The 57,671-nt window shown below is 43.3% G+C and carries 48 protein-coding genes, 2 pseudogenes and 1 riboswitch (2 of these 51 cut by a window edge); of the genes and pseudogenes, 17 read left to right on the forward strand and 33 right to left on the reverse strand.

From position 1 onward, the window contains the following. Window positions 1-376: the beginning of a 1,4-dihydroxy-6-naphthoate synthase gene (locus tag N6H06_RS18330; protein ID WP_062750263.1), read on the reverse strand. Its footprint begins 455 nt before the window's first position; the window shows 376 of its 831 coding nt (coding positions 1-376); its start codon is at window positions 374-376; its stop codon lies off the left edge, out of view. After that, window positions 345-998: a futalosine hydrolase gene (locus tag N6H06_RS18335; RefSeq protein ID WP_263707658.1), complete on the reverse strand. Its 654-nt coding sequence runs from the start codon at window positions 996-998 to the stop codon at window positions 345-347. Before N6H06_RS18335 ends, N6H06_RS18330 begins: the two co-directional genes overlap by 32 nt. Window positions 999-1,197: 199 nt before the next feature. Between N6H06_RS18335 and N6H06_RS18340 the strand changes: the two genes are divergently transcribed. Next, the gene (locus N6H06_RS18340; protein ID WP_263707659.1) at window positions 1,198-2,652 is read left to right on the forward strand and encodes an esterase/lipase family protein; all 1,455 of its coding nucleotides are present in this window, start codon (window positions 1,198-1,200) and stop codon (window positions 2,650-2,652) included. A gap of 224 nt (window positions 2,653-2,876) precedes the next feature. Here the strand turns inward: N6H06_RS18340 and N6H06_RS18345 are convergent, their stop codons facing one another. The 3 genes from N6H06_RS18345 to N6H06_RS18355 form a co-directional block, all read right to left on the reverse strand. Further along, the gene (locus N6H06_RS18345) at window positions 2,877-4,361 is read right to left on the reverse strand and encodes a helix-turn-helix domain-containing protein (RefSeq protein WP_263707660.1); all 1,485 of its coding nucleotides are present in this window, start codon (window positions 4,359-4,361) and stop codon (window positions 2,877-2,879) included. Window positions 4,362-4,662: 301 nt separating this feature from the next. Beyond that, complete coding sequence (locus N6H06_RS18350) at window positions 4,663-5,253, reverse strand: class D sortase (RefSeq protein ID WP_062750268.1); 591 nt, start codon at window positions 5,251-5,253, stop codon at window positions 4,663-4,665. A 13-nt stretch (window positions 5,254-5,266) separates the two neighbouring features. After that, window positions 5,267-6,937 (reverse strand): glycoside hydrolase family protein, encoded by a 1,671-nt coding sequence (locus tag N6H06_RS18355; protein WP_263707661.1) that lies wholly within the window; start codon window positions 6,935-6,937, stop codon window positions 5,267-5,269. Between the two features lie 192 nt (window positions 6,938-7,129). Here N6H06_RS18355 and N6H06_RS18360 point away from each other — a divergent pair, with 192 nt between their 5' ends. After that, on the forward strand, window positions 7,130-8,344 hold the full coding sequence (locus tag N6H06_RS18360) for a hypothetical protein (protein ID WP_263707662.1): 1,215 nt from the start codon (window positions 7,130-7,132) through the stop codon (window positions 8,342-8,344). 24 nt (window positions 8,345-8,368) lie between these two features. Here N6H06_RS18360 and N6H06_RS23100 read toward each other — a convergent pair. Together N6H06_RS23100 and N6H06_RS18365 are read right to left on the reverse strand one after the other, a co-directional pair. After that, window positions 8,369-9,334, reverse strand: a pseudogene (locus tag N6H06_RS23100) (adhesive domain-containing protein); the annotation flags it as partial. Window positions 9,335-10,748: 1,414 nt separating this feature from the next. Then, window positions 10,749-11,597 (reverse strand): glycine betaine ABC transporter substrate-binding protein, encoded by an 849-nt coding sequence (locus N6H06_RS18365; protein WP_062750270.1) that lies wholly within the window; start codon window positions 11,595-11,597, stop codon window positions 10,749-10,751. A 188-nt stretch (window positions 11,598-11,785) separates the two neighbouring features. Here N6H06_RS18365 and N6H06_RS18370 point away from each other — a divergent pair, with 188 nt between their 5' ends. The 3 genes from N6H06_RS18370 to N6H06_RS18380 all read left to right on the forward strand — a co-directional run bounded on the left by N6H06_RS18370 (window position 11,786) and on the right by N6H06_RS18380 (window position 15,242). Then, entirely contained in the window at window positions 11,786-12,352 is a 567-nt protein-coding gene (locus tag N6H06_RS18370) for a GbsR/MarR family transcriptional regulator (RefSeq protein ID WP_062750271.1), read from the forward strand. A gap of 183 nt (window positions 12,353-12,535) precedes the next feature. Beyond that, on the forward strand, window positions 12,536-14,011 hold the full coding sequence (betB, locus tag N6H06_RS18375) for a betaine-aldehyde dehydrogenase (RefSeq protein ID WP_404830361.1): 1,476 nt from the start codon (window positions 12,536-12,538) through the stop codon (window positions 14,009-14,011). A gap of 22 nt (window positions 14,012-14,033) precedes the next feature. After that, entirely contained in the window at window positions 14,034-15,242 is a 1,209-nt protein-coding gene (locus N6H06_RS18380; RefSeq protein ID WP_062750273.1) for an iron-containing alcohol dehydrogenase, read from the forward strand. A 75-nt stretch (window positions 15,243-15,317) separates the two neighbouring features. Here N6H06_RS18380 and N6H06_RS18385 read toward each other — a convergent pair whose 3' ends face one another. The 5 genes from N6H06_RS18385 to N6H06_RS18405 all read right to left on the reverse strand — a co-directional run bounded on the left by N6H06_RS18385 (window position 15,318) and on the right by N6H06_RS18405 (window position 20,843). Next, on the reverse strand, window positions 15,318-16,136 hold the full coding sequence (locus N6H06_RS18385) for a FadR/GntR family transcriptional regulator (RefSeq protein WP_062750274.1): 819 nt from the start codon (window positions 16,134-16,136) through the stop codon (window positions 15,318-15,320). A 75-nt stretch (window positions 16,137-16,211) separates the two neighbouring features. Continuing rightward, complete coding sequence (locus N6H06_RS18390) at window positions 16,212-16,901, reverse strand: LutC/YkgG family protein (RefSeq protein WP_263707663.1); 690 nt, start codon at window positions 16,899-16,901, stop codon at window positions 16,212-16,214. After that, window positions 16,894-18,321, reverse strand: a complete 1,428-nt coding sequence (locus N6H06_RS18395) for a LutB/LldF family L-lactate oxidation iron-sulfur protein (RefSeq protein ID WP_062750276.1) — start codon at window positions 18,319-18,321, stop codon at window positions 16,894-16,896. The genes N6H06_RS18390 and N6H06_RS18395 overlap by 8 nt, the downstream gene beginning before the upstream one ends. Window positions 18,322-18,326: 5 nt before the next feature. Beyond that, window positions 18,327-19,046 carry a (Fe-S)-binding protein gene (locus N6H06_RS18400; RefSeq protein ID WP_062750277.1) on the reverse strand — a complete coding sequence of 240 codons (720 nt, stop codon included), beginning with the start codon at window positions 19,044-19,046 and terminating at the stop codon, window positions 18,327-18,329. 12 nt (window positions 19,047-19,058) lie between these two features. Next, window positions 19,059-20,843, reverse strand: a complete 1,785-nt coding sequence (locus tag N6H06_RS18405; protein ID WP_263707664.1) for an L-lactate permease — start codon at window positions 20,841-20,843, stop codon at window positions 19,059-19,061. Between the two features lie 213 nt (window positions 20,844-21,056). Here N6H06_RS18405 and N6H06_RS18410 point away from each other — a divergent pair, with 213 nt between their 5' ends. Further along, window positions 21,057-21,329 (forward strand): hypothetical protein, encoded by a 273-nt coding sequence (locus N6H06_RS18410; protein WP_263707665.1) that lies wholly within the window; start codon window positions 21,057-21,059, stop codon window positions 21,327-21,329. Between the two features lie 58 nt (window positions 21,330-21,387). Here N6H06_RS18410 and N6H06_RS18415 read toward each other — a convergent pair whose 3' ends face one another. The 7 genes from N6H06_RS18415 to N6H06_RS18445 all read right to left on the reverse strand — a co-directional run bounded on the left by N6H06_RS18415 (window position 21,388) and on the right by N6H06_RS18445 (window position 29,461). Then, window positions 21,388-22,596 (reverse strand): cytochrome P450 family protein, encoded by a 1,209-nt coding sequence (locus tag N6H06_RS18415; RefSeq protein WP_263707666.1) that lies wholly within the window; start codon window positions 22,594-22,596, stop codon window positions 21,388-21,390. A gap of 85 nt (window positions 22,597-22,681) precedes the next feature. Next, the gene (locus N6H06_RS18420) at window positions 22,682-24,208 is read right to left on the reverse strand and encodes an AbgT family transporter (RefSeq protein ID WP_062750429.1); all 1,527 of its coding nucleotides are present in this window, start codon (window positions 24,206-24,208) and stop codon (window positions 22,682-22,684) included. Window positions 24,209-24,418: 210 nt separating this feature from the next. Further along, entirely contained in the window at window positions 24,419-26,296 is a 1,878-nt protein-coding gene (gene htpG / locus N6H06_RS18425; RefSeq protein WP_263707667.1) for a molecular chaperone HtpG, read from the reverse strand. Window positions 26,297-26,399: 103 nt separating this feature from the next. Beyond that, window positions 26,400-26,957, reverse strand: coding sequence for a cysteine hydrolase family protein (locus N6H06_RS18430; protein WP_213029517.1), 558 nt, complete (start codon window positions 26,955-26,957; stop codon window positions 26,400-26,402). A 36-nt stretch (window positions 26,958-26,993) separates the two neighbouring features. Next, entirely contained in the window at window positions 26,994-27,458 is a 465-nt protein-coding gene (locus tag N6H06_RS18435) for a hypothetical protein (RefSeq protein ID WP_263707668.1), read from the reverse strand. Window positions 27,459-27,464: 6 nt separating this feature from the next. After that, window positions 27,465-27,671 carry a helix-turn-helix transcriptional regulator gene (locus tag N6H06_RS18440; RefSeq protein ID WP_035204754.1) on the reverse strand — a complete coding sequence of 69 codons (207 nt, stop codon included), beginning with the start codon at window positions 27,669-27,671 and terminating at the stop codon, window positions 27,465-27,467. Window positions 27,672-27,769: 98 nt separating this feature from the next. Further along, a complete protein-coding gene (locus N6H06_RS18445; RefSeq protein ID WP_263707669.1) occupies window positions 27,770-29,461 on the reverse strand; it encodes a 5'-nucleotidase C-terminal domain-containing protein in 1,692 nt (563 codons plus the stop codon). A 470-nt stretch (window positions 29,462-29,931) separates the two neighbouring features. Between N6H06_RS18445 and pruA the strand changes: the two genes are divergently transcribed. Continuing rightward, window positions 29,932-31,482, forward strand: coding sequence for an L-glutamate gamma-semialdehyde dehydrogenase (gene pruA, locus N6H06_RS18450; protein ID WP_263707670.1), 1,551 nt, complete (start codon window positions 29,932-29,934; stop codon window positions 31,480-31,482). An 84-nt stretch (window positions 31,483-31,566) separates the two neighbouring features. Here the strand turns inward: pruA and N6H06_RS18455 are convergent, their stop codons facing one another. Continuing rightward, window positions 31,567-33,102 (reverse strand): sigma-54 interaction domain-containing protein, encoded by a 1,536-nt coding sequence (locus N6H06_RS18455; RefSeq protein WP_062750285.1) that lies wholly within the window; start codon window positions 33,100-33,102, stop codon window positions 31,567-31,569. Window positions 33,103-33,273: 171 nt separating this feature from the next. On the opposite strand from N6H06_RS18455, the gene N6H06_RS18460 reads away from it, so the two are divergent. After that, entirely contained in the window at window positions 33,274-34,191 is a 918-nt protein-coding gene (locus N6H06_RS18460) for a proline dehydrogenase (protein WP_263707671.1), read from the forward strand. A 60-nt stretch (window positions 34,192-34,251) separates the two neighbouring features. Here the strand turns inward: N6H06_RS18460 and N6H06_RS18465 are convergent, their stop codons facing one another. After that, complete coding sequence (locus N6H06_RS18465) at window positions 34,252-35,118, reverse strand: metallophosphoesterase (protein WP_263707710.1); 867 nt, start codon at window positions 35,116-35,118, stop codon at window positions 34,252-34,254. Window positions 35,119-35,268: 150 nt separating this feature from the next. Here N6H06_RS18465 and N6H06_RS18470 point away from each other — a divergent pair, with 150 nt between their 5' ends. Beyond that, window positions 35,269-35,769 (forward strand): YhcN/YlaJ family sporulation lipoprotein, encoded by a 501-nt coding sequence (locus tag N6H06_RS18470; protein ID WP_213029585.1) that lies wholly within the window; start codon window positions 35,269-35,271, stop codon window positions 35,767-35,769. A 79-nt stretch (window positions 35,770-35,848) separates the two neighbouring features. Continuing rightward, window positions 35,849-37,438: an alkaline phosphatase family protein gene (locus tag N6H06_RS18475; RefSeq protein ID WP_263707673.1), complete on the forward strand. Its 1,590-nt coding sequence runs from the start codon at window positions 35,849-35,851 to the stop codon at window positions 37,436-37,438. A 463-nt stretch (window positions 37,439-37,901) separates the two neighbouring features. Here the strand turns inward: N6H06_RS18475 and N6H06_RS18480 are convergent, their stop codons facing one another. Further along, the gene (locus N6H06_RS18480) at window positions 37,902-39,203 is read right to left on the reverse strand and encodes an NCS2 family permease (protein WP_062750290.1); all 1,302 of its coding nucleotides are present in this window, start codon (window positions 39,201-39,203) and stop codon (window positions 37,902-37,904) included. Window positions 39,204-39,278: 75 nt separating this feature from the next. Next, window positions 39,279-39,380: riboswitch (purine riboswitch) on the reverse strand. Between the two features lie 149 nt (window positions 39,381-39,529). Between N6H06_RS18480 and N6H06_RS18485 the strand changes: the two genes are divergently transcribed. Further along, on the forward strand, window positions 39,530-39,913 hold the full coding sequence (locus N6H06_RS18485; RefSeq protein ID WP_062750291.1) for a hypothetical protein: 384 nt from the start codon (window positions 39,530-39,532) through the stop codon (window positions 39,911-39,913). A 66-nt stretch (window positions 39,914-39,979) separates the two neighbouring features. Here N6H06_RS18485 and N6H06_RS18490 read toward each other — a convergent pair whose 3' ends face one another. The 6 genes from N6H06_RS18490 to dhaK all read right to left on the reverse strand — a co-directional run bounded on the left by N6H06_RS18490 (window position 39,980) and on the right by dhaK (window position 44,610). Beyond that, on the reverse strand, window positions 39,980-40,900 hold the full coding sequence (locus N6H06_RS18490; RefSeq protein ID WP_263707674.1) for a phosphotransferase family protein: 921 nt from the start codon (window positions 40,898-40,900) through the stop codon (window positions 39,980-39,982). Between the two features lie 16 nt (window positions 40,901-40,916). After that, window positions 40,917-42,161 (reverse strand): MFS transporter, encoded by a 1,245-nt coding sequence (locus N6H06_RS18495; protein WP_062750293.1) that lies wholly within the window; start codon window positions 42,159-42,161, stop codon window positions 40,917-40,919. 109 nt (window positions 42,162-42,270) lie between these two features. Further along, the gene (locus N6H06_RS18500; protein ID WP_404830362.1) at window positions 42,271-42,492 is read right to left on the reverse strand and encodes a YfhD family protein; all 222 of its coding nucleotides are present in this window, start codon (window positions 42,490-42,492) and stop codon (window positions 42,271-42,273) included. Window positions 42,493-42,572: 80 nt separating this feature from the next. After that, window positions 42,573-42,962: a dihydroxyacetone kinase phosphoryl donor subunit DhaM gene (gene dhaM / locus N6H06_RS18505; RefSeq protein WP_062750294.1), complete on the reverse strand. Its 390-nt coding sequence runs from the start codon at window positions 42,960-42,962 to the stop codon at window positions 42,573-42,575. Between the two features lie 3 nt (window positions 42,963-42,965). Next, window positions 42,966-43,580 carry a dihydroxyacetone kinase subunit DhaL gene (gene dhaL / locus N6H06_RS18510; protein ID WP_213029522.1) on the reverse strand — a complete coding sequence of 205 codons (615 nt, stop codon included), beginning with the start codon at window positions 43,578-43,580 and terminating at the stop codon, window positions 42,966-42,968. Window positions 43,581-43,617: 37 nt separating this feature from the next. Continuing rightward, complete coding sequence (gene dhaK / locus N6H06_RS18515) at window positions 43,618-44,610, reverse strand: dihydroxyacetone kinase subunit DhaK (protein ID WP_263707676.1); 993 nt, start codon at window positions 44,608-44,610, stop codon at window positions 43,618-43,620. A gap of 275 nt (window positions 44,611-44,885) precedes the next feature. On the opposite strand from dhaK, the gene N6H06_RS18520 reads away from it, so the two are divergent. Beyond that, window positions 44,886-45,401 carry a ClbS/DfsB family four-helix bundle protein gene (locus tag N6H06_RS18520; protein WP_082808435.1) on the forward strand — a complete coding sequence of 172 codons (516 nt, stop codon included), beginning with the start codon at window positions 44,886-44,888 and terminating at the stop codon, window positions 45,399-45,401. Window positions 45,402-45,547: 146 nt separating this feature from the next. Here N6H06_RS18520 and N6H06_RS18525 read toward each other — a convergent pair whose 3' ends face one another. The 5 genes and pseudogenes from N6H06_RS18525 to N6H06_RS18545 form a co-directional block, all read right to left on the reverse strand. Beyond that, window positions 45,548-46,057 (reverse strand): nuclear transport factor 2 family protein, encoded by a 510-nt coding sequence (locus N6H06_RS18525; protein WP_062750297.1) that lies wholly within the window; start codon window positions 46,055-46,057, stop codon window positions 45,548-45,550. Between the two features lie 135 nt (window positions 46,058-46,192). After that, the gene (locus tag N6H06_RS18530; RefSeq protein ID WP_263707677.1) at window positions 46,193-46,918 is read right to left on the reverse strand and encodes an SDR family NAD(P)-dependent oxidoreductase; all 726 of its coding nucleotides are present in this window, start codon (window positions 46,916-46,918) and stop codon (window positions 46,193-46,195) included. Between the two features lie 88 nt (window positions 46,919-47,006). Beyond that, window positions 47,007-48,644, reverse strand: coding sequence for an FAD-binding protein (locus N6H06_RS18535; RefSeq protein WP_263707678.1), 1,638 nt, complete (start codon window positions 48,642-48,644; stop codon window positions 47,007-47,009). Between the two features lie 185 nt (window positions 48,645-48,829). Then, window positions 48,830-51,999: pseudogene (locus N6H06_RS18540) on the reverse strand (efflux RND transporter permease subunit). Window positions 52,000-52,416: 417 nt separating this feature from the next. Further along, the gene (locus tag N6H06_RS18545) at window positions 52,417-53,031 is read right to left on the reverse strand and encodes a TetR/AcrR family transcriptional regulator (protein ID WP_263707679.1); all 615 of its coding nucleotides are present in this window, start codon (window positions 53,029-53,031) and stop codon (window positions 52,417-52,419) included. Between the two features lie 292 nt (window positions 53,032-53,323). Between N6H06_RS18545 and N6H06_RS18550 the strand changes: the two genes are divergently transcribed. The 5 genes from N6H06_RS18550 to N6H06_RS18570 form a co-directional block, all read left to right on the forward strand. After that, on the forward strand, window positions 53,324-53,785 hold the full coding sequence (locus N6H06_RS18550; protein ID WP_082808437.1) for a MarR family transcriptional regulator: 462 nt from the start codon (window positions 53,324-53,326) through the stop codon (window positions 53,783-53,785). Window positions 53,786-53,806: 21 nt separating this feature from the next. Further along, window positions 53,807-54,991, forward strand: a complete 1,185-nt coding sequence (locus N6H06_RS18555; protein ID WP_263707680.1) for an MFS transporter — start codon at window positions 53,807-53,809, stop codon at window positions 54,989-54,991. A gap of 469 nt (window positions 54,992-55,460) precedes the next feature. Beyond that, window positions 55,461-56,525 (forward strand): ABC transporter permease, encoded by a 1,065-nt coding sequence (locus tag N6H06_RS18560; protein WP_263707681.1) that lies wholly within the window; start codon window positions 55,461-55,463, stop codon window positions 56,523-56,525. Between the two features lie 10 nt (window positions 56,526-56,535). Further along, window positions 56,536-57,204 (forward strand): ABC transporter ATP-binding protein, encoded by a 669-nt coding sequence (locus N6H06_RS18565; RefSeq protein ID WP_062750304.1) that lies wholly within the window; start codon window positions 56,536-56,538, stop codon window positions 57,202-57,204. 115 nt (window positions 57,205-57,319) lie between these two features. Then, a protein-coding gene (locus N6H06_RS18570) for a TetR/AcrR family transcriptional regulator (protein WP_062750305.1) crosses the window boundary here: on the forward strand, window positions 57,320-57,671 show its 5' portion. The gene runs 188 nt beyond the window's last position; 352 of the gene's 540 nt are visible here — the first part of the coding sequence; its start codon is at window positions 57,320-57,322; its stop codon lies off the right edge, out of view.

Genomic DNA, 57,671 nt, shown 5'->3' on the forward strand with positions numbered 1-57,671 from the left:
AAATGTTATTTTCAGGCAATTTTTGTTCAGTCCATAGACGGAACAATAAGTATGCAGTGGAGCGGTCACTTGGGACAGCAACTGTTTTCCCTTCAAGAGCAGTTGCTTCTTGCTGTTCTTTCGTTAACACAAGCGGCCCGCACCCACGACCAAGAGCGCCTCCGCTCGGCACTAGACAATAATGGTCCAGTACATACGGCAACGCAGCGTAAGAAATTTTCATGACTTCAGGCCCCGTCTGATCAATCGCCCAATAGTTGGTGCGGTCAATATCGGCATAGGTTACATTTAACTTAGGGGCACCAGCAATCTTCCCGTGAACCCATGCATAAAAGACAAATGTGTCATTTGGACATGGCGAAAAAGCAATCTCCAAGTTGTTCAACCTCCTTCAATTTCTCTGCTGCTTTCGTCAACGACGAAAAAGCACTCGCAAATTCCCAGCTTGCTTTATCGCGAATGCCTACTTGGTTTGAAATGGACCTTACTTCGGCAAAAGGCAAGCCAAACTCCGCTGCCGCATTGGCTACACCAAACCCTTCCATCGCTTCTGCCACTACGTCTTTCCCATAAGATTGACGAACGTTTAATGTCGCTTCTGTCCCAGTCACAGTCATCACGGACAAAATAGCACCAGTTGCTACAGATACGGCTTCTTCAAGTTTCCCAATATAAGCATCGTTTGCAACTGCAGGCAATGTTTGTGTACCAAAACCGAGCGAATCAATCGTCAAAAACCCTTCTGGTGACTCTGCTCCTATTTCCGGGGCAATAATCGACGTTGCGACAGCAACCGTGCCATTTGCCGCTTTTCCTGGGAAGCCACCAGCAATCCCCATGTTTATCGTTCCTTGATAGTGTTTTTGGGCGAGCTGCCTTGCTGTACGCGCTGCTGCCTGGGCGATCCCTACGCCGCCAACGAGTACTTCATAGGCTGAAGAATTTCCCAACCCTTGTAAGACAGCCTGCTTTTCAGGTTCCACGGAAACGACAATCAAAATAGGCTTCCTGTCTATCACGCGCCAACAATCCTTTCCAACGATTCTAACGATCTAGTATACCATAAATGAAGTTGCCAACAAAGTCCATTTGTTTGCTTTCAAGCCTGCTCAAAATAAGAATCACTTCTATAACCTATACATGAGGCAAGGAATCATTCATAGAATGTATTATCTTACAAATAAGGAGTGAATTTGGATGAAAGAATTATTTTTGAAAGCGCTTACTTTATTTTTGTTGTCTTTCCTGCTTTTTTGGCCGCAAGCTCCCGCACACGCTGGGTTTCTTGGCGCAGGAAAACCAGCCCCTGGCGCTCCGCCAGGAACATGGGTTGTCGGTGATACGCCAGCAACGACTGCTGGATCGCCGATCTTGTTTGTCCACGGCCTTAATAGTTCTGCACTCACTTGGTTCGAGCCAAATGACATGTTTGTACACACGTATGAGCAAGGATTTCCGAGCGCCTACATCAATTTGCACCCAGATAAATCAAACTGGCAAAATGGCGAGTTGCTAGCGGAAAAAATCCGTGATATTTATCACTATTTTGGTGAAAAAGTCACAATTGTTGCTCATAGCAAAGGCGGCGTTGATACGCAAACTGCGCTCCTTCATTATGGGGCTGAACCTTATGTAAAAGAAGTCATTACGCTCGGTTCGCCTCACCACGGAAGCGAACTTGCCAACTTAGCATATAGCAACTGGGCTGGCTGGCTCGCGGAAATCATCGGCCAACGCTCAGAAGGCACTGCCTCTTTGCAAACAGGGAACATGGCCTATTTTCGAGCGCAAACAGACGCTTTAATCTCTGGGCAATCTGTCCCTTTTTCGACGATTTCAGGAACGTCTTGGGGCTCGTTTGGATCTGCTCTCTATTTCGGCGGGCTATATTTGCAATTTTTCGGCACTAATGATGGGGCTGTGACAGTAAATAGCTCTAGACTAAGCTACGCACCAGAACTTGCTTCCAACCGTTGGGACCATATGCAAGTGGCGCAAGGCCATCTTGTTTTTCCTTTGCTGCAAGCGCAAATGGGTGCACAGGCTAAGGAAGAGGAGGAGGCGAAGCCCATGAGCGCAGCCATAGTCCGTGGCGGCCAATTTAACGGAAATGCCAGCCAGTCTTTTGTCGTCGAACCAAACGTAAATAAAGCGCAAATCTCAGTGCTCGCTAATGAAAAGCTTGACTCCGTTGAACTTCACTCCCCAGATGGGCAAGTCTATCATGTTGCCGCCGTCACTGCCGAGGAAGAGCACAGTGTTTTTTACGGAGCTTATGCCCATCATTTTGAAATGGATCATCCGAGTGCCGGGGAATGGGAACTAAAAATGGCACACCCGCAACCAACAGCCTATTTAGCTGTTATGGCGCTTGAAGGCGGTGTTTCGTCAGCCATCGCTTTTGACAGCGTTCGCCTCCAGTCTGACCTTGACCCGAATGCCATCGATATTAGCAAAACACGCTACACCGTCCATATCAATGATGACAACATCGCAGCCAATACTGCTTCGCTTCACGCGCTGCCTCCTCAAAAAGATGCTTCGCAAACGATTACCATTGATATTGAAGGGATGACAAGAAACGGTGATCGCTTTGAACGGACGATCGTTACCAACCGCTATGTCGATAAGCACGGCACTATTTATGAATGATCGGATAATGGTTTGATAGCGGCGAGTTTAAGAAACGGACTGAAAGAAGAGGAAGAATACGGTCAATTACCCGCAATAACAAAAAGGAACCCTACCAAAGCAGCTGGTCCACTAACATCGATGTGACAAATAGCATGTGTAAGCCAATAATAGTTGCCGGTTCCTTTTTCGATACCGAAAAAGGAACCTTATCTATGAAACCACACAAACGTAACTGTAGCTGCTCATCTCAATGAATGACATCGCTTACTGTCGGTTGCGACTCGTTCTTTTTTTAGAATCCTTCTAATACAATTTTCCAGCCGCAAATAATCTTGTTTCGTTGGATTGTTCACATTCAATATACAGACGACCGCTCCGTTTGCCTTTTCTTTTTTTAACGTTACATAATCGCGATCTGAAACAATCAAATCTGGTGTTTCCCCCGGCTCACAAAAACGCGAATGTGGATAGACTTCTTGAACCATTTTTAAACCTACGTTTTTTCCTGCTTTGCCAAAAATGGAATACAGCTTGATTTTAATAGGTTTTACTGCACCATCAAAACCCAATACATTTCTTAATAAAAATCGATACCTATCTAGCAATTCTCGTTTTGTCTTTTTATCTAACCAAATCACTTGTGTGGTCAAATGATCCAGAAACGAGTCAATCAATTGGGCAGGCTCTGTTTCAGAATGATCGTGACTGAAAAAAAAGGAATTACCCCTAAAATAGCTGTCTGCCAAATGAATGTTTATTAGATTAGCATATAGTGTTGTATATTCTTCGCCACTAATCGCGACACCAAAAAAATCAATAAAACGATCCAACCATTGAATTGTCCGTTTTACAAAATCAGCAGAAGCGTTGGAAAAAGCATTCTGGATAAAAGAAATGGAACGTTGGTCGCCTTTTTCTATATAAGAAAAAGAAATGAAGGCTAAGAATAAAAAGGCAATTTCATCCTCTAAATCTCGATCATTTATTTTTGTAAGCTCCTTATAAAGGGTATAGATATTTTTCCGGAATTGTTCAAACAAAGGATGTGTTTTCACAAACACGTCAAAAAAACGTTCCTTGTTAATGGTAAATCCTTTGCGGATTCTACTTACGTTTACACCTACCCAATACAACAACGATTCCTGGCAACTCCCAAACGCCTTGTACAATAACGATTCTGCTTGTTTCAGACTAATAACGTCAAATGGCCATTCCTCCGCCCAACTGGAATCCCAATAAAAAAGATAATAAAAATAACGAATTTGTTTTTCGTCGCCATGAATAATGGGCTCCCTTTTTAATTGAATGTCCAAATCAAACGTATTTAAAAGCGGCACTAATCTTTTTAGAGAACGATAAAGGGATCCATAACTAACATATGCTTCGTTTGAAAACTTAACGCTATTGACGAACTGACCCTTGAAAACAGTATCTAGAAACTGGTAAGGCAATGAGTTATGATTATACAGCCGTTCGATTGTCTTAACGGAAAACGCAAACGAGCGTTTCAACCAATAGCCTTTTGTTTTTTCTGAGCGAACGATTGTGGCTTGGTCTGTTAAGGTTTCTAGTTCCATAGCCAATTCATGTACATTTTTCTTCGCTGTTCGTTTTTCTATCCCGCATACTTCTGCTATCTGTGTAAGTGTGACACTTTGGCTTTGGGCCTCCAAAAACCTTAGGATTCGTACTTTAGAAACTGCACTCCCATTCAGAAAATAATCCAAGCCATTCACCTCTTCTCTTGCTTCCATAAATTAAATTGTTCTATTTGTTCTCTGTATTCATCCATATCTATGCTACTGTCGGAGAGAGACACTCATTGCCTATTCTTTATGTCAATTTACAATCGACACTGTATTCTTCTTACGAAAATGCGTCACATAGATTTTTGAAATTCAGGTTTGAGAGGTACATTGGCAAGAAGCATGCCCTATGGTGACATGCTTACACAGTATGTTCGCTTCTCCTAAAAGCAAAAAATCGATACTTTTGCTGCATTCCCTTCAAGGCAAAACGATGCACTGTTTAAGTTGTAGGATACGCATAAATGACAAATCGCTCAGGGGCGCTTCCTACATAATGAAAAGGATAACAAGTTGTTATGACTAACACTTCCTCCCCCATTTTTCGAATAACAGAAGTATCATCTGCGGAAACAATTTCGGTTTCTTTTAGCTCATACGTAAATTTGCCATAAGGCATCGTCACAATAAAAGAGTCGCCTATTTCTAGCTCCCCAAAGTTACGAAATACGGTGTCTCTATGACCAGATAACAAAATCTGTTCATCTTGCCCAGGAAAAGCAGATTCGGATAAATGACCTACGCCATTTTTTAAAGCCTCTTCATTGGTTCCTTCAACAACGGCAATTGTCCGATCTAGCTTTGGAATCTCTAATGTTGCAAAGGCTTCGTGAGCGTCTGGACGAAAGGCCTCTACAGCGCCAGCGTCTTCGTCTTCTCCAGCACGAATCCATTCACGTTCGGCTTTTTCTATATACGCTTTCGCTTCTACCAGTGATTTGTCTTGGGCACGTTCATGAGCCATTAGTTGATAAACAAATGCCCCCAAAACAATTAGACCTGTTATGATTAGCAAATTTCCAATTCGTTTCATATCGCGGTCCTCTCTATTTAAACAATCGTGATTCAGTCCTCATGTGCACAAAATAGCGACAGTAGCCAGATAAGTAATGTTCTACATCATCAATACGGCTTCGAAATGAATGGTGGCGAATAAAAAAGCTGCCAAGAATTCGAGAAGGGTTTTTATAATACATAGCCAATTCTGGATAAAAATATCCATTGCGTTGATATTCTGCGCGTTTGTGAATAGTGTTTTCAAGTTTTTTTTCATCGAATTCTGCTAAAAGGGTTCGATGGTCTGTTTCTTTCATACGCTGAATCATATTGTAAGCTGCCAATGTCAATTCTAAAAAAGTCGGGTATGTGGTGATGCGATGATAGATAAAATCTAGTTTAGCTTGAACATTTTGTAGACCAAAATGAAAGTACTTTCGCAATGGCTTATATCGTGTCAATTCCTCTGTACAATAACTAAGCCAGTGATCATGATTTTTCCAATATTCGTTAGCAATAAAGTAATCAAACGCTCTTTCAACTGTCTTCATCCATTTTTCATTTTTGTCTAATTGATAAAGCCTTAGCAAAGCAAAAGCAGCTTCTCCATCATAATAAACAATTCTAAATGCATCTTTTAATTCGAAAGATGGATAATGGAGGACATGGTGAAAGCCACCATTTTCTTGTTGAAGCTGACATATCCCATTTGCCAGCTGTTGGGCAACTGGAAGGTAACGATCATTTTGGAAAACGTCCGTATACTTTGTAAAAGCAAGAATGGCAGCTGCATTCGCTCCTAATTTAACTTCCAACTGATCTTGTTCGACTCCGTCGACAACATAGGCAGCCCCTTGCTTCTTATCAACATGTAGCCCCTTTAGCAAATAATCAAGGCCTCTTTCAATAGCGGGAATGGCCTCTTTGTCCTTAGTGATTTCGAGGGCTTCGATCATTGCATAAAGTGTACTGGCATGTCTCAACAAATTATAAAAATGAATTTCTTTATCAAAACAAGAAAAATACCCATATGTAAATTGGCCCGCCTCTTTATTCATTTTAGCCAAATAATTGAGTCCGCTAGCAATCATTTCTTTTACTTCCACAGCGTCTAAAAGGGTATCCCGTCTTCCGTTGTCCCTTGGCCCTTCTTTAAGGGCATAAAGCTGCTGATTTTCTAAAAAGTACCCTTTTGTTGTAAATGTGGTTACCGAGGAAACTTTGTTGAAATCTAATCGTTTTAAATGAGGGCGATGGTTCCGAATATAAGATTGAATGTTTTTTTCATTTAAATACCCTCGCTTTGTATCTTTGTCAATTTGAATCATTGCGTTTCCATTGATCTCTTGCTCTAAAAAAGCATAGCTAAAGTTTTCATCAAAACTGATTCCTTGCCTAAAGTAGTTCTTTTTTGTTTTGGTCATAGTGTTAATAAATGACAAAAGCGAGTGTTGTTCAGTACTAGTAACCCAGTCGATTTTTAAACAGGAATATTCCTGCTTCATGATGGAAACCCCTCTGTTGTAAAGACGTTTCCAAGCGCGCTGAAAACTATTCTCCTTGACGGTTAATACCGTTGCTCGTTTATCTAAATAGCCAATAGAAAGAAACAAGATAACCGGCTTTTCTTTTCGTAGTTCCTTGTACTCCCCTGACTCGGTAATAAATGCATGCAGTTGATCCATATCACGATTAAATATTTGGGTAAGATTCTGGTTCATGGCTCAACCCTCCTAGATTAGTTAAAGGGAAGCAAATGCTAATAGCGCATTTGCTTCCTTATAACACTTCTATCTCTTTCTCCGAAATAGTCGAGCACTTATTCCAGCTAATAGTGCTGCCATTCCCGTAACTCCTACAGTCCAAATGGAAGTTGCTGTATCTGGGAGCTTCTTCCCATCTTTCGAAGAGTCTTGCTTACCAGTATAGTCTCGATCGACCCGATTTTTATCAGTAACCCTGTCCACGTCCGCATCCGCATCCGCATCAGCGTCAGCATCGGCATCCGCATCCGCGTCCGCATCCGCGTCCGCATCCGCATCGGCGTCCGCATCAGCGTCAGCGTCCGCATCCGCATCGGCATCCGCATCCGCGTCCGCATCCGCGTCCGCATCGGCGTCCGCATCGGCGTCAGCATCCGCATCAGCGTCGGCGTCGGCATCCGCGTCCGCGTCGGCATCGGCATCCGCATCCGCATCAGCGTCGGCGTCCGCATCCGCATCCGCATCGGCGTCCGCATCCGCATCCGCATCGGCGTCGGCATCCGCGTCCGCATCCGCATCGGCGTCGGCGTCCGCATCGGCGTCAGCGTCCGCATCCGCATCCGCATCGGCATCCGCATCCGCATCCGCATCAGCGTCCGCATCGGCGTCAGCGTCCGCATCGGCGTCAGCATCAGCATCCGCATCCGCATCCGCATCCGCATCGGCGTCAGCGTCCGCATCGGCATCGGCGTCAGCGTCCGCATCGGCGTCGGCGTCGGCATCCGCGTCCGCATCGGCGTCCGCATCCGCATCCGCGTCAGCATCCGCGTCGGCGTCGGCATCCGCGTCAGCGTCCGCATCGGCGTCCGCATCCGCATCCGCGTCAGCATCGGCGTCCGCGTCCGCATCGGCGTCAGCATCGGCGTCCGCATCCGCATCGGCGTCAGCGTCCGCATCCGCATCCGCATCAGCGTCGGCATCGGCGTCAGCGTCCGCATCCGCATCCGCATCGGCGTCCGCATCCGCGTCCGCGTCCGCATCGGCGTCCGCATCCGCATCCGCGTCGGCGTCGGCATCCGCGTCCGCATCAGCGTCCGCATCCGCATCGGCATCGGCGTCAGCGTCGGCATCGGCGTCAGCGTCCGCATCGGCGTCCGCATCCGCATCAGCGTCCGCATCGGCGTCCGCATCCGCATCCGCATCAGCGTCCGCATCGGCATCGGCGTCCGCATCAGCGTCGGCGTCCGCATCCGCATCGGCGTCGGCGTCCGCATCCGCATCCGCGTCAGCGTCCGCATCCGCATCGGCGTCAGCATCGGCGTCCGCATCCGCATCGGCATCGGCGTCAGCGTCCGCGTCAGCATCGGCGTCCGCATCACTGTCGTCATCAAATATTACTGTATCATAATCCCCAATGCTGCTTAGCAGTTGAAGATCAATCGCACTATTGTGTACACCTGCGCCGTAAATTGGAACTTCACCAAATACATTGGTGCCGTCCACTTTTGTGTTCAGCGTAACTTCTGTCCTTCCCAGCAACTGCGCGCCAACCAAATCATTGGATAGATCTATCGCACCACCGGAAATATTATCAATTAGACCTAAAAGCGGTTGGACAAGCGCTTGAAGAGGCTCTAGAGGAACGGAAATCCCACCACCCAAAATGTCAATGCTGACATTGCCAATCGCATCTACTACATCATTCAGTAATTGAACCACAACATCTTGAATCGCCGATTCAAGATGATTTCCTATACCATCTGAAAAATTAACAATGATAGAACCGTCTGGCTGGACGACTGCTTCTACTTCATCATTATAAGCAAGCAGATCAGCTAGCGCTCCATCTATATTATTAAGCGCACTTAGAGCATCTTGTAATTCTGTTAATCCACTTACACGAATTAAAGGTGCCGTAATTGGATTATTTACAATCCGGTCAACTGCAGCAACCAAGTCATTAACTGTAGTATTCAATTGCTGCGTGATATCCCCTATTAAATTGCCTAGAGTTGGCAAAGAATCCATTGTAACTGGAAGGATTTCTACTCTGACTTGCGCCGGCCCTTCTACCGTCCACTTATCAGCAAGGTCAGGAGAATAAAAGATAACCGTACGCTCTGGACCGAGGAGTTCGGCATCAGCAAGGCCTCGCCCAGTTAAAGAAAGCCCCAGATCATAAAGCCCATTTTCGTCAGCATTACCAAGTTGAGCATTGACTGCAACATCCGTCAATAATTGAAACTCTGTTAAACTAGCTGGCGAAACGTAAGCATTTGGGTTTGTCAACACATTTCCAGATACGCCTTCCGCATTGGCAAGATTGCTGAAAGGCACTATTGTTAGAGTTGTAATCGCCGTAGAAGCGACCACTTTTGAAAGAGTGCTCATTTTTCTTTTTTGCCTATTTTTCATCTTTTTTTTGTAATCGTACTTTTTCGAAGACAATAGTCCACACTTCCTCTGTTAAGTATTTTCTCTCGGTAACTTTATTGATAAAAAGCAAAAAAGCATACATAATAAAGCCATTTTTCCGAATATTGATCGCGCATTAATAGCGATTATAAATAGCCACTGCTGTCCTAAAAGGTGTATGCAACCGATAGCCGACAGCGGTTTCGTATACCGAGGAATGACAAGGATTGCTTGCGAATGCTTCATAACGTACTTTTTAAAATCTGCTTAAATTAATAGGAAAAGAAAAACGATCACTCCCCTTTTCATGTTTGGTTTCTCCTAAGCACACATCTTACATCAAGAGGAACTAAGGCCTATTTATTCAAAACAAATAGGTCTATTTATTTATTTTAGTGTACTTGATACGCATGATAGCATACGAATAGCCCAGTCACGTATCATCTTTTTCCTACTTACATACCATTCCCTCAACCCAACACAATACTTAAGTCCTGTATCAAAAGATGCCTTAGATTGGATGTACAATCCTTCTGTAGAACTACTCCTATGAAAAAAAGACTTGATATGAAGCAACTGCTTTTGTAGAAAAACCGTTAATGTTAGGCGGGTTATACACCATTAAAACCCTTTAAATAGAATGATGTAGGTTGGTTTAATAATTCATTTCTCCTATTATGTTTTAAATCTATTAAATTTTATTTTCTGTGATAGAAATATCTCAACAAACCTTTAAAAGATTTCCCCTTATTTAGACATGTAATGATAGGTATTCTTTAAGATTTCTATTAAAATTGTTCAGCGATATTTAACTACATGTAAAAATAAAACCGTTGGTACAGAGTAATTAATGGGGATTAAAACCGAACATGGAGGATAAAGTACGTAGAAGATTTGGTAGTTTATGAGAAGAATTTTAAAATAAGATACTAGAGAACCATTCCATCGTTTAGCCCTGCTTATAGCAAAAAACACATTCTTTGTCTCCTAGATTTTTTATGGAGGTCTTTTCTGCCCTTTTAAAATGATCTCTTTTAGGCAACTGTAACTAATAAATGGGGCTACTATTGACGGTAGGTGGGCAGACAGCCTTGCGGGTGCTTTAAGAATACGCTTGATCTCCTTCAGCGCTTGATATTGAATGAATTTGCCTCCAAATTTTGCGGACAACCCAATATCAACTGGTATTTGATTTTCGGGTTTTTATGAAATGCTTCAACTGCTTGACTCGCTAAACCGCCTCCTAGCAAACTTGCAGTAAGGATAGGCGCCCTTTTGGGTAAATAATGCTTGAACCACGCCAGCTCAGTGCGAGGCGCGGCCTTTAATACACAAAAAAGCCGCAATGAACCAGATAGCATGATCCCTCACGGCGTGTCAATGCAAGCGTTTAAAATAGCTGTTCTTCTTAATTCTATACGCCTTTCAACCACTCATCGACTTTATCTTGGTTGGCATTCACCCATTTTTCCGCTGCTTCTTCTGGCTCCATTCCATCTTTTGCCATATACAACATGACTTCATTCATATCATCTGCTGTCCAGTAAAATTGGTCGAGAATTCGATAAGCTTCTGGCTTTTCTTCGGCCAAGCCTGCACGGACAATTGTACGGATTTCTCCGTTTGCTTCATAGATGCCTTTGCTGTCCTCAAGAAATTTTAGATCATACGAATTAAACTTCCAGTGAGGTTGCCAAGCGGTAATGACAATTGGTTCTTGCGCGGCATAGCGGTTGCCAAGCTCTGCCGTCATAATCGCATCTGAACTTGATGACAACGTAACATCATCAATTCCATATTCATGAAGCGCCTCTTCCGTTGTCATCATCACGCCTGCGCCAGCGTCAATGCCTGTGATGGTGCTGACGACATCAGCTGACAATTCTTCGATGCTGTCAATCTCCATATACATTGGGACAGCTAAGCCAGTTTGTGCCCCTTCCAGATTAGCTCCTAAATCGACAATGTCATCCTTATGCTGTTCATAGTGGACTTTCATATCTTCTGGCAGCCATCCGGCAACATGGGCATCGGCGCTTCCGTCTGCCACTGACGACCACATGATTCCTTGCTCAACACTTGTTAACGTTACATCATAACCGGCTTGTTCCAAAGCAATCTTCACCACGTGGTTTGAAGCGATTTCAGAATCCCATACAACATAAACGAGTTCAATTTCTTTGGCTTCTTCCCCTTGGGCGCCACAGGCCGACATCATGGGCAAAGCCAATAGGAAAAATGCAGGCAAGCGAATGGTTTTCACTATCGATCATCCTCTCTAATTATGTATAATATATTTAAAACGAATTAAATATTTTAGAAACTATACTAACATAGCCTCTCATTCTGTCAACATCCAACAGAACTGCCAGTCGTTCGCTACCTTGCTTTATTACAGGTAAACAGCTATACTATCGCTAAATTTGGTTAAATTGCAATTGAGGTGTTGAAATGGAAAACGATGAACATGCTTTTGAAAAATTAGAACAAGCGCACGCAATCATTAAAGACGGCATAGCCGATACGATGGACATTTATGGTGTAAACCGTTCAGTCGGGCAACTTTATGCGACTTTGTATTTAAACGACGGGCCGATGACGCTCGATGATCTCCGCGATGAATTAGGAATGAGCAAAGGCAGCATGAGTATTGGCGTACGCAAACTCCTAGAGGAGAAAATTATTCACCGCGTGTACCGAAAAGGTGAGCGTAAAGACTTGTATGAGGCTGAAAAAGACTTCTTTCAATTTTTCATTTCCTTTTTTACACGGAGATGGGAACGGGAGCGTAGCGTGAACCTCCAGGCAGTTAAACAAGCAATTCCTCTGTACAAAGCATTATTGGACGATGCTGAGACGCCAGACGAGGTACGAGCGGAAGCAGCACACACATTAAAAAAAATAACTGCTTCCCTTGAGTATTATGAGTTTCTTGGCTTACTAGTAGAACAGTTCCAAAATGGAAACCTTGCCAAAGATTTAGTTGAACGCTATAAAAACGAGAACGGCACCTCCTAACAAAGAGCTAACCGGATACAATTATCATCAAGTTTCAGTCAAAGAACCTCCTAAAATAGTGATCCTTACAATGGGCATCACTTATGAAGGGGGCTTTTTTTTTGACACAAACGAACAGAAATGATATGTTTATTTTATACAAAACGTTTAATATATATTAAACAAAATAAAGGAGAGAGGTTGATGATTCGCGGAAAGATGTTTATTAACGGAGAATGGACGGATGCCAAGAATGGCCAAGTTCGAGAAATTATCAATCCTTTTAACCAGGAAGTGATCGCAACAGTGCCAGAAGGTGCGGCTGAAGACAGCCAAGCTGCGATTGCAGCTGCCCGAGCTGCCTTTGATAAAGGCGTTTGGACCGCTACATCCGCAAGTGAACGAGGTGAACGGGTACGTCTAATTGGCCAAAAAATAGCCGATCAAAGTGAGGAATTCGCCCGCTTGGAGTCCCTTGATACAGGTAAAACGCTTGAAGAAAGCCGAACCGATATGGAAGACATCGCCAATGTGTTTTTTTATTTTGCTGGTCTGGCGGACAAAAATGGGGGCGAAGTCATTGAGAGCCCACTTCCGAATTCAACGAGCATCGTTGTCCGTGAACCTGTGGGCGTGTGTGGGCTAATTACGCCTTGGAATTATCCGTTGTTGCAAGCAGCATGGAAATTGGCGCCTGCACTCATTGCAGGAAACACCCTTATTTTAAAGCCAAGCGAACTTACACCCCTTACGACGATGAAACTATTTGAGCTATTTGAAGAAGTCGAGCTTCCTAGAGGAGTAGCCAACCTTGTGCTTGGCACAGGCAAGGAAGTTGGCGCGCTGCTTTCCGAAAGTACAGATGTCGACTTGATTTCATTTACTGGAGGCATTGAAACAGGAAAGACGATCATGCGAGCAGCAAGCGGTAATGTAAAAAAAATGGCTCTAGAACTTGGCGGCAAAAACCCTAATATCGTCTTTGCTGATGCTGATTTTGAAACAGCCATTGACCAAGCCTTAAACGCTGTCTTTTTCCATGCTGGTCAGGTTTGTTCTGCTGGCTCGCGCTTGCTTGTTGAAGAAGCGATTCATGATGTTTTCGTAGAAGAATTAGTAAAGCGGGCTAAACGTATCAAGCTTGGCAATGGCTTCGATGAAAAAACAGAGTCTGGGCCGCTTATCTCTGCCGCCCACCGCGCCAAAGTTGAAGGCTACATTAAAATCGGATTAGATGAAGGCGCTACACTTGCCTGTGGCGGAAAACGCCCGGACGCCCCTGAACTGCAAAACGGCTTTTTCTTAGAACCAACTATTTTTACAAACTGCCACAGCAACATGCGCATCGTCCAAGAAGAAGTGTTTGGTCCTGTGCTTACAGTCGAAACATTCAGAACAACAGACGAAGCGATCGCAAAGGCAAATGACACCATCTATGGGCTTGCTGGCGCTATTTTTTCCAATGATATTGGCAAAGCAGAACACATTGCAAGCAAACTTCGTTTAGGAACCGTATGGATCAATGACTTTCACCCATACTTTGCCCAAGCGCCTTGGGGAGGCTACAAACAATCTGGCTTCGGGCGAGAATTAGGCAAAATCGGCTTAGAAGAGTACACGGAAACAAAGCATATTTTCCGCAATAAGCAACCGCAACCAATCGGCTGGTTCCGCGGGTAAAAACAATCAAGGAGCGATAAACATGAGCATGCATATGAAAGTTGAATCAATGTTAAACTACCATACTTTTGAAGTACCGACCGCAATTAAGCATGGCATTGGCGCTATCTCCCACCTTGGCGAAGAAGTCCGCGCCCTTGGTTCCAAAAAAATATTGCTTGTGACGGACCCTGGCATTTACAAAGCAGGGATTACAAAACCAGTCGAACAAAGCCTCGAAAAAGCGGGCATTGACGTCGTCCTTTTCAACGAAGTTGAGCCCAATCCACCAACACGATTAATCGCCAAAGGTTCCAGCGTTTACGAGAAACATCGTTGCGACGGCTTAGTGGCTGTCGGCGGCGGCTCTTCTATGGATACAGCTAAAGCAATTGGCGTGGAAGTGACACACGAAGGCACAGTTCTTGATTACGAAGCAGCAGAGGGCAAAAAGCCGCTTGAACGGCGAATTCCAACATTGGCTACTGTTCCAACCACTGCCGGTACAGGTTCTGAAGTGACACAATGGGCGGTCATTACGGATGAACAACGAAAATACAAATTCAACACAGGCGGCCCCTTGATCGCTGCACACGTAACCATTATTGATCCACAATTGCATACTTCGATGCCTCCCCATGTCACAGCGATGACAGGCATTGATGCCATAGCCCATGCAATTGAATGCTACACGATGAAATATGCACAGCCCGTTACAGATGCCGTCGCCTTATTGGCAATTGAATATGCAGCCACCTATATACGCCGCGCTTTTGCAGACGGGGACGACCTAGAAGCACGCTATGGAATGGCGCAAGCTGCGATGTTAGCGGGGCTTTCCTATGGGAGCGAATCGGCTGGGGCCGCTCACGCAATGAGCCAGTCTCTTGGCGGCATCGTCCCTGTAGCTCATGGACAATGTGTGGCAGCAATGATGGGACCTGTCATGGAATTCAACTGGAAAGGAGCGCCTGAACGCTTTGCCCGCATTGCCCAAGCATTCGGCATAAACATAACGGGGATGACAACAAACGAGGCAGCCAAGGCAGCCGTCCGCTACATGTATGAGTTAGTCGAAGAACTGGAAATCCCGTCACTTGAAGACCAAGGCGTTGACAAAACACAAATTAGCCGTTGGGCGCAAGAAGCGTTGAAAGACCCACAAACCATTGGAAATCCTCGTGACTTGACGCTTGCTGATTATGAATGGATTTACAAACGCTGCTTTAACCTAGTACCAAGCACCCTTTAAACAAAACAACGAGCAAGCCGCTTCTGCGGCTTGCTTATTAGCAGTGAAAGGCAAACACCTTTCTTTCTCGCATATTTACTGGCTGCCGTCTTCTTGTTTTTGCTTATCATATTCCATCAGCGCTTGTTCCACATTCACTAAATGAATCATCATTGCCTGGTGGGCTTTGTCTTTGTCTTGCGCTTCCACCGCCTTAAAAATTTGTTCATGCTCATAATGGAGCTGTTTAAGCGTTTGTTTTTCGGCGTAAAGACTGATTTTCCGGCTCTCATACATGGTCATGACCAGCGTATCAGACAACTTTTGCATCATTTCAATCAGCAAATCGTTTTCTGTCGCCTCTGCCAAGGCTAAATGAAATCGAACATCTGCCTCCTCGCCTAAATCCTTACCAGCTTCCGCTTTGGCCATTTGCGAAAGCGCCTCCTCGATCTTGGCAAGGTGGTCAGCGCTGCGGTTTTCAGCCGCCAAACTTGCGACGCCGACTTCGAGAATTTTTCGCACTTGGAATAAATCTTGTTTCTCTTTATTCGATAAAACTCCCTTAATGCCTACTGGTTTGACCATACTTGAAAAATCAAATTTATTGACAAATGTGCCTTCTCCTTGGCGGATCGTCACAAGTCCGACTGCACGCAATGCGCTTAATGCTTCCCTAACGGCCGAACGACTTACTTGGAATGTCGCCGATAGTTTCTCGACTGAATCGAGTTTCTCCCCTGGTTGAATATCGCCGCTCCGAATCATGTCCTCGAGTTGGTCGCGGATCAATTCGGACACTTTTTTAGACTTTACTTGTTTTAAGGACATAGCAGACACCTCATTTGCAACTTCTCGTTTTAAGTATAGCATATGAAAACGAGCAACATCCTTTTGCTGACTAGTAAAAAGCATCTGCAGTCCCCTTCTACCTAGTGACATATCCAACAACTAAGAGGCCAGCGAGTTACCACTGGCCTTGAGTGTTATTTACTTGTCATTCACTACTATATAGCAAGCTTTTAGCGGGCCATGCACGCCGACGACTAAACTCATTTCAATGTCAGCGCTGTTGCTTGGGCCTGAAATAAAATTGATGCACGATGGGAGGCGTCCCTCGCCTGCTAGTTGCTGAATGTGGATCGCCGCTTGCGTCATCCGCGCCACTAGCGTGCTTTTCGGGATGATCGCGATATAATAGCGAGGCAACAAACTGACAGAACGCCCTTTGCCATTACTGCTAAACAATGTGACTGTTCCTGACTCAGCAAGAGTGATATCGGCAAAGGTGATGCCTACGTCCGCTTTTTCTGCCAGCTCGATAGAACGATTGCTGTCACGATTGTCCCATAACGAAACAGAAGGACGGTTTAAAAAGGAGCTGAGGCCAAAATCGTGAAAACGGCGGTCATCCCAAGTAATGACTGATTGCGCTCCATACATGGCGATTGTTTCATCAATGACTCTCTCTAACTGGCCACTATCCACTTGTTTAAAGTCTGTATGGATGGCTGCGCATTGTTCCCTCAGTACCATAACCAGCTCATCCTTTGAAGCGTCTTTTAATACTTCAAATTGGGGGGAAGCTCGGTAATTGGGACGTAAAACACCTTCTGTTTTGCGGGGCCGGCCAAGTTGATTTGCCACATGGTCGAGAAAGGACTCACGGTTTTTAATCATGTGAACTCTCCTTTTGCCGCGCTTTGAACCAGTCACGGAACCGTTGTTTGGCAGGAGCGGGCAAATGGCGGACATCTGTCCAGCCTTTTAGCGGCCCTGGCCCTTTCGGAATCGCACCATCCTTTACAAACGGGAACAGCAAAAACGGCACTACTTTGGTTCCAGCCTTATACATAGTAGGCGAACTCGCACCGATTCCAAACCCTTTCATTGCCAGTGCTTCGGTTCGCGCAGTCTGCTTTTGTTCGGCAATAACGCGGCGGTGCTTAATTAACAATTCATGAAGAGGAATTTTGACAGGGCATGCGTCAGTGCAAGCTGCACATAAGCTTGACGCATAAGGCAACTCTTTGTGGTCTTCATACCCTTCCAATAACGGTGTTAACACTGCCCCGATTGGCCCTGGATAAATGGAGCCATAGGAATGGCCGCCGACGTGGCGGTACACGGGGCAGACATTAATGCAAGCTGCACAGCGGATGCAATGAAGCGCTGCTTGGAATTCAGTGCCGAGAATATTGGACCGTCCATTATCGACAATGACGAGGTGAAACTCTTCAGGACCGTCTGCATCGCCATCTTCGCGCGGACCTGTGAGGCCAGTCACATAACTCGTTAATTTTTGCCCTACTGCGCTTCGGCAAAGCATGCTTACTAAAATGTCGAGCTCTTCCCATGTCGGAACAATCCGTTCCATCCCCATAACGGCTATATGTGTTTTAGGCAGTGCTGTCGCTAGGCGAGCATTTCCCTCATTCGTGACCAACGAAATGCTCCCTGATTCTGCTACGGCGAAATTACAGCCTGTAATGCCAACATCGGCAGACAAAAACTCTTTGCGGAGCTGTTCCCGGGCAAACAATGTCAACTCTTGGGGATTTTCCGACTTTGTATAGCCTTTGCGGGTTTTAAATGTATCGCGGATCTGTTCTTTATTTTTGTGCAATGCTGGCGCAACAATATGGGAAGGGGGATCATGGTCGTCTATTTGTAAAATATACTCGCCTAGGTCGGTTTCAATGACGTCGCAACCAATGTCTTCGAGCGCTTTGTTCATGCCGATTTCTTCGGTTACCATCGATTTCGATTTGACGACTTTTTGCGCTTCTTTGCTGCTTACAATTTCCTTGATATAACGATTGGCTTCTTCAGCCGTTTGGGCAAAATAAACATGTCCTCCTGCCTTCTCGACATTGTCGCTAAGCTGCTGCAAATAAAAATCAATATGATTGAGCGTATGTGTGCGGATTTCTTCAGCTAATGTGCGCCACTCTTCCCAATTGCCAAGCTCCTTTTCCGCTGAACCTTTTGATGTTTTCAGCCGTTCCTGGGCAGAGCTGACCGCTTGGCGCATAAAGCCGTCTTGGAGCCCTTTTTCAACCCGCTCTGAAAAAGGAACATCACTTATTTTAATGGCCACATTCCTCACTCCTTGCTATTTAAGACTTGGGCGATATGCTTTACTTCAATTGCTTTACCGTTTCGTTCGATCCGCCCGCCAATGTTCATCAAACAACCGCAATCGGCACCAATGAGTAGCTCAGCACCAGTCGCTTCGATATGGCCGACTTTTTCTTCCACCATTTGTTCCGATATAGCAGGCATTTTGACTGAAAACGTACCGCCAAAGCCACAGCACGACTCCTTGTTTGCCAGCGGGGCCAACTCAAGCCCCTTTACTTGTTCCAACAAAGAAAAAGGGGCCTCGGTTTCCCTTAATAACCGCGACATGTGGCATGACGTATGGTATGTCGCTTTTTTGTTGCAAACTGCCCCAATGTCTTCCACTTTAAGTACATGGACAAGAAATTGGGTCAGTTCATACGTTTTGCTAGCAAGCTCCTCTGCCCGTTTTTTCCACTCAGGATCGTCAGCAAACAGCTCTTTGTATTCGAGGAGCATAGCAGCACATGATCCTGACGGCAGCACAACATAATCGGCATCGGCAAACGTTTCAATAGTATGTTTGGCTGCTTTTTTTGTATCTTTATGATAGCCACTGTTAAATGCCGGTTGCCCGCAACAAATTTGATTTTCCGGAAATTTGACACTGCAACCATGACGTTCGAGTACTTCTACAGTGTCTTTCCCAACACCTGGATAAAAAATGTCCGCTAGACATGTGACGAATAGCGCAACGTTCACATTACCATCCCCTTATAGCGTTGATACTTTTTTGGTTTCTATGTTTGCCAACTTGGCTTTACGCTGGTATCTGAGGATCATGATTAGAAATACAAGTAAGACAGTTGCCACAAACAACGTGCCGATATGAAACCCAAACCCATGTATCGCTACATAGCCTAGCCCACCGGCAAAAACAAGATAATACGTTAGCGGAATCAACGCTTTCCTAATAAGTACGCCTTCTTTACCAATAATCCCTGCAGCTGCCGATGCCGCCACAACGTTATGGACACAGATGATGTTTCCTGCTGCTCCACCCACAGCTTGCAAAGCAACGATCGTAGCAGGAGAAATGCCGACATTTTCCGCCGCGCCAAATTGGAACAACGCAAACATCATATTGCTGATCGTGTTGCTTCCGGCTATAAATGCGCCTAGCGCGCCAATTACTGGCGCTACGGCCGGCCAATGTTCGCCAACCATTCTAGACACGCCTTCCGCCAGTAAGAGCGGCATCGACTCATATCCATTTGCATTGACGCCAGAGTTAATAAACACTTGCACCATCGGCACGGCAAACAAAAGCGCTGGCGCAGCACTGATAATCATTTTTGTGGAGTTGCTCACGGCCGTCCGATAGGAAGAGCGGTCCATCTTGTAAAGAAAATAACCAACCACCGACACGGCTACCATAATCGTTCCTGGTAAAAACAACGGAGTGCTGGAAATGTCAATTGTCGTTCCAAACACTTGTTCAATCGTAATTGCCACTTTTTTCAAGGCAGCACCAAAAGGAAATGCCTCCATGCGAGTTATTACTAGCATAAAGCCAATGAGTATATACGGAAACCAAGCTTTAAACATTGAAATGGTCGGTTTGGTAAGAGGATCAGCCGAAAGCATTCCCGTCCATCCACGCTCCCATGTTGATGGAGGAGGGAAATTCCAGTTCTTTTTTGGCATAAACCACCCTTTCTTAGCGGCAGGAACAACAATCGCTAACCCCATTAATCCACCGAAAAGCGACGGAAATTCTGGTCCAAGTACATTGGCGACCAAGGCATAAGGGACCGTAAAAGCTAGGCCAGCAAACAGCGCAAACTTCCACACTTCCAGCCCAGCCCAAATGGAACGTTTCTCGCCAAAAAACAGCGTAAGCATCATTACCAATACCAACGGCAAAAACACACCGACAATCCCATGGAATATCGCCACTTGACCGCCAATAGAACGAATAAACTCATCGGTTGTCATCCCAAGTGCTGCTGCCTGTTCAACCACGTTTGGCGCTCCCGTGAGTCCCGAGTTCACCCCAATTAAAATCGGTGTACCGACAGCGCCAAATGAAACTGGCGTTGACTGGATAATGAGAGCCGAAAGCACTGCGGCCATCGCTGGAAAGCCAATGGCGACAAGGAGCGGTGCAAGTATGGCGGCGGGAGTGCCGAAGCCCGAGGCCCCCTCAATAAATGAGCCGAACAGCCAACAAATTATAATGACTTGTATCCGCCTATCAGGCGTAATAGCTGTAAATCCAGCACGAATCGTGTGGATTGCGCCGCTTTCTCGCAATGTGTTGAGCATTAATACAGCACCGAACACAATAAATAGCACTTCTAAAGCCGTAACGATCCCTTTTGCGCTCGCGGCCGCCACATAGTTATAAGGCACGCCCCAAAAGAAGATTGCCACTATTCCTGTCATTAGAAAAGCATGTGGCATAGCCCGCTTGGCCGGCCAATTCAAAAGAACAAGAAACAACAATACCGTTAAAATTGGCGTCAGCGCTATCATCGCAAGCCACCAAAATCCCATTCCTTTTCCCCCTCTAACATAATGATTATATCATACGGTCATCAGATGACTATATGTAAGCACTTACAAATATAGCTTACTTTCATTAATCAGGCAAGCCAATCTCGTACAATTTTTATGAAAAGGAGGTTTTGGCTTATCGCAAAATAGCTTATTTTTTGCTGTTCTTGTCCTTCCTTTTCCATTATACTAAACCGAAAGGAAGTGAAGAAAATGACAAACGACCAATTTAAGCAAGTTATGACTGCATTTCGGGAAGTTAACAGCCAATTGCGGGAAATCAAAGGAGATGTTGCCATATTAAAAGACGATGTATCTGTCTTAAAAAGCGATGTATCTGTCTTAAAAAAGGATATGGCTGAACATAAAGTCATAACTGCCCAATTACAAAAACATGCAGAACATGCCTCTACTACGTTTGACTTTATTAAAGAAAAACTCATTAACCACGAACGCGACATTTATGCATTAAAACGCCGTTCATAACGCTTGCCAACCCCAAAATAAGCATGCTGAAGCAGGACACTGCTTGGCAGTGTCCTGGTCAACCTGTTTCCACAGGCAAGTTTTCTAACCCTCTAATCACTAAGCTTTGCCGCCACGCTAATTCGTTTGGTTCCACGCCTAGACGTATGTTAGGACATTCTTCTATAAGGATACGAATCGCCGATTCTGCTTCCAATCGTGCAAGCGGAGCGCCTAAACAATAATGGATTCCTTTCCCAAATGACAAATGGGGGCTTTTTTCTCTTGTTATGTCCAGCTTATCGGGATTTTCAACTAGCGCTTCATCATGATTGGCAGAAGCGAGCGACACAATTACGAAGTCTCCCTTTTTTATCTCTTTGCCCATAAACGAAAATGACTCACGAGCCCACCGGTCTGTGCTAAATTCAACGGGACTGTTATAACGAAGCAACTCCTCAATCGCTTGAGGGATCAATTGATAGTCGTTTTTTAACAACGCCAACTGGTTTGGATGCATAAGCAATGCCAACATCCCATTTGCAATCAAATTAACGGTTGTCTCATGGCCAGCAACAATGAGCAGCATCACGACGCCATAAAGTTCATTTGTCGTTAACCGGTCACCATCTTCTTCGGCGCGGATTAAATCAGATAAGAGGTCCTCTCGCGGGTCTTGGCGACGAGCATTGATTAATGCTTGCAAGTAAGCAATAAAGTCGTCCATGCCCTTCTGTACTGTATGGGCCTCCCCGTACCCCTCGCTATCAAGATCAACGATTAACTTTGACCAATATTGAAATTTATCGCGGTCAGAATCGGGGATACCGAGAAGCTCGCAAATGACGATAATCGGGATTGGAAAAGCATATTCTTCTATAAGATCAAATCGCTTTTTGTGCTTAATCTGGCGCGCTTGTTCCATCGCAATATCATCGATTCTGCCTTTTAGCCTAGCAATCCGCTTTGGGGTAAACCCTTTTTGAATAAGGCCCCTAAGCCGCTTATGGTCTGGAGGATCAACAAACAACATGCTCTTGCTTATCGGCAGCATTTGTTCGTCCAGCGCTTCATCCGGAAAAACAGTACGTGCATCCTTAATAAAACGCTCGTCTTTTAACACGGCTTCCGCGACATCGTGATGGAAAGCCATCCAAGCTGGAATTCCATAAGGCAACATGACTTTCGCAAATCCCGTTTGTTTACGAATATCTTTGTAATACATATAAGGATGCTGGTGAAACGGATCAGAGAAAAGATCGATTGGCTCACTTGTGATTGGCTTCAATTTTATCTTCCTTTCAAACGCGTCATCCCCTCTTCTATTCGTTCCTCCTCAACCAAACTCCTTTATACGGCAACCGCTTTCATGATTAAGGCATATAAATAGGCGCATTCGGGCCTAGCGGAAGGCCAGTAAAAATCCAAACGACTATTAATACAGACCATGAGATTAAAAACCAAATCGAAAATGGCAGCATGACCGAAACCAGTGTACCAATTCCCATATTTTTATCGTATTTTTGGGCAAAAGCAATGACAATGGCGAAATAGGTCATCAACGGCGTAATGATATTGGTGGCCGAGTCCGCGACGCGATAAGTCGCTTGCGCCAACTCAGGCGAATAGCCAATTTGCATCATAATCGGTACAAATACTGGCGCCATCATTGCCCATTTTGCAGAAGCGCTGCCAACAAATAAATTAATGAAGGCAGTGATTATAATAAAGCCAATAACGACTGGAATGCCGTCTAAATTCAAGGAAGTAAGGAATTCCCCGCCTAAAATCCCTAAAAATAAACCTAAATTCGATTCAGAAAAGTAAGCGACAAATTGGCCCGCTGTAAAAGCGAGGACGATAAACATGCCCATCGATGCCATCGTGTCCGTCATTTGCTTTGCTACATCTTTATCGCTTTTAATGTTTTTCGTTACAATTCCGTAAACGAGCCCCGGTATGAGGAAGAGCAACAAAATAATAACGACGAGAGAGTCCATAAACGGCGAAACGACAATAGGTTGGTCGCCTGTGCCCCGCATCGGCCCCCATTCTGGAACAATAAGCAAGCTGATTAAGGCAGCAGAAATGGCGAGAGCGATGCCAGCATAAAGCATGCCTTTTTTCTCGATTGGTTTTAAACGTTCCAAATCGCCTGTATAGTCCCCTTTATAAGTGCCTAACCGAGGCTCCACAATTTTTTCAGAAACGATCGTACCGACAATCGTAATCAAAATCGTTGATACAATAATAAACCAGTAATTCATTGCGTTATTCATTTGTTCAGCGTACGCTGGGTCTATTGTTGCAGCTGCTTGCATCGTTAATTCACCGAGCATTGGGTCAGTGGCCGATAATAGCAAGTTTGCGCTAAACCCGCCCGAAACACCGGCAAATGCAGTAGCAAGTCCTGCTAGTGGATGTCTACCAAGTGCTGCGTAAATGACAGCGCCTAAAGGAGGCAGCACTACATAGCCAGCATCTGAAGCAACGCTTGACATCACTGCCGCAAAAACGAGCCCTGCCGTAATGAGGCGGTTTGGAACAGAGAGCACAAAACCTCTTAACCCAGCGCTAATTAAACCGCTGCGTTCGCAAATTCCAATACCGAGCATGGTTGCGAGTACCACGCCTAAAGGGGCGAAGCCTATAAAGTTATCAACCATGCTCGTGAATATATAGGAAATGCCCTCACCGCTTAACAAATTTTTGACGGCAATCGTTTCTCCAGGATTAGCTGGATCCTCGACTGAAATGCCAAAGCTTGCAACAATGCTAGATACGATCACGACAAGGACAGCAAGAATCGCAAATAGCGTCACTGGATGTGGCAATTTATTGCCCGTTTTTTCAATGGTATCAAGAAAGCGTTGAAACATTCCCTTTTTCCTTTCTACCATGGACATTTGATCATCCTTTCTTTTAAAATATGACTTCCCACGATATAGGGTAAACAGGTCACTTTCTAGATGCAAGCCTACTGAAAAAAGTCCCAATTGTAAATCTTTTTCTACCAAACGATCGCTGTGCAACGCCCATTTATAGAGCGATCTCGCCTCTTTTGAAAAAAGCCTGCCGCATGGTCGGCAGGCTTTTCGAAATTATGGATGTTAAACCATGACTTTGCACATGTTTTGTGAGAATTCGACTGGATCTTCAAGAGGAAGCCCTTCAATAAGGAGCGCTTGGTTGTATAGCAAGTTGGTATATAGCTTTAATTTGTCTTCGTCTTCTTCATATGCTTGTTTCAAGGAATGAAAGACATCATGGTTTGGGTTGATTTCCAATACTTTTTCGGCTTTTACATTTTGGTTGTCTGGCATTGCTTGTAAAACTTTTTCCATTTCTAACGTAATCTCGCCATCTGCAGCCAAAAAGACAGGATGGCTTTTTAAACGTTTGGACGTACGCACATCTTTTACTTTTCCATCTAAAATGCTTTTCATTTTCTCAAATAGTTTTTTGTTCTCTTCGCTGTTCGTCTCATCCTCTTGCTTTTCATCTGCTTCAATATCCAAATCAGCGCTAGAGACAGACATAAATTCTTTTTCATCATAAGAACGAAGCATTTTGATCGCGAATTCGTCTACATCTTCAGTGAAGTAAAGAATTTCATAGCCTTGGTCAGCTACCATTTCCGTCTGCGGCAGTTTGGCAATTCGTTCGTTCGACTCGCCTGTGGCGTAATAAATGTACTTTTGCCCTTCTTTCATCCGCGATACATAATCGCTTAACGACACCAGTTTTTTCTCCGTAGAAGAATAGAAAAGCAACAAGTCTTGCAAGTCTTCTTTATTGGCACCAAAGTCATTGTACACGCCAAATTTTAATTGGCGCCCGAACGCTTTATAAAACTTCTCATATTTGTCCGGCTCTTTCTTCAGCATTGTTTTCAGCTGGCTCTTGATTTTTGACTTAATATTTTTAGCGATCAGCTTTAGTTGCCTGTCATGCTGGAGCATTTCCCTAGAAATATTGAGTGAAAGGTCTTCTGAATCGACCATCCCCTTCACAAAACTGAAGTAGTCTGGAAGAAGTTCTGCGCACTTTTCCATAATCAACACACCGTTGGCATAAAGCTCTAAACCTTTTTCATACTCTTTGGAGTAATAATCAAACGGCGTATGCTCTGGGATAAATAAAATCGCGTTGTAGCGGATGGCGCCATCTACTGATACATGAATATGTTCAAGGGGCTTATCAAATCCGTAACGCTTGTCCTGATAAAACTGTTCATAATCGCTGTCTTTTAGCTCACTTTTGTTTTTGCGCCAAATCGGCACCATGCTGTTAATCGTTTGTTCTTCCTGGTACTCTGCATATTCGTCTTCATTGTCTTCTTTTGGTTTGCTTACTGTTACATTCATTTTGATTGGATAGCGGATAAAATCAGAGTACTTTTTAATAATTGCTTTTATACGGTACTCCTCTAAGTATTCATCATAGGATTCTTCATCCGTATTTTCTTTTATGTGGAGTGTGATGACCGTGCCCACATCTTCTTTTTCAGCCGGTTCAATCGTATACCCATCCGTTCCATCCGATTCCCATTTATAAGCTTGGTCGCTGTCAATGGATCGGGTAATGACAGTCACGTTATCAGCGACCATAAAGGCAGCGTAAAAACCAACGCCAAATTGGCCAATAATGTCATGGCCGTCTTTGATTTCCGTTTCTTTCTTGAAAGCGAGTGAACCACTTTTGGCAATCGTACCTAAATTGGCTTCGAGCTCTTCTTTTGTCATGCCGATCCCTGTATCTTTAATTACAAGCTTCCGGTTATCTTTATCCGCTTCTACATAAATCGCATAGCGGTCTTTTTCAAATGAAAGCGAGTCATCCGTTAACGAGCGATAATACATTTTGTCAATTGCATCACTTGCATTTGAGATCAGTTCGCGCAGAAAAATCTCCTTCTGCGAGTAAATGGAATTGACCATCATTTCTAACAAACGCTTTGATTCAGCTTGAAATTGCTTCTTTTCCATTAAAAGAGCGCTCCCTTCCATCCAATCACGAATCTTTTAGCACTCATTTGTTTAGAGTGCTAACAATTCTATTTTACTAAAATTCACTTCTGCGTCAATTCTTTTATGCGTTTAGGCGTTTTTGCAGTTCTTTTGTGGAAGACACATCCGCTTTCAAAACCGTGGTGAAATGATTTAATGAAGCGTCGTACTCCTCTTTTGTAAAGCAGGCAAAACCATCTTTCGGGATAAGCAGCTGATAGTCGCGCATATAGGCATCATTGGCCGTAAACTCGACGCACATATTGCCAACTACTCCTGTCAAAATAAGCGTCTGAATGTTAAGCTCCCTTAAAAGCATATCTAAAGGAGAAGCGAAAAACCCCGAAAATTGGGGTTTTAACACCGAATAGTCCTCTTCATCAGGAGCAAGCAGTTTCGCAATGGGTGCTCCTGGCAAACCATTGTTAACAATATGATTGTAGACTTGAGTAAATTCCGATTGCCAATCGCCATAATTGTCGTTGACATAAATGACTGGCCATTCTTTGTCGCGTAGTATTGCCTTTAAGTTGGCAATCGCGTTCGCGCAGTTCCTAGCATCTGGCAATAGCTTATCGGCACCGGCAAAATCAAACGGATTAATCATATCAATAATGAGAAGCGCGCAACGTTCCTTCATGTTAGACCTGTCCCTTCGTATGAATTAAAGCAAGCATTAAGACAAATACCCTTTTCGCCATGAAACCATATAAACAGATGCCTGCAAAAGCGGGCCTGCCATAACAAGAATGATTGGCAAGTACGGCAGTTTCGTTTGCACCAACGGATAAACAACAAGTAAGGCCGCTAGGATGGGATAGATAATATACATGCTTAAATAAGCAGTACGGCAAGCATTAGCAGTGATTTCTTTCTCCCGCTCATCACGCTCCGAAAATTCTGGAGGCAACAACAGCGCTTTTTGGAACGTGACGCCTTTTTTCTTCTTTAAATAGGCGCTCACAATCCCGTAAATGATCGCGCCAATAATTAAAATAGTCATCGGAAGTATATTGAATGACATTTGCCATGTACCTGTTGCCGTCTCAATCTCCTCAAAGCCACGGAAATATTCAACGAGCTGCCATGTAAACAACCCGACCGTAGCCACTAAACTAACGATCGCAAACCACCATTTCAAATTCAATCACTCCTCTTCTGTTAAGAAAAACACATCTTCTACAGGTAATTCAAATTGCTTTGCTATTTGTAGGGCAAGCAATAATGAAGGCGAATACCGCCCTTTTTCCAGGGCAACAATCGTTTGCCTTGTCACACCTACTGCCTCGGCTAGTTCACCTTGTGTCATTCGTTTTTCAGCACGCAATACTTTTACCCTGTTTTCAATCTCCATAGTCCACCTTCTTGAATCATTTCTGGCTTCATTGTATAGTACATTTTACTTTTTGTCTAGTTCACTTTACAATTAGATCTAAAAAAATACGGACGCGGTTACGTCCGTGTATTAGGTATGAAAATCGTTTCTCCTGAAAAAATGACATCTTCATCTTTAATTGCAGGGTTCATTTCAAGTAATTTTGGCCATTGAACATTTAAACGAAGGCCGATTTCAAACAATGTATCTCCTGGCTGAATGACATATTCAGCCTGTAAAGGTGCTTGTGTTTCTGCTGGTGTTGCCGCGATTTGAATTCTACCTTCTATTTTAGGAGCAATTTCGCCCGCATCTTGCAAGTACTCAATTAGCAATTCATCGACGGCGTTGTATTCATTGACAATAGGCGCATTGGCCAAATCCGTGTATTCATCTCCGCCAGCAGCAAGAAAATCATTTGTAGCAAGCAAGTACGTTTCGTTTTCTTGGAGCGGTTTGTCTTTTACGAGAACAGAATGAACTCTCTGTCCAGGTTCGTTGTTGGAATCAAACTGAAACGAAAACCCGCTAATTTGCGGAAAACCGCCGCTCGGTTCTGGATAGCCACTCACTCCGTTCTCCAAAACTTTAAGCAGTTCCGCCCCTGTCACTTCTACCGTTACCCCATAATTGCCAAAAGGCGAAACCTCGACTAAGTCCCCTTTCGTCATCATTCCTGCTTGAACGGAAGCACGGATGCCGCCTCCATTTGTCAAGGCAATATCCGCCTCTGTAGCGTGACGGAGCACGTCGGCAATGAAGTTGCCTAAATTCGTTTCTTCCACTCGAACATGCTCCCGCTCGCCATTTAAGTCGACGGCAGTTTGCCCAACAGGTTCTGCCAGAATGGCTTGTTGCTCCTCTTCTAACTCTGCAAGCAATGCTTCTACTTTTTCGTCAGGTTCGATCGCCTCTGTTTCACTTTGCTGGACCAGCTTTGCGCTTTTTTCAACAAGGACGCCGTCTGCAAACACCAAATCGACTACACCAAGGTTTTGCAAATATTCCCCGGCGCTTGCAATGAGCGTATTATTTTCGCCCATAAGTCCCGTCGGTAATTCCGAGTGGCTGTGACCGTCAATTATCACATCAATCCCTTCGACTTCAGCAGCTACTTTCAGACTTGTATCTTCACTCGTTTCATCGATGCCTAAATGGGCAAGTGCGACAATGACATCAGCGCCTTCTTGCTGTAACAGGTCGACCATTCTTTGTGCAGCAGCTGATGGGTCTTCAAACGTAAGAGCTGCGACATTATTTGGATGTGTTTTGAAGGCAGTTTCCGGTGTGGCTAACCCAAAAATGCCGACCGTCACACCTTCCAATTCTTGGAGCATGAATGGTTCAAACAATGGTTCTTCTTTCTCGTTAAGGAGATTAGCCGCAATGACTGGAAAATCAATTGTTTCCTCAAGCTCATACAATCGATCAAGCCCATAATTAAAATCATGGTTTCCTGGCACAAAGACATCGTAACCGACAGCATTTAATACATCTGCAATTGTTCTCCCTTCCTCAAGGGACGCAAACGTCGTCCCGTGGAACGTATCCCCTGCATCAACCAACAGCGAGTGCTCGCCCCGGTTTTCATCGATCAGCGTTTTCAGTTTTGCATAACCGATGCCATCTAATTCCCCTTCAAAGGCACGGCCATGAGCGTCATTCGTGTGGAGAATACGGATCGTTGTTTCCTCTGCATACGCTTTTTCTGAAAAAAGAATGATAAGTGCACTAGCCACGCCAATAAAAACGACCTTTTTCTTAGCCATTTTCGCCTCCTTTTTCTTTTATATTAGCTTACGAAGGTTAAACTTGTTTTGACTTAAGTAAATTTCCACTAAAGTTTCCATAAAAAATCAGGAAGCATGAGCTTCCTGATTACGCTTTTGGCGCTTTAGCCGACTTGCCCTCTTCAAGCACAAGCCGGTTAATCATTTTTTTGACTCCATAGATAGCCACGATTGTTAGTACTTGCGCGATCATTTTACGCATAAGATCCCCTCCTGCACTTTTTATTTGTATACCCAGATGAAAGAAAAAACATGTCTTGCCTTTCCGGTAGCGTGCCCATACGTTCATGACTCAAGCGGTCGCCCGACAGCCACCAAATTTATATGGCCGCAAGCGAATGTGTTCGATTTTTCCGATGGAAGTTGCCAGCATTTCGCCAGCAATACTAAATTGGCACGCATCTTGCATACTTCATTTATGAATCTTATTTTTAAGGAGGAATTTACCAATGTTTACCCCTTATAAGCACGAACCATTTACTGATTTTACGATTGAGGCAAACAAACAGGAATTGCTTGCAGCCATTAAGCAAGTGGAGGCGAACCTAGGCGACCATTACCCACTAGTCATTAATGGCGAACGCGTTGAGACCGCTGACACGATTTCATCTTATAACCCGGCGAACAAACAAGAATTGATTGGCACGACAGGCAAAGCGACTAAAGCGCATGCCGAGCAAGCGATTGAGGCAGCCAGTACGGCGTTTGAATCATGGAGAACGGTAGCGCCTGCAGAACGCGCCAATATCCTTGTGCGGGCAGCAGCAATTGTGCGCCGCCGCAAACATGAATTTACGGCGCTGCTCATAAAAGAAGGAGGAAAACCTTGGAAAGAAGCCGATGCAGACATTGCTGAAGGCATTGATTTTATGGAATATTATGCCCGACAAATGGTCGAATTAGCCGAAGGAAAGCCTGTTCACAGTAGGGAAGGCGAATTAAACCGCTATATTTATACGCCGACGGGTGTCACCGTTGTTATTTCACCTTGGAACTTTGCGTTTGCAATTATGGCAGGCACAACGGTAGCCCCCCTTGTCACAGGCAATACAGTATTGCTTAAACCAGCAAGCACAACACCAGTGATTGCTGCTAAATTTGTCGAAGTTCTAGAAGAAGCAGGCGTTCCGAAAGGTGTTATTAACTTTGTCCCTGGAAGCGGCAGTGAAGTAGGCGATTATCTTGTCGAACATCCTAAAACAGCACTGATTACATTTACAGGTTCACGGGATGTTGGCGTCCGCTTGTATGAAAAAGCGGCGATCGTCCAAGCTGGTCAAAATCATTTGAAACGCGTGATCGTGGAGATGGGCGGGAAAGACACGGTCGTAGTTGACAATGAAGCCGACCTTGACACGGCGGTTGAAGCGATTGTTATTTCCGCATTTGGCTTCTCTGGACAGAAGTGTTCAGCAGGCTCACGCGCTGTCATCCATGAGGATCTTTATGATGAGGTTGTCGCAAAAGTAGTGGAAAAAACAGAAGCACTTACAGTCGGCAACCCGGCAAATGAGAACAACTATTACATGGGGCCTGTCATTGACCAAGCGGCATTTGACAAGATTACAGGTTATATTGAAATTGGCAAAACAGAAGGGAAACTAGTTGCTGGTGGTAAAAGCGACGATGCAGAAGGCTTTTTCATTCGCCCAACGGTTTTTGCCGATGTTGATCCAAAAGCGCGGATTATGCAGGAAGAAATTTTCGGCCCTGTCTTAGCCATTAGCAAAGCATCAACATTTGCCGAAGCGCTCGAAATTGCCAACAATACAGAATACGGGCTAACAGGAGCTGTCATTACAAACAACCGCGCAAAAATCGAGCTGGCTAAACAGGATTTCCACGTTGGAAACCTTTACTTTAACCGTAACTGCACAGGGGCAATTGTAGGCTATCACCCATTCGGTGGCTTTAAAATGTCAGGCACCGATTCAAAAGCAGGCGGCCCAGATTACCTCACTCTCCATATGCAAGCTAAAACCATTTCAGAAATGTTTTAACTGCTCTATGGCAAATAGACACAATCTGTTCATGATTGTGTCTATTTTTGTTTATACACTTTTGTCTATTTAGACAGTTTCCGCTTACAATTTGTAGTGTTTTAATTTATTGTATAGCGTTGCTCGTGAAATGCCTAGCAGTTTTGCGGCAGCCGATTTGTTGCCATACGTTTTTTCTAAAGCATTGATGAGTTCCATTCGTTCGTCTTTTTTTTGCTTGTCTTTTGAAGCCAACGGCATATGTTTCAATTTTCGTTGATACGATTCAGGCAAATGGTACCAATGAACGGACCCTTCATGGTCGCCGTTTAAGATCACAATTCGTTCGATTAAATTTCGCAATTGGCGAATGTTTCCTTCCCATTTTTGAGTTCTAAGCGCATACAGCACTTCTGGATCCAATTTAGGCACCGGTCTTTCATAGCGCTGGGCAAATTCCTGTAAAAAAGATTGGACGAGCTCAGGCAAATCTTCCATCCGCTCTCTTAAAGGCGGAATGGAAATGGAAATGACATGGAGCCGATAGTAAAAATCTTCACGAAAACTGCCTTCGGCAACCATCTTTTCTAAATCACGGTTCGTTGCCGCAACAATACGGACATCAAGTGGAATCGCTTCATGCCCACCTACTCGGTAGTAAGCTCGTTCTTCCAGGACACGCAACAGCTTCACTTGCAATTCCGCAGGCATCTCTCCAACTTCGTCAAGAAAAAGCGTGCCGCCTTTCGCTGCATCAAGTTTTCCTTTTTTGCCACCCTTGGCAGCACCAGTAAAGGCGCCTTGCACATAGCCAAATAATTCGCTTTCAAACAAAGCAGCAGGAATGGCACCGCAATTAATGGCGATAAACGGTTTTTCTGCTCTGTCACTTGCCTGGTGGATTCCCTCAGCAAACAGTTCCTTGCCAACGCCGCTTTCGCCTGTAATTAAGACATTTGCCGTTGTTTTTGCCACTTTGGCGGCAAGATGGATCGCGCGCCTAATCGGCTCGCTGCGGCCGATAATTTTCTGAAAAGGCTCTTCTTCGCTTGTCGTATTCAAATGATGCAAAGATGCGGTTTTGGACGATAATTCTTCATTTAAGCGAACCACATCTGTAATGTCCCGTTCGATCGATATGCCGCCGACGCACGCTTCTCCTTCAAATACTGGAACCGTATTCACAATGACATGCAATCCAGGCTTCGGCTGGTTGTATTGATGGACGACTGGTTGTTTATCTTTCATAACCGACCAAAGCACTAGCGCTTCCTCATCAAAATAATGGTGCAAAGGCTTGCCGGCAATGGCATTGCTTGTTAAAGCATACAATTCTTCCGATTTGGCGTTAATTTGGATAATCCGCTGTTCTTCATCAACCATGGTGACCGCGTCATCCATCGCGTCCATCATTGTTTGTAAAAATGCGTTTGTGCGCTTTAGTTCTTCCAGCAAAACATTGGCCAACACCTGTTTTTTGACAATCCCAACCACTTTGTTCGTGTGATCTACCGTATAAATGTCTTTTGGTTCTAACAGCGGCGGCAAGTGTGCGATCAATATGTCTTCAGGCAGCCGCCACTCGCTGCTTTTTGGTTGATTGGCAATTGGCACCGCCACATCTTTAAGAGATCTGCGCAACAGAGTCACACTCCTTTACGGATTTTTCCGTTATACACAATTGTCTTATTGTCTTTTATTTTAGACGAATCTGGCCAATAAACAATCTTTTTTTCTTGCTGTATTTTTCATTATTGGCACATTTCTTGCATTGTTATTAGCAAATTGACATTGCCATAGGAGGAATCATCGATGGTTCTAGATCAACCGCTTCGTTCATTTTTTATGCAACTTGCTAAAAGCAAACCATTAAATAAAGCAGCCAAAAGATGGGGATTAAAATTTGGAGCACGGCAATTCGTCGCTGGACAAACGCTGGAAGAAGCGATGGCCACAGTCATTGATTTAAACAACAAAGGCCTTGTTTGTACATTAGACCATTTAGGCGAATTCGTCACCGATGAACAAGAAGCATTGGACTCGACGGAAGCGTGTTTAGACGTCCTACGCGCCATTAATGAGACAGGGGCCGACTGCAACCTTTCCGTCAAACTGACGCAACTCGGCCTTGATATTGATGAATCTTTCTGCCTCGAAAACATGAAAAGGATTGTCCAAACGGCACGCAGCTTCGGGATTTTCGTCCGAATCGACATGGAAGATTATGCGCACTGCCAACAAACTTTGCACATTTTAGAGACACTCAGGAACGAATACGACGGCGTTGGCACTGTCATCCAAGCTTACTTGCACCGGGCAGAAGAAGACGTCCGCTCTTTAAAGGGAGTCCCTCTCCGCCTCGTTAAAGGGGCCTACAAAGAATCAGAAGAAGTGGCACTGCAAGAAAAGTCCCTTATTGATGAAAACTATTTCAACATCATCCGGCTTCACCTCGATAACGGTTCGTATACGGCAATTGCCAGCCATGACCACCATATTATTGAAAAAGTTAAAACGTATGCCGCGGCAAACAGCATTCCTAAAAGTCAGTTTGAATTTCAAATGCTTTATGGTTTTCGTGAAACGCTGCAAAAGGAGCTGCTCGAACAAGGCTATAAAGTCCGATTATACGTGCCATTTGGAACGGATTGGTTCGGTTATTTCATGCGCCGCCTTGCCGAACGGCCGCAAAATATTGCCTTTGCCTTGCGCGGGTTCTTTTCGAAATGAGTTTTGCCTCCGAGAAAGAGGACACCCTTTCTTGGAGGCCCTCCTCTTAGTAGCAGGCACCTAACCGGCTAACGTGCTTTTATTTTTTGTTAACACATCCAACGCTAAACGGTGCAGCGTAATCTCAGGACGACTTCCAAGGCGGATATTTAACCCTGTTTGTCCTAAACCTTCACTAATATAAAACGGTTGCCCTTTATGGTGATGCAAGCCTTTTACCATTTTTAAACGTACTAGTTTTCCCATTTTCATAAGGTGATAAGGCTTTGGCCAGTGTATTTGCCCGCCATGAAAGTGGCCAGCCAACAAATAATCAAACGAGACATCATCCATATCGAGGACAATATTCGGATCATGGGTCAATACAAGGTTATACCCATTCGCAACTCCATTAAACGCTTTGGCTATATCCCCTCTGCTAGAACCTGCATCATCAATGCCGATGATATTTAACCGTTTCCCATTGATCATGACGGCCTCATTTTCGTTTTGCATCGTCTTACAGCCATGCCTTTCCAATACTTCCTTTAAATCCTGAAAATCAGGGTTCTTCAACCAATAATCGTGATTGCCAAATACCGCATACATCCCATAAAGGGGCTTTAATCGGCTGAACATCTTTAAATATGGGATCATTTTCGGGATACTTTTCTTGCGGTCTGCGAAGTCACCAGTCAAAGCAATTAAGTCTATCCGTTTATGGCGCAATTTCTCATAAAGCTGGTCAGGAGTGACGGAAATCCGTTCAAGATGCATATCGGAAATATGCAGGACACATAAGGAATGGTTAGCCTCCCGATCCGCCTCAGATACAGAAACCGTGTTGACCACCAAATGCTGCGTGTTTTTGTAGCCTCTATAAAAAAGCAAAATAATCAATATCGCTAATAGTGTAAAAATAATCACGAAACGCCCTCCTCTATTCATTAAGTATAAAAAATTTAGCGGCACGTTGTTACCTGCAATTATTGGCACGCCCCCCATAATCGCCCAACAAAACAATCTTTTCATCTTGCTATGAATAATAGGCAAACAATCATCACATCCTACCAGTACCATGATTAGGAGGGATAAATGATGAATCGTATCAAACCGTTTTCAATCGCTTTTCTGATCGGCTTGATTCTAACTGGATGCGGTATGAATGGAAATGACCGACAAACGGATCAAGACGACAACAATAGAGAAACCGAAGTCGAGCAACAAGGCAACAATGAGCAAAATGGCAATGGTCCGTTTGAAGGCCGTGTAGAAGTAGCAGACGAAGTGGCAGAACGAATTTCTGAACTCGACGAAGTAGAACGGGCAAATGTATTTGTCACAAATGAAAACGCCTATGTGGCGGTCATGCTTGCCAATGGCTCGGAAGACGAAGTCACTGATGACGTTGAAAACAAAATTTCCGAACAGGTTAGGGAAACGGATGAGAACATTCGCAATGTGTATGTGTCTTCTAACCCTGATTTTGTCGAGCGGGCAACGAACTATGCGGACCGCATTCAAGAAGGGGAACCTATAGAAGGCTTTATCGAAGAATTCAATGAAACGATCGAAAGAATATTCCCTAATGCCAAGTAAATGGTTTTATACAACCGGTGTTTCCTGTTGAGATGCCGGTTGTCTTTCTTCTCTTGACAGATTTAAAGGAGTGCTCCATATGAAGAAAAAGCTCTTATTGGTATTTTTAATCGTGTTCTTGCTAGCAGCAGTTTCGGTCATTGGATTACACACTCCCGCAAAGAACGTACATCAGCACCACGCTAGCAACAAGCAAGGCAAACCTGTCATCGTCTTATTGGTTGATTCACTCATGGACGATCCGTTGCAACAAGTAGTGGCGGACGGAAACGCTCCAGCTTTTGAGTTTTTAATGAACTCTGGCCGTTACTACCCTGATTTGGTTAGTTCGTATCCAACGATGTCTGTGACCATTGACAGCACTTTGCTTACCGGGACGTATGCAAACGGCCATCGAATTCCTGGTTTGGCCTGGTTTAAAGCAGATGAAAATCGCCTCGTTAATTATGGCAGCGGCTTAAATGAAATCATCGCCCTTGGCGCCAAGCAGGTCACAAATGATAGCATGCTTCATTTAAACCAAGAGCATTTAAACAAACAGACGGCGACCATTTATGAAGAACTTGCTTCCCGCAACCTCGAAGCAGCGTCTCTTAATGGATTGATTTATCGAGGTCCAAAGCCGCATACATTAACAACGCCAAATGTTGCAGCATGGCTAAATATGCTGCCAAAAACCATTCAAACAAAAGGGCCATCGTTGTTGTCAATGGGGGCGTTTTCCCATTTCAGTCCGAAAAACCATCTTCAGTTATGGAAATCAGCTGGATTAACTGATACAGCGACAGCAAATGAGTTAGTCTATCTTATTGAACAAAATCAACTGCCTGCTTTTACGCTCGCTTACTTCCCTGATTTAGATAAACAAGTCCACAAACACGGCCCAATGGCATTGAAAGGCATTTTACAAGTTGACAAAGAACTGCAAACGATTTTAAACACGTATCGGTCCTGGGAAGAAGCATTGGAAAAAGCAGTCTGGATTGTTTGTGGGGATAGCGGTCAAGCGGTTATTTTGGATAATAAAGAAACAGCGGAAATCGATTTAAACCAAGTCTTGTCCGAGTTTGCCGTTTGGAATGCTGGAGATGAGGCTTCTCCGACATCTTTTCAAATCGTCCCTGCCCTTAACGCGCGCATGACTTATTTGCATTTGCTTGATGAGCAACTTTCCTACACAGAAGTAGCGGCAAAGTTAACAAGCGACGAACGTATCGGCTTTGTTGCCTGGAGCGAAAATGGCACCAATTATGTTGCTTCAGCCCATTCAGACCAGCTTTTTTCCTTTTCACCCAACGGCGACTATACCGACCCTTACCAACAAACTTGGTCGATCGACGGAGATGAAACGATTTTAGACCTTAAAACGGATGACCAAAATGTCATACAGTTCGACGACTACCCCGATGCCCTGGCAAGGCTCCACGGCGCCCTCCATTCACACGACGGCCGCTTTTTAATCGCTGACGCTCTTCCTGGCTATGAATTTATCGCAGATCATACACCGAAACATATAGGCGGAGCAGGGCACGGCTCTTTGCATAAACTCGACTCAACCATGCCGTTCATCGTTGCTGGCACTAACGTCGAACCCGACTATAGGCGACTTGTAGACTTCAAACAGTGGGTCGAGGCATTAACAAATTCGCAAAGCAAAACGTTTGAGTGACCGACACTATACGAATGATTTGGAACGAGGACAAAATCGTACCAATGGCTGGCCATTGGTACGCGATCATTTGATCGTTTTTATATGGCGGCAAAAAGGGATAGCAACAAAATTGTACCGAACGTTAAGGCGTCACGAGTGCCATTGCTAACTATTTCTATAAGCACGACACCACTTATTAACAAGCAAAAAGCACTGGCCAAATAATTGGACTTTATTGTGTGTCTAGCAAATACAGCGACAATAAAAGCAATGACACTTATCGAGGCAATGATCAGTATTCCATACATCATTCCTTTAAAGTTGGATACTTAAAAGCAAACGATACTGTCGCAGTTAACAATAACAATGGAAAAACGATCACTCAACCATTTAGACGACAAATATAGAATTTATTCGGCTAAACCTTTTTACATCGTTGGTTCACAAAAAAAGCCGGCAACAGAGCGCCAGCTTTTTTTGCTTATTGATGTAGAAAACCTAAATAGACGATAAACACGACAAACAGTAAATACATAAGCGGGTGGAGTTCTTTTCCTCGCCCTTTTACCACCATTGTAATCGGGTAAAGTACAAACCCAAGAGCAATGCCAGTGGCAATGCTGTACGTAAGCGGCATTGTGACAACTGTGAAGAAGACAGGGATCGCTATCTCCATTTTGTTCCAATCGATAAAACGCAATGATGTCGCCATCATGACGCCAACGATAATTAATGCCGGAGCAGTCACATGGCCTGTAATGATGCTAAGCAACGGTGAGAAAAACAGAGCGACGACAAACAGCAATCCAGTAAAAATAGCCGTTAGCCCTGTGCGTCCTCCAACAGCGACGCCTGATGTGGATTCAACGTAAGCAGTTGTTGTCGATGTCCCGAGCAACGAGCCAATTGTCGTAGCGCTCGCATCAGCAAACAACGCTCTGCCAGCACGTGGAAGTTTGTTGTTCTTTACAAAGCCTGCTTGTGTGGCGACGGCAAATAAAGTGCCTGCTGTATCAAAAAAGACAACAAATAAGAGCGTTAACACGACGCCAACCATTTGCACAGTAAACACTTCATTTTGCCAATCTACTTGGAATGCTTGTAAAAACGTCGGTGCGATGCTTGGCGGAGCGCTAACGACGCCTGTTAATGTCGTAAAGCCAGTAATTACACCGACAATTGCAGTAATCGCCAATCCATAGAACACCGCGCCCTTAAAGCCGAGGACGACAAAAATAATTGTAACGACAATCCCAAAAACAGCGAGCAAAGGGCCAGGAGCTGACAAATCGCCAAGCGCCACAAAGGTGGCAGGGTCGCTTACGATAATCTCTGCATTTTTAAAGCCAATAAAGGCAATAAACAACCCAATCCCTGCACCGGCTGCGTATTTTAATTCTTCTGGAATAGCATCAATGATTTTTTCACGGATTTTAAAAACAGTGATGCCAAGGAAAATGACGCCTGAGAAAAACACGGCAAGAAGCGCTGCCTGCCAAGATAAGCCCATGCCAATGACCGCAGAAAAAGCAAAAAAGGCATTCAGCCCCATTCCAGGCGCAAGGGCGATTGGGTAATTGGCGACGAGTCCCATAATGATAGAACCAGTCATTGCCGCAAGCGCTGTCGCAACAAACACTGCGCCAACGTCCATTCCCGCTGCCCCAAGAATATCAGGGTTGACAAACAAGATGTACGCCATCGCAAGAAACGTGGTAAACCCAGCTAGAAGTTCTTGTTTAACAGACGTCCCATTCTCTGTAAGCTTAAAAAAACGATCCATCTTTTTCTTCCTCCTAACGCAAAATAACCTCAGGGATTTTCTACCTGAGGCTGACACAAACGGCGCAACAATGTTGCGCTCCATTTATCATGCCGTAGTCAAGCCATTTACGGTGGCTCGGTAGAAACGTGCAGGCCTTATTCCTGCAATTATACGGGTATTTTCCTATTTGACATTGTTAGTGTAGCAATGGTTGGGAAACGTGTCAATATAAAAAACGAACAATGGGAAGTATAGATGGTCCATTATTCGTCTTCGACTTTGTTGGCTTCATTTATAAAATCTAGTATACTAACAACACGAGTTAATGAGGAGGATTGACATCCATGTATGCCTGTAAAGTTACTTGCAGGACAACGCTTTACCACGATTTCGGCAACGGCACTCCTAACCTCGCCTCTACGAAAGCGCTGTTCCATGCCTGTTATCAAAACCCTGTGTCTGATTGCCTCCGTGTTATTGATCTCTCAAACTATAAACATTGGAAAAACCAATTCAATGAAGTCGCGGCCACTGCACGCGTAGAAGTGCTTGTCCCCTATGAGCGTCATGTCGATTTTATCGCAGACTATGAATCACTGGCTTGCCGCCTAACACGCCGCCTTCTCCCTATTAAAGGGGCAGCGATACAAGTTATTGAAAGCGAATGGCTCACTCCCTATCGTAGCGAAGGATTTTATCGAGAAAGCGAGTCTAAAAAGAATACCTAGTAGAGGGCACTCTCATGGCATATGTAGATTCCCGTAGGTAAGGCAAAATGAGTAAGGAGATGGCAGCTAAAAAGACATGCCTTCCTTTTGCCGATACCACGTAGGAATGATTTCTGTAAAATCATGATGATCATTCACGACATCAAGAGAGTAGGCCAACAGCGTAGCATACTGGTCCTCGCTAACCTGCTTTCCCCAAACGATGGCAGACACTACATGCATCGCGCTATACAGCGCATAAAGTTGCCAAAAGCGCTCTCCTGGTTTTTCACCGTTATGATAGCCGTCAACGACACCAATGGAAAAAGGAATACTTACTCGAACGGAAAAAAAGCCAAGTTTTTGCAAGTCATGGAGCGGATCGCCAAAGTCGAAGCGGCCAAAATCAACCAAACCGACAAAACGGTTACGGTCAATAATCATGTTCGCTGGGTGAAAATCATCGTGTTGGAAACGATTCGGACGCCCTTTCATCAGCCACTCATTTTCTCCAATATAGTCTTTTAACAACTGTTTAAGGGCAGGATCGAGCTCTTCTATTTTTTCTAGCGCTAACAAGTAGCGGTCGCTTTTTTGTTTTTTGGCTATTTCCCAAGAAGGCCAGTTCTGATTCACTCGTATTTGATGCAATTTAGCCAGCTCCTGCCCCGCCATAAAACCGACCTGGTATTGCTCCTGTTTAGACAGCACCGGGAGTGCTTCTTCACCATCTATTCCCGGCGTATAAGTCAGCACCATATATGCTTTGCCATCAGCTGGCAAGTGGCCAAATGCCAATGCCTTGGGGACAAAATCAGAGTGGTTGGCACATGTTTGAACCAGTTCAAATTCTTTTTTACGCCTGTCTGCTTCCTTTAATGGAAACAAACGGACAAGGTATGTTTCATCAAGTACATATTTTTCATCATTGGAAAACCCTTTGACAAGCTGGCGGATGGACTTAGCCCCAGCAACGTACGGAATTCCTTCTAAAGCGTTTTTAAACAAATGACCGCACCCTTTTCTAAACTTGTTGTCCCGTTTGCTGGTTTGTTGTTTGATCTTCAAAAAATGGCCGATTGCCTGGTCGGAAAACGGAAATCGCAAATAGACAGGCGAGGACAGCCATCGCAAGGGCCAGCACCACAATGGTTAGCCGCAACGAAAACCAATCCGCCATCACGCCTACCGCTAAAATAAAAAGAATTTGAAAAATGCTCTGGCCTAATTGCATTATGCTTGTAACTCGCCCCATCATCTTTACTGGAATGTGGTTTTGATAAAAAGTGGCCATTCCGGCGTTCACAAACACGTTAAACAAGCCGAGGACAATAAAGCCAGCGGCAATGGACCAAAACGACCAAGAAAACGCGTACATGAGGTAACCTGCTGTCATCAAAATGAGCCCACTGCCAATCATATGCCGCAACGGAATATGATTGGCAAACAGTGCCAAAACGGCTGCACCAACAATCGAACCGATCCCGGTAATACTAACAAGCAAACTGTATTCAACTTGCGATAAACCAACAACTTGCTGTGTAAAGACAACTTCTTGCGTATCCATGGCAAACGAAAACAACATGACTAGCAAAAAAATAACGTAAATGAATGTGATATATGGATGGTTTCGCAAAAATGCGGCGACAGCAGTAAAATCTTTAGCCACTTGTGCAACCGTTAATTTCGGAACCGTTGCTTCGTTGATTTTCTCTACTTTTGGCAATAGCACAAGGAAAATAGCGGCAGCGACAAAAAACAAAGCATTTGCCCAAAGTGTCCAGGAAATAGAGGTTGCCAGAATCATAGCACCGCCAATCGCAGGACCGACAATAAACGCACTCGATGAACAAAACGAGCGAATGGCGTTAAAGCGCTTCCGCTTTTCAACTGGGACGAGCATCGTCATATACGTCATCGACGCTGGCGTAAAAAACGATTGGGCCACACTTAAACAAACAAGAATCAAATAAATCATAGCAATGTTAGGGGCTAAAGGAAGCAAAGCAATAAAAGCGGCCCTAAGTCCGTATGTCACCATCATCACTGCCCGTTTGCTCCGATAATCAATAAAACTTCCCGTCCAAAATTTCGTGCAGATGTTCACAATTGGGCTAACAATCCACAACCCGGCTACGGCGGCAGCCGAACCAGTCATGTCAAAGACGATAAGATTAATCACCACTAAATAAACAAAATCACCCATGTTGGCCATACCGATCGAAGCAAGCAAAATGGCTAAACGGCGCCACTCTTTTTTCTTTTCCATTCTCTTCCCCTTTTCGCCCTCTTATAGGGAAAGAATACCGAAGAAAGGGCATTCACGCAACCATCTTTTTACAAAGGAAAGCCAACCCATTCGGGTTGGCTGGTATGAATTATGATTGGTTATCAGGGTTGGCGCGTCTGTCAGCAGCAGCAGCCCGTTGTTGAGCCTCTATATCGTCTTGATCCGCAAGTTCAGCGGAATATTCTTCGTCAATTCCATCACTTACGATTTCCTGTTTTGGCGTTTGCGACAATTTGGCTTTGTCTTTATGCTTATTATTACGAGACTGTCCTCTTGTCATTTCAACATCACTCCTTTGTTCCATTAACATCTCCGTTCAAACTCCTTTCTATGCATGTCTAAAAAGAAACACAAGAGTGACCGCTCGTTTTTGCCGAAATGACCGTTGGTTTACTCCCCTTTCTGGTAGCTGCTTTCTGCATTCCTTTTTACTTCTTCGATTCCTTTTCCTAGCCCTGAATGAATCGTTGCCACATATCCTCCTTCAACTAAAGGCGCGTCGCTAATCATGATCGTCCGGTTCAGCTCGAACTCTTGTGCCATTTCAGCATTCATTTTCGCGCTTCCTATATCATAGAAAACCAAAATATCCTGATCACTTGGTATCGCCTCTATAACGGCACGAATTCGTTCGATGCTTGTGCCGATCTCTCCATCTTCCAATCCGCCGCAAGCATAAATACCAACATTAGGGTTTGCTTGTTGCATCAATGCTTGTGCGCCGTCTGCCAGTGCTTTTACATGAGAGATAAGCAAAATCGCTACACGTGTGTCTGCCATACGTCACTCGCCTGCCTTCATTATGTTACATAGCGTTTTAAACAAATAATAGCTTGATACTGCCCCAGGATCGATATGGCCTACTGACTGCTCACCTAAAATCGCGCCACGGCCACGTTTAACGACCATATCCTTCGTTGCTTCCATGCCTTCTCTAGCAGACGCTTCCAACTGGTGCCAATCAATGCCGTTTTCGCTTGCTTCATTCGCAACTGTGGACCAAACATCAAGAAGCGTCCCTTCTCCAGGGGCTGCCTTTCCGCGTTGGGCGATGCCTTCAGCTGCTTGTTTGAGAGCAACCACCATCGTCTCATCATCAAGTGTCTGTTTTCCTTTGCATGCAGTGGCCATTCGTAAAAACGCGGTACCGTATAAAGGTCCTGACGCTCCTCCTACTTTTGAAATGAGAATGGTTGCGACTTTTTGCAGCAATGCCGCTGGCTCATCCTCCTCCTTTATGTTTGGCAGCTCGGCAAGCACTGCTTGAAAGCCACGATGCATGTTAATGCCATGATCCCCATCCCCTAATGCTTGGTCTAATTTCGACAATTCGTCTTTGTTGTCGGCAATAACAGCCGCCAGCTCTGTTAACCATTGTTTAAGCTGTGTTGTATTCATACTCGTTCCTCCTCTGTTAAAATGATCGGCCATTTTTTCAAAAACGAGTTGCTTCCGTCTGCCATTGCACAGTCCTCGCTTCTGCCTGTAAGTAAGGTGCTAACTCTTCATTCACAACAAACAACGTCAAGGAAATGCCTGCCATATCAAGGCTTGTCATATAATCCCCTACATAGGTGGAATGTATTTCATAGGACTGCTTGTCTAGTTCAGCTAGAACGTCACGGGCAAAACTGTACTGCTCTACTAACGGCGTGCTGCCCATGCCGTTAATAAGGACAGCTAGTGGATCAGAGCCAGGCAATTCAGCGGCCACTTTCGACACGAGCAATTTGGCAATTTCTTGCGAAGAAGCAACTTTTTCTCGATACATCCCTCTTTCACCATGTATGCCGATGCCGACTTCCATCTCGTCTTCTGCCAACGCAAAGCTAGGCTGGTCAACGCCAGGCAATGAACAAGGCGTTAAAGCCACACTCATGCTGCGGATACGGCTTATCGCTTTTTCAGCGACTTCCTTTACTTTCGTTAAACTAGCGCCCGTTTCTGCACAAGCTCCTGCCATTTTATGGACAAGAACCGTGCCGGCGATGCCACGCCGTTGTGCTGGATCGGTTACAGCTACATCATCGTTAACGACAACCATTTCTGTCTGAATCCCTTGTGAATCAGCCATTTCCATCGCCATCTCTGCATTCATGCGATCGCCGTTGTAATTTTTTATGACGAGCAGCACACCTTTTCCTTGGTTGGCTGCTTCAATCGCCGCTAAAAATTGATCAGCGCCTGGCGAAGTAAAGACTTCACCACATACGGCCGCATCGAGCATCCCGTGACCAACATAACCTGCGTGAGCAGGCTCATGGCCACTGCCTCCTCCGCTAATAACGCCAACTTTATCAGCCTTTGCCTGCCTGCGGACAACCACATTTGTATTTGGAAGGCGTTTCAATTGAGTCGTATGAACAGCAGTAAACCCATCTAAAAAATCGGACACTAACTGATTCGGATCGTTCAATAATTTTTTCATTTTTATGTTCACCTCTCCTTTATGAGCAAATCGATGCTTATTCATATAATTATTCGCATACATCTATATTCCCTGCCGCGCCAATCAGTAATCCAATGATCTGTGACAGTTTTTCTAATTACTCATTTGCGAATAACCTTTTATAAAAGGATGATCGAATTAATGCTTTAAAGAGATCATCAAGCCATAATGTGAACATCGGTTTCACATTTTTAAGAGTCATTCGATGGTATAATGCTGTATAAGCGAAAATGATTAGGAAAGGATGATGACAACTGAGCAACTACGCGAATAAACAAGCTTTGATTGATGAAATGATGAAAAGAGCAACGTTATTCATTAATGAATTTCATGCTATTAATGATTTTGATAAAGATGTCTTCGTAAAAGAAGTTGACCGAACGCCATCCCAGATGATTGCCTACCAATTAGGATGGATCAATTTAATCCTTTCATGGGAACAAGATAATAAGGACGGAAAGCATGTCATAACGCCAACGGAAAATTATAAATGGAATAATCTTGGTGGCCTTTATCAAAGCTTTTATGACCAATATGCAGCGTGTTCCCTTGAAACATTGATTGAACGGTTTCAGCAAGATGTTCATAAAATCATTCAATTAGTTGAAAGCTACAGCGACCAAGAATTATTTGAACCAGGTGGTAGACAATGGGCAACTTCTACACCAGCCAATTGGCCTGTTTGGAAATGGATTCATATCAATACAGTGGCTCCATTTAAAAGCTTTCGAACAAAAATTAGAAAGTGGAAAAAGATGAAAGGGCAATGATTGATCCGGACGTTAAGGATGATTTCCGCACCCCTTTCTTCTCGTTCCTCTACATTTCCTAAAAATATGTACCAACCCCATTAGCGCCCGACAAAAAAAGACGAATACAATCATATTAAATGATTTATATTCGCCTTATTTTTTTATTACCATTTTTCTAGAAAATGGTAGGATGCATCGGTTCGGTCTCGTTTGGAGTTTGTAGATTGGGGCATCCCAGCATCGGATAGTTCGGTTATATTTGCAAAATCATTGATAAATTGGCGGTCGTCGATAGCCCATCGTCCGTTACGGTATGACCAGCGATCAAGATAACGGCCTCTAGCTCTCTGTTCGTAAATTTTGTCTCCTCTCTTTATTCTCCCAGCCATTGTCACATAAGACTCACTGAAAGCTTTCCTTCCCTTAACTTCGATGAGAATATTCGTTATTTGGTGAGAAGTTACTTGTAAATGGCGATGTTGTTCAGATACCCATTCTACAAATTCTTCACCAGTTCCCTTAAATGTGTCTCCGTAATCAACGCGACCGTCAGGATGCCAAACGTTTTTAGCAAGTTCATTATCGATGCGGTCCATACCACGACAATAAGCATAGAGTTGCTCGTTGATTTCTTGTTTTGCTACCAATTCATTCAACCTATCAAGAGATTCCAAGATTCATCCTCCTCGAATAGTCGTATACATCCCAAACACACTCAAATGTAAGATCAAGACATTTGTAAACGGATGAAAGCTCTACAGGGATAAACGTTTTTCATTGAACGTGCCTGCAGACAAAAATCAGTCAATCTATCTTAAAGAGATAACCTGACCTGCGATTCGCTCATCTTCAAGAATATTTAAAGCCGTTCTCGCCACATTTTCTACTGTGTTTTCCCCCATTGGCAAATTTTTTATGGATTGTTTAAGCTGTTCTTCACCGCCTGGCCTGTCAAATGCTTTTAGCGTTAATGGAGTAAGCACCATCCCTGGCATGATGGAATTAGCCGTTATATTGTCCTTTCCATGTTCGGCAGAAATGGTTTCGATCAAGCTTTTACAAGCCGCCTTTCCCGATTGATAAGCAGCAAGCCCGGGGGTCCCACCTAATGAAGAAGTGAAGCAAAGGAGCCGGCCAAATGTTTGTTTGACCATCGTTTGCAATGCAACATGAAAGCAATTAAAAACGGTATTCAAGTTATAGTTGATTTGTTTATGCCAAAAGTCTGGCGTGTATTCAATGAACGGCTTAAACTGTCCTCCTCCAACTGTCACAACCATCATATGGAGCTTTCCCGTTTCCTCAACGACCTTGTCAACAGACTCTTTGACTTTGTTATAGTCAGAGACATCCACCAACATGGTAGAAACAGAACCGTTATGATCAAGAATTTCTTGCTTTGCTTCCTTTAATAATGTTTCATTTAAGTCCCATATCACCACATTTGCGCCTTCAGTTGCTAATGCTTTTGATATCGCTCTACCAATCCCACCAGCACCACCAGCGACGATAGCTGTCATGTCTTTAAACCGCATATCCTTTTCCTCCTTACGTACTTGATCTTCTTCCCAAACGCATTAAACCTACTTGACTTTGACTATAGTTTATTCTTCATCACCCCCATCATTTCTCTTTGATATGATTTGCTGCTATATAACCAAATACGGTTGTTGGCCCTATGGAAGCACCTGGTCCAGGATACACTCTTCCCATCACGGATGCTGAGCAGTTTCCGATTGCATATAGTCCATCGACTGGTCTATTATTTTGAAGTGCCTGACCAAATTCATTTGCAACAATGCCACCCTTCGTACCCAAATCGCCAGGGAAAATTTTGCACGCATAAAACGGTGCTTTTTCAATCGCCCCTAAATTAGGATTTTTATATCTTGGGTCCCCATAATAGTTATCATAAGCTGAGTTCCCCCGCCCGAAGTCTTTATCTACCCCTTTTTCTACAAATCCATTAAAACGATGAATGGTTGCTTTCAAGCGCTCTTTATCTACTTGGCATTTTTCTGCTAAATCTTCTATCGAGTTTGCCTTAATGAAAAACCCACTTTCGATCGCTTCCTTAGAGGTTAATCTTGGAAGCATATCTCCAAATAAATAGCGATTCCGATTTCTACTTTCCATGATGAGCCATGAGTGAATGGCTTTTCCGTTCTCCTTATGTCTTTCAAGAATGGCATGCCCTGCATCTGTATAAGATTGTGATTCATTAAAATAACGCTCTCCAGTTTGGTCAACAATGATGCTGTGTGGCATGGAGCGTTCATAAACGAGAAATTTCCGTGCGCCATTTTGATCTATTGTCGCTGGTCCCCACCACGCGTCATCTAATAAATCTGTATCTAGGTTATGTTTTTGCGCAATGAAGAGAAGATCCCCTGTATTATCTGGACTCGCTGAAGTCCAATCAGCTCCGATCTGATGATATTTTCTACGTAATGCAGGGTTTCGCTCAAAACCGCCGCCTGCTAGAATGACGGCATGACTTTTAATAAAAAGTTCTTTCCCTTGATTTTCCGCTTTTACGCCTTCTATTTGATGATTGTTCACAATAAGATCTTTCAATGGTGTGGACAGCTTCATTTTTACGTTGTGATCAAGGGCAATCTTCAGTAAACGACTAACAAGTCCTGCGCCAATGGATACAGGCTGTTGGCGTTTTAGTTTATATTTAAACCCATTAAGAAACATTCCAACCGTAGTGTTAAAGTCTTTTGCATTGGTAAAGGCTTTTGGTAACGAAGCTACTTTGCCAGAGTACAGTGGGATAGGCGCTCCAAGCTCGCCCATTCTTAACGTGTCTTTATAATCACCGAGTAATCGAAGATCAAAAATTTCCGCCTCAATTGAGCGTCCAATCTTACCACCAGGTTTTTCCGGATAGTAATCAGGGTATAAAGTACCTGGCACCCATTTCATACCTTGCTCTTCTAAAAATTTCACCATTTTATGCCCGTTTCTCACATAAGCAACCTTCCGTTCATAGGTAGAAGCAGGGCCTCTGTCTTCTATCGCCGCTTCCATGTAGGTAAGTGCCTCTTCCTCACTATCCTGTAAACCCGCTGCTTTCGATACATGGTTATTCGGGATCCACAATCCTCCGCCGGAAAGGGCCGATGACCCTCCCCAAACATCCGCTTTTTCGATAATGATCGTTTTTAAACCATGATAAGCAGCTGTAATCGCCGATACGAATCCTCCTGCACCACTACCAACTATTACAACGTCATACTCTTCATTCCAATCCATCATTTTCCCCCCATTTTTTTAAGAACTCACTAGACTCAATAGAAGCTTAATAAAACACTCTATTTCCCTTTGATGATTTATGTCAGAGAACCATTTATCATCGATGTGACACGTCTTATTTAAGACGCTTCTATCTCAGTGAATTTGTCAAACATGAATGGAACGATTAAAAGTCACTAGATTTTTTAGCGTCTATCTGTATTCTTTTTACGCATTCTCGCAAAAAACTCATAAACAATTGGAACAATGACAAGTGTTAACAATGTAGAACTTGTTAATCCACCAATGACCGTGACCCCTAACCCTTGTGATATAAATCCGCCATTTTCTGAGCTGATGGCTAATGGCAATAGTGCCCCAATCGTCGCAAGTGCAGTCATTAAAATAGGTCTTAAGCGAGTAGAGCCGGCTTCTAGCAACGCTTCTCTAGTCGATAACCCTTGTTTCTCATTACGGATCACTCGATCGATGAACACAATCGCATTTGTCACCACTATGCCAATTAACATCAGCGCTCCAATCATGGCAGACACATCAAGTGGAACTTTGGCTATCCATAAACCAACTAAACTTCCAATGATGGTAAATGGTAAAGAAAACAAAATCGTAAATGGCGTCAGTGCGCCACCGAACGTAATGACTAAAATAAAGTAAACAATTGCGATTGCTGCAACCATTGCCAGCCCTAATTGAGTAAAGGACTCGGTAATTTGCTCAGAGACTCCCCCAAATTGAATACTTACCCCTTCTGGTAACTCCATCTCGTCTAGTTTATTTTCGAGACGATTGGAAACACCGGCCTCATCTCTGCTAACAACATCCGCTTTAAGGGAAGCATGCATTTTTCCATCTCTGCGAGTCATCGTTTCAGGCGACTTTCCTTCTTGAATAGTGACTACATCAGAAACAGCAATAGACGTTCCGAGAGGGGTTTGTAGTTCCATTTCCTCCAAATCCTCAATGGTGTTATACGTTTTTTCCTCTATTTCAATAAATACATCAATCGATTCCCCTTCATGTTTAACGGTTGTAAGGATTGGGGTTTCTTTTCCTTGGCTTAAAATTGTTCCTATTTGCGCCGTTGTTAAACCATATTGACTCAACTTGTTCTGATCAGGAATAAGGGTATATTGATCATATGCTTCTGCTAGACTAGATTCGACTTTATCCAAGCCCTCATGTTCTTCCATAACCGGCAACACATTATCAACAGCACGTTGAATATCGGCTATGCTCTCACCGTATACATATACTTCGATTCCACCACCTGTCATGCTGGCGAATTATCGACGCTTCCCCACTCGCCCCGCTCTGTATTTTCGTTTAATGCCTTCATTACCGTGATGCTATCTTTGCTTATATCAACATCTTCATCAAACTGGATAAAAAATTGGGCCGAATGATCATCACCGACTCCCATCATAGGACCGGATGGAGTTCCCCCGCCGATTGAATAATGATAAAGAGCAATGCCATCATAACCACTTAAAAATTGTTCTGCATGTTGAACGACTTCTTCTATGTCTTCCTGCGTCTGGCCTGGCTCTGGGCTGTATGTGACGGTCACTGTGCTTTGTTCGTCACCTGGTAAGAAGCTAACGCCTATAGAAGGAATTAAAAACAAACTCAAGATCAAGATGACGGTGGCACTGCCAAATGTGATGAGCTTATGGTTAAGCGCCCAGTCTAATACGTTTTGATAAAGAGAAGCCAGTTTGCCAGTGCCTTTTTTGCCCTTTTTTTGGCGATGGATCCCTTCTACATTCTTTTTAAATAGTGAATGAGAAAGCATAGGGACAATCGTGACGGCCACCAGTAAAGACGCAGCTAAAGCAAATACAACAGCTAAAGCGAATGGTAAAAACATTTCTCCGACCATCCCTTTGACGATTCCTAAAGGTAAAAATACGGCTATCGTCACAATCGTAGAAGAGAGAATCGGAATAAACATCTCCCTCGTTGCTTCTCTAATTAATTCTTTTCCACGTCGTTTCTCGCCAGGTAAATGCATGCGCCGATAAATGTTTTCCATCACGACAATGGAATCATCAATCACTCGACCTACAGCAACTGTAAGTGCCCCTAATGTCATCACATTTAAACTAACATCCATTTGCCAAAGTAGAAAAAGGGCGATCAATAAAGACAATGGAATCGATACGATGGAAATGAATGTTGTTCTAACATTTCTTAGGAATAACAAGATAATAATCACAGCAAAGATGATGCCAAATAACGCTTTATCTAACATTGCATTAACGGATTCTTCAATAGGCTCAGCCTGATCCATCGTTGTTATCGCTGTAAAGCCCAACTCTTTTTCAAAGTCTGCAATCGCTTCTTTGACAACGTTTACAACTTCAACCGTATTTGCTTCCGGTGCTTTCACGATCTGAATCCCGATGGACTCCTCGCCGTTTGTTCTGGAAATAGACTCTACTTTATTAACTACTTCAACATCAGCTATTTCACTAAGTTTGACAGTAGTTGCTTCTCCATCCCCATTCTGTTCGGTTATGGTTTCATGTGCAGATCGGGATTGCCCCAAAACATCGTCCTGTTGTTCCGGAACGCTTCCGGACTGTCCTGTATCCAATCCAGCCGTTGATTGTGGAGGTATAGGTAACTCCAAAGCCTTTAAGTCTTCTACCGTCTCAATATCTCCATCAATGACGACATTTTTGATCGTTCCACCAAAATCAGTTAAGCCTAAAGGGAATGTCATATCTGATCCTTGAATTGTTTGTTGGACTTTTTCATCATTCAACCCATACTGCGCCATTTTGTCTTCGTCAAAACGAATCGCGACTTCGTTCAGTTGTTGACCGGACATCTGTATTTTTGCCACACCATTGATTCCCTCTAAAGCTGGAATCACTTCACGTTCTATAGTGCCTGTTAATTGTTCTAGCGTAGCATTAGCATTACTAATACTTACAGACATCACTGGAAACGCATCAAAACTTAAACGCGAGACTTGCGGACTATTGGAACTCTCAGGTAAAGAAATATCAGCTAGCGCTTCTTTTACTTCATTCGTCGCTACGTCCATATCTGTATCGAAATCAAAACCAAGTTGCACAGATGAAGCATTTGCCATTGAAGAAGAGTTTACTAGTGTAACGCCTTTTAGGTTTTGGATCCTTTGCTCAATGGGAACCGTCACATCATTCATGACCTCATCCGGTGTAGCACCAGGGTACGAAGTAACAACAGATATGCTTGGAAACTGAATATCGGGCATCATTTCTTGTTTCATATTGAGTCCAGAAAATAGGCCGATACAGATCACCATTACCGTTAAGATCCAAACTGCAAATTTGTTATTCAAAGAAAAATCAATTAATTTTTTCATGGGACAATACCTCACTCATTTTTTGCTTTCATTTTTTCTTCATTAACTATGTAGAAACAGAGATTGTATGGAATGAGAAATATCCAATATTAAAGGAATATGGGCGAAATGATTTTCAGCGTTGTTGTCTTAGTTGTGGATTGTTGTCAGGACGACTTAGTGGAATATGCATTTATTTTGTAAAAAGCGGATTGTCCGAACTCACGTAGACTCGCGTGGACAATCCGTGTGAGGGAACTTCATAGTCCAAAAGTTACTTTCATTTCTCGTTTATTACCCTTAAAAAAAGCATGAGTAAATCTTATGTTACTTCGGTTGGATCTTTTAACAAAACAAACACTCTGCTCTCAACATGGATTGATTTCTTGATAAACTAGCTAAGCAAGTTTAAATCACCATTTTCAAAAACTTCCTCTCTTAATCCTTCTCAAGTCCTTTCTTTATGAGATTCATTTGGGTTCTGTAATTATTTATTGCTTCTTCGATACTAAGATCTTTAGCAAATTTTTCACTTAGATTTTGAAAAGTAATCGTTTTAATGATTTGGATGGCGTAATAGAGTTCTTTATCGTTAGAAACATTAAGCTTATCCATATCTATCAATTGACTCACTACATTCAAATTCTTGTCTAGCCCATTCTGATAAATCATTTTTGAAAAGCTACTCTCTACTTTATGGTTCATGTTCATTAGTGCATTCCCAAAGAACCTTCTATTTTCACTCTTTTGCAGCTCTTTTAATATTTCATGAAACATCACTTCCATCGTATGAAATAAATCGCCATGAGCGTTTTTCAACGTCATCAGAAATTTTTGCTGTTTCTCCTTGGCATAACTATTTAATATATAAAAAAAGGCATCTTCTTTATCTTCAAAGTACTGGTAAAAACTCCCCCTTGAGATTTCCGCTTCTTTTACTATATTCGCAATAAGTGCATCTGGTAATGGGACTCTAGAAAACTCCTTTCTTGCAGCGTTTATAATGATTTGTTGCTTGCCTTCAGGTAAATTAAAAAAAGTTGAATTCGGCAATCTTATTTTCTCTCCTTTTATTGTAATGACACGGTGTCATTTCTTAGAACCAAGACTAAATGACACCGTGTCATTTGTCAACTATTTTATGACACAATGTCACTTTTCATGCCTTGTCATATACGTATAAAACCGTTTTTCTATCCTTAGAACATGCTAAAATTAACCAGTTAACAAAAAGCAAAGATTCTATAACGCACACTATTAAACATTGACTTTCCCTTTTTAGAGAGTTACAATCATTATAGTTAACTGGTTAATAATATTGATTAAAGAAAGATAGGTGAATCAAATGAATAAAAGAGAACAAGCACTCGAAGCACTGGAACAAGTCATTAAAGAAAGAGAAGCAGCTGACAGAAGAAGGAAGGCAATGAAAGGCAGCCAGGAGGAAGCGATTGTTTCTGATTGGACACTGACTCAATTACACATTGTGGCGATTGTAAAAGAAAAAGAAAGAGCGAATAATACCATGCTCGCAGAACATTTAAACGTATCGAAACCAGCTGTTACAAAAGCAGTAAAGAAATTATTGGATCAGCAAATCCTTGAAAAAATACAACAAGCAGATAACAAAAAAGAAGTGTTTTATCGTCTAACGAAATCAGGAGAGATGCTCGCCTTTATCCATGATCAATTGCATGAACAAGCAAGAAATCGTTACATGCGGATTTTTGCTGAATTTAATTCAACAGAATTAGAAACGATTATTCGTTTTTTACATGCTCTTACAGAAAATATCAAGTCACATTAAATAGAAAGTAGGGAATCAGGTATGACGCGACAATGGGCTCATGGAAAACTGCTTATACTGTATTTGTTGAGCATTAGCAGTTTTTTTGCTTCCTTGAATCAAAATATTTATACACCGGTCATTCCCCTTATTCGAGATACCTTTAACGTGTCAATTCATTGGGTCAACTTCACAGTGAGCAGTTTTATTCTGACTATAGCGCTTGTACAACTCTGTTTAGGGTCAGTAATCGATCGAAAAAATCAAAAAAGGTTATTAATACTAGGGTTTGCCTTAATGGGAATGTCGACGATCGTTTGTGTATTCACCAATCATTTTATGCTCTTTACGATTTGTAGGATGATTCAAGCGGTTGGGGCTGGAATTATCCCCTTGGTAACAATCAATATGATTTCACACGTATTTAAAGGGGAAGAAAGAGGAAACGCAATGGGTACCTATCAGATCGTACTTACTCTAGCCCCAGCGGTTTCTCCAGTACTCGGCGGATTAGTAGGAGAGTATTTTGGTTACGAAGGAATCTTCCTATTTCTTTCGCTTATTTCTGCTATATTGCTTTTGTTCATGATGTACGTACTTCCTGACAATGGTAATAAAAAAGAGTATTCGCAAAAGCACGTTAGTTTTTTACAAACGTACCGTTCCGTTTTTTCTAATCGTGTTGTTTTTATAATGATGTTGATAAGCTTCTTTGTGTTTTTTATATACTTTGCTATTCTTGTATTTTTACCGGTATTACTTCGGGATCATTATCAAGTTGATTTACAAAACATCGGATTATTGTATTTACCTCTAACTGTAAGCATGATTATAGGCAGTGTGCTCTTTAAAAAGTTACAAAGAAAAATAGCACTAGGTAAGCTGTATAGAGCCACTCTGTTTGTCATGCCAGCGTTGATTATCCTTTTTGGCATACTCCATACGAAAACGATTATCGGTTTAAGCACGTTGTTGTTTTTATATGGCGTCACTATCGGTTTTGCGCCCCCATTGTTTTCGACAATGATCAGTAATAAAATTTCAGAATATAGAGGTGCTGCCTTAGGAATGTTTAATTTTATCCGTTATTCCGGCATGGCCATCGGCGGTATGTTTACAGGATTAAGTCAAGTTCTACCGAGTACATTCATCTTTATTTCTTTAGGCATTTTGCTATTGATTATTTCTTTTTGCCAGTATCCTCTTTTCATGAGAAAAGGTTTGTGACGGACTGAAGTCTCCTATTTTATTTTCAGGTTAGAATGGTTTGATTTCTTTTTTGTTAGTATAACTTCCCCCTGCTTTTTCAAGTACAAGGGAAAGATTAATAGCTCATGCAAACAACCATTTCTTCGAATTATGATGAAGAAATGGTTGTTTATGATTTATGCCGATCCTAATACTTCATCCTTTGAGAATAAGATCCTTGAAGGAGCAGGTATTATTAGAAAATTAGAATTCATTTTGTTTCTAGCTTTTCTCAATTATCCCCAACAAGCTTGACAGCTTTACTTTTGCTATCCAATTGTCGAATTTTTGGAACGCAGTTCATTGGTAGGTATAGATTAGGTCTTTTATTTACGCACAAATTCTTAAAATATATGTGTATTCCAATTAATGTAATTAATGTTGAAGTCCCCTAACAAACATGTTACGCTCATTTTATCGGTCGATAAAATCGAGGAGGGGCGTTAAGATGTTTTTAGCAATCAATGAAATGAAGCATTCCAAATTACGCTATGCCTTGGTGATAGGTGTTATGTTCTTGATCGCCTATTTGGTCTTTTTTTTAACGGGATTAGCCTATGGCCTGGCACAGGAAAATCGTATGGTCGTAGATAAATGGGACGCCGATCACATATTATTAGCGGAAGAATCAAATAACAATTTAAACATGTCAATGGTCTCAACAAATGTATTTGACGACGTTTCCGCTGATAAGAAAGCGATTTTAGCGCAAACTGCCGGTGTGATCACACAAGAAGATGTCGATGAAAAGGTGAATGTTCAGTTTTTTGGCATTGTGCCAGACCAATTTTTAGTCCCGAACATTATTGAGGGAGAAATGTTTGCAAACGATAATGAAACAGTTGCTGATGTGAGCTTAAAAGAGCAATACGGCCTGTCATTAGGAGATCGTATAACATTAGCAGGCAACGAGAAAGAATTGACAATCGTTGGTTTTACAGAAGATGCAAAGTTCACTGTATCGCCAGTTTTATACACGTCAATCAGTGCTAACCAAGAAATTCGTTTTGATCAGCCAGAAACAGTCGATGAGGCGCCTATTAATGCAATTGTGACGAGGGGGCAACTGAATGACACGCCAGATGAGTTAGAAACAGTAAATATCGCCACTTTCATCAATGAACTTCCTGGTTACAGTGCACAAGTACTAACGTTTGGGTTTATGATTGGATTTCTCATTATCATTGCCGCCATTGTTATTGGCATATTTGTTTATGTGCTGACTATGCAAAAGTCGGAAATTTTTGGGGTAATGAAAGCTCAAGGCATTTCTAGTCGATATATATCAACTTCTGTTATTGCGCAAACGTTCTTATTAACATTATTAGGTGTCATGATCGGCTTACTGTCAACTTTGGGTACATCCTTGCTGTTGCCAGAAGCGGTGCCTTTCCAAGTAAATATCGAATTTTTCACAGGAATTAGTGGGCTCATCATACTAATCGCTGTTTTAGGTGCATTTTTCTCAGTAAGAAGCATCGTAAAAATTGATCCATTGAAGGCAATTGGATAGGAGTGAGAACATGGGGGCAATTGAATTTAAACAAGTGAAAAAAACGTTCAAAGATGGTGCTCATACAATTGAAGCGTTAAAGAAAACAGATTTCGCGGTAGAAAAAGGAGAGTTTGTCGCTATTATCGGCCCATCTGGTTCTGGAAAAAGCACGTTTCTAACGATTGCCGGTGGATTGCAAGCGCCTTCCGAGGGAGAAGTATTGATTAATGGTAAACCTTTTAGCAAAAAGAAAGAACGAGAGAGAGCCAAACGAAGATTTAAAGAGATTGGATTTGTTTTACAATCATCAAACCTTGTGCCATTCTTGACAGTACAACAACAACTACAGCTTGTTGATAAAATAAGCAAAGAAAAAAGAAATCAGACAGCCGACCACCTCTTTACACAATTAGGCATTGACAAATTGAAAAAGAAATACCCAGAAGAGCTTTCTGGCGGTGAGCGTCAACGAGTCGCGATTGCTCGAGCTTTGTACCACGACCCGACGATCATTTTAGCTGATGAGCCGACCGCAAGCTTGGACACAGAAAAAGCGTATGAAGTTGCTGAGATATTGGCAAAAGAAACGAAAAAAAACAATAAAGCAACGATCATGGTTACCCATGACACACGTTTAATCGATTATTGTGACCGTGTGTTAATCATGAAAGACGGGACTTTGAAAGAAAACATGTAACATAGAAAAAGGAGCACAACTAAGAAAAGACAATTATACAGTGAACAATGCCTTTCGATCAAAGCCCATTGTTGAAGGAAGTAACATTAAAATCGATGTTTCTAGGTGATTAAACATGTATGATAACATTTTAAATGTAGCTGAAAAATTGTTTATGCAACAAGGCTATCAGGCTACATCCACAAGACAAATTGCTGATACTTTAGGGATTACTCAACCGAACTTGTACTACTATTTCAAGAAAAAGGAAGAGATTTATTACCATGTCATGCTCCGCTTGGCCACAGAGGTATCTGGAAAGTTAGAACGGATGTCTTCAAATAAGCAACAGCCTTTTGAAGAGAAAATACGAAACATGGTTTATTATTTGCAGCAACGCCACCCCTTTAATCTGTTTATGATGTTGCATGACATCCAACATACGTTATCGCCAGACATTGCAGACAAATTATTTGTCCTTTGGACCA

The organism is Shouchella tritolerans (genome assembly GCF_025770735.1).
GTDB lineage: Bacteria > Bacillota > Bacilli > Bacillales > Bacillaceae_D > Shouchella > Shouchella tritolerans.

Excerpts from the sequence above, each read along its gene's own strand:
- N6H06_RS18340 (WP_263707659.1), top strand. The coding sequence starts at position 1,198 with ATGAAAGAATTATTTTTGAAAGCGCTTACTTTATTTTTGTTGTCTTTC.
- N6H06_RS18350 (WP_062750268.1), bottom strand. The coding sequence starts at position 5,253 with ATGAAACGAATTGGAAATTTGCTAATCATAACAGGTCTAATTGTTTTG.
- N6H06_RS18355 (WP_263707661.1), bottom strand. The coding sequence starts at position 6,937 with ATGAACCAGAATCTTACCCAAATATTTAATCGTGATATGGATCAACTG.
- N6H06_RS18370 (WP_062750271.1), top strand. The coding sequence starts at position 11,786 with ATGGAAAACGATGAACATGCTTTTGAAAAATTAGAACAAGCGCACGCA.
- betB (WP_404830361.1), top strand. The coding sequence starts at position 12,536 with ATGATTCGCGGAAAGATGTTTATTAACGGAGAATGGACGGATGCCAAG.
- N6H06_RS18380 (WP_062750273.1), top strand. The coding sequence starts at position 14,034 with ATGAGCATGCATATGAAAGTTGAATCAATGTTAAACTACCATACTTTT.
- N6H06_RS18385 (WP_062750274.1), bottom strand. The coding sequence starts at position 16,136 with ATGCTTTTTACTAGTCAGCAAAAGGATGTTGCTCGTTTTCATATGCTA.
- N6H06_RS18390 (WP_263707663.1), bottom strand. The coding sequence starts at position 16,901 with ATGATTAAAAACCGTGAGTCCTTTCTCGACCATGTGGCAAATCAACTT.
- N6H06_RS18405 (WP_263707664.1), bottom strand. The coding sequence starts at position 20,843 with ATGGGATTTTGGTGGCTTGCGATGATAGCGCTGACGCCAATTTTAACG.
- N6H06_RS18410 (WP_263707665.1), top strand. The coding sequence starts at position 21,057 with ATGACAAACGACCAATTTAAGCAAGTTATGACTGCATTTCGGGAAGTT.
- N6H06_RS18420 (WP_062750429.1), bottom strand. The coding sequence starts at position 24,208 with ATGGTAGAAAGGAAAAAGGGAATGTTTCAACGCTTTCTTGATACCATT.
- htpG (WP_263707667.1), bottom strand. The coding sequence starts at position 26,296 with ATGGAAAAGAAGCAATTTCAAGCTGAATCAAAGCGTTTGTTAGAAATG.
- N6H06_RS18430 (WP_213029517.1), bottom strand. The coding sequence starts at position 26,957 with ATGAAGGAACGTTGCGCGCTTCTCATTATTGATATGATTAATCCGTTT.
- N6H06_RS18440 (WP_035204754.1), bottom strand. The coding sequence starts at position 27,671 with ATGGAGATTGAAAACAGGGTAAAAGTATTGCGTGCTGAAAAACGAATG.
- N6H06_RS18445 (WP_263707669.1), bottom strand. The coding sequence starts at position 29,461 with ATGGCTAAGAAAAAGGTCGTTTTTATTGGCGTGGCTAGTGCACTTATC.
- pruA (WP_263707670.1), top strand. The coding sequence starts at position 29,932 with ATGTTTACCCCTTATAAGCACGAACCATTTACTGATTTTACGATTGAG.
- N6H06_RS18460 (WP_263707671.1), top strand. The coding sequence starts at position 33,274 with ATGGTTCTAGATCAACCGCTTCGTTCATTTTTTATGCAACTTGCTAAA.
- N6H06_RS18465 (WP_263707710.1), bottom strand. The coding sequence starts at position 35,118 with ATGAATAGAGGAGGGCGTTTCGTGATTATTTTTACACTATTAGCGATA.
- N6H06_RS18470 (WP_213029585.1), top strand. The coding sequence starts at position 35,269 with ATGAATCGTATCAAACCGTTTTCAATCGCTTTTCTGATCGGCTTGATT.
- N6H06_RS18475 (WP_263707673.1), top strand. The coding sequence starts at position 35,849 with ATGAAGAAAAAGCTCTTATTGGTATTTTTAATCGTGTTCTTGCTAGCA.
- N6H06_RS18480 (WP_062750290.1), bottom strand. The coding sequence starts at position 39,203 with ATGGATCGTTTTTTTAAGCTTACAGAGAATGGGACGTCTGTTAAACAA.
- N6H06_RS18485 (WP_062750291.1), top strand. The coding sequence starts at position 39,530 with ATGTATGCCTGTAAAGTTACTTGCAGGACAACGCTTTACCACGATTTC.
- N6H06_RS18495 (WP_062750293.1), bottom strand. The coding sequence starts at position 42,161 with ATGGAAAAGAAAAAAGAGTGGCGCCGTTTAGCCATTTTGCTTGCTTCG.
- N6H06_RS18500 (WP_404830362.1), bottom strand. The coding sequence starts at position 42,492 with ATGTTAATGGAACAAAGGAGTGATGTTGAAATGACAAGAGGACAGTCT.
- dhaM (WP_062750294.1), bottom strand. The coding sequence starts at position 42,962 with ATGGCAGACACACGTGTAGCGATTTTGCTTATCTCTCATGTAAAAGCA.
- dhaL (WP_213029522.1), bottom strand. The coding sequence starts at position 43,580 with ATGAATACAACACAGCTTAAACAATGGTTAACAGAGCTGGCGGCTGTT.
- dhaK (WP_263707676.1), bottom strand. The coding sequence starts at position 44,610 with ATGAAAAAATTATTGAACGATCCGAATCAGTTAGTGTCCGATTTTTTA.
- N6H06_RS18530 (WP_263707677.1), bottom strand. The coding sequence starts at position 46,918 with ATGCGGTTTAAAGACATGACAGCTATCGTCGCTGGTGGTGCTGGTGGG.
- N6H06_RS18535 (WP_263707678.1), bottom strand. The coding sequence starts at position 48,644 with ATGGATTGGAATGAAGAGTATGACGTTGTAATAGTTGGTAGTGGTGCA.
- N6H06_RS18550 (WP_082808437.1), top strand. The coding sequence starts at position 53,324 with ATGAATAAAAGAGAACAAGCACTCGAAGCACTGGAACAAGTCATTAAA.
- N6H06_RS18555 (WP_263707680.1), top strand. The coding sequence starts at position 53,807 with ATGACGCGACAATGGGCTCATGGAAAACTGCTTATACTGTATTTGTTG.
- N6H06_RS18560 (WP_263707681.1), top strand. The coding sequence starts at position 55,461 with ATGTTTTTAGCAATCAATGAAATGAAGCATTCCAAATTACGCTATGCC.
- N6H06_RS18565 (WP_062750304.1), top strand. The coding sequence starts at position 56,536 with ATGGGGGCAATTGAATTTAAACAAGTGAAAAAAACGTTCAAAGATGGT.